The following is a 57,671-nucleotide window of genomic DNA, read 5'->3' on the forward strand; positions in this document are numbered from 1 at the left end:
GCGCCTGATCCTGAGCGCCGTCCGGCAGCATCTGGGTCTGGCGGTCGGCAATCGCCTGGATGGCGTGTTCGGTGTAGCGCAGGAATTCGTAGCCTTCGCGCAGTTCGCTGATCACCGCCGGCGGCAGGTAACCCTGGTCTTGCAGCGTGCTCAGTACGTTCAACAGAGGGCGTTGCTGCAGGCTCAGGTCGCGGCCACCGTGAATCAGCTGAAAGGCCTGGGCGATAAATTCGACTTCGCGGATCCCGCCGGAGCCGAGCTTGATATTGTCGGCCATGCCCTTGCGCCGGACTTCCTGCTGGATCAGCTGCTTCATGGTGCGCAGCGCTTCGATGGCCGAAAAGTCCAGATAACGCCGGTAGACGAACGGTCGCAACAGATCGAGCAACTGCGCGCCGGCCACTTGATCGCCGGCCACCACCCGCGCCTTGATCATGGCATAGCGCTCCCAGTCGCGGCCCTGGTCCTGGTAATACTGCTCCAGTGCGTTGAAGCTCAGCACCAAGGCGCCCGCCGAGCCGTAGGGCCGCAGGCGCATGTCGACACGGAACACGAAGCCATCGACCGTCATCGGGTCCAGCGCCTTGATCAGACGCTGGCCGAGCCGAATGAAAAACTCCTGGTTATCCAGCGATCGCTTCACGCCGACGGTTTCTCCCCCTTCGGGGTAGGCAAAGATCAGGTCGATGTCCGACGACAGGTTGAGCTCCACCGCGCCGAGCTTGCCCATGCCGAGAATGACCATCTGTTGTGGTTCGCCACTGCGCCGGCCGGTCGGCACGCCGAATTGCTGGCAATGCCGCGAGTACAACCACTGATAGGCCTGATCGATGCTGGCATCGGCCATGTCCGAGAGGTCGCGGCAGGTCTGGACCAGATCGGCCTGACGGGTCAGGTCGCGCCAGATGATCCGCACCTGGTGGCGATTGCGCTGGCGGCGCAGGACGCGACCGAGTTCATCGTCGGTTTCGACCGCGCTCACCGCTGCCGCAATCTGCCCGCACAATTCACCGGGCGCAAAATCGCGGTCCAGTTCGCCGGACTGCACCAGCTCCAGCAGCATGGATGGGTCGCGCGCACTCTGTTCAATCACGAAGTCGCTGGCAGCGGTGACTCGCGCGAATTGGGCCCAGCGATCAGGCGTCCAGCCGGACAGCCCCCGGTCGTCGTCCAGCTCCGCGGCGGCCGTACGGAGCGACTGCTCGGCGCGGGAGACAAACGGCAGGAGGATGGCAGGCAGTTCGGCAAGCGAAGGGAGGCTCATGGTCTATCCTTGATCGGCGTGTAGAGGGCTGCATGTAGTGATTTGCGAAAACACACTACCTGATCGACTGTCGAACAAAGGTTAGAAATAGCTGAAATTTCTGTGTTTTTGGCAGACAGCATCAAGCTTTCACCTTTTACGGTTGGCAAAAGACCAACCTTAACGATTATTCTCACAACGCAGCTGGAGGCCACAAGCCGCTCATCTGTAGTTTTACTACTCGTCTATACATTCGAAAGGCTGAAATGCCCGATGATTTGTAGTAAAACTACACGCCGCCGGAACAACCTCTCGGCAATCCAAGAATTTATACCGTCTGCCCACAAGGCCAGTCGCAAACTCAGGCAACCGATTCTGGAAGCCTTTCCGCCCTGGAGCAAGCCATGCAAGACCTCGATCCCGTCGAAACCCAGGAATGGCTGGACGCCCTGGAATCGGTTCTCGACAAAGAAGGCGAAGACCGTGCTCACTATCTGATGACCCGTATGGGTGAACTCGCGACCCGCAGCGGTTCGCAGTTGCCTTACGCCATCACGACGCCGTACCGCAACACCATCCCCGTTACCCACGAAGCACGCATGCCTGGCGACCTGTTCATGGAACGCCGCATTCGCTCGCTGGTACGTTGGAACGCGATGGCCATGGTAATGCGTACGAACCTGAAAGATTCTGACCTGGGTGGTCACATCTCCAGCTTCGCCTCCAGTGCGACCCTGTATGACATCGGCTTCAACTATTTCTTCCAGGCCCCGACCGACGAACACGGCGGCGACCTGATCTACTTCCAGGGCCACACCTCGCCAGGCGTCTACGCCCGTGCGTTCATGGAAGGCCGCATCACCGAAGACCAGATGAACAACTTCCGCCAGGAAGTCGACGGTCAGGGCTTGTCGTCCTACCCGCACCCTTGGCTGATGCCTGACTTCTGGCAGTTCCCGACTGTATCCATGGGCCTGGGCCCGATCCAGGCGATCTACCAGGCACGCTTCATGAAGTACCTGGAAGCCCGTGGCTTCATCCCTGAAGGCAAGCAGAAAGTCTGGTGCTTCCTGGGCGACGGCGAGTGCGACGAGCCGGAATCCCTGGGTGCGATCTCGCTGGCTGGCCGCGAGAAGCTCGACAACCTGATCTTCGTCATCAACTGCAACCTGCAGCGCCTCGACGGCCCGGTTCGCGGCAACGGCAAGATCATCCAGGAGCTCGAAGGCGTGTTCCGCGGTGCTCAGTGGAACGTGACCAAAGTCATCTGGGGCCGTTTCTGGGACCCACTGCTGGCCAAAGACGTCGACGGTATCCTGCAACGCCGCATGGACGAAGTCATCGACGGCGAGTACCAGAACTACAAAGCCAAAGACGGCGCGTTCGTGCGTGAACACTTCTTCAACACGCCAGAACTCAAGGCGATGGTTGCAGACCTGTCCGACGACGAGATCTGGAAACTCAACCGTGGCGGCCACGACCCGTACAAGGTCTACGCGGCATACCACGAAGCGGTCAACCACAAAGAACAACCGACCGTCATCCTGGCCAAGACCATCAAGGGTTATGGCACCGGTGCCGGCGAAGCGAAAAACACCGCGCACAACACCAAGAAAGTCGATGTCGACAGCCTGAAGTTGTTCCGTGATCGCTTCGACATTCCGGTCAAGGACGAAGAGCTGGAAAACCTGCCGTTCTTCAAGCCAGAGCCAAACAGCGCCGAAGCCCGCTACCTGAGCGAGCGCCGCACTGCACTGGGCGGTTTCGTGCCACAGCGCCGCGCCAAGAGCTTCGACATCCCGACGCCACCGCTGGATACCCTCAAGGCAATCCTGGACGGCTCGGGCGACCGTGAAATCTCCACCACCATGGCCTTCGTGCGGATCCTCGCGCAGCTGGTCAAGGACAAGGAAATCGGTTCGCGCATCGTTCCGATCATCCCGGACGAAGCCCGTACCTTCGGTATGGAAGGCATGTTCCGCCAGCTGGGCATCTACTCCTCCGTCGGCCAGCTCTACGAGCCAGTCGATAAAGACCAGGTGATGTTCTACAAGGAAGACAAGAAGGGCCAGATTCTCGAAGAAGGCATCAACGAAGCGGGCGCCATGAGCTCCTTCATCGCTGCCGGTACTTCGTACTCCAGCCACAACCAGCCGATGCTGCCGTTCTACATCTTCTACTCGATGTTCGGCTTCCAGCGTATCGGCGACCTGGCCTGGGCCGCTGGCGACAGCCGCACCCGTGGCTTCCTGATCGGCGGCACCGCCGGCCGGACTACGCTGAACGGCGAAGGCCTGCAACACGAAGACGGTCACAGCCACATCCTGGCTGCCACCATCCCGAACTGCCGCACCTTTGATCCAACCTACGGCTACGAGCTGGCGGTGATCATCCAGGACGGCATGAAGAAGATGACCGAACAGCAACAGGACGTCTTCTACTACATCACCGTGATGAACGAGTCTTACCAGCAGCCAGCCATGCCGGCCGGTGTCGAAGAAGGCATCATCAAGGGCATGTACCTGCTCGAAGAAGACACCCGCGAAGCGGCGCACCACGTTCAGCTGATGGGCTCCGGCACCATCCTGCGTGAAGTCCGTGAAGCGGCGAAGATTCTGCGTGAACAGTTCAACGTCGGCGCTGACGTCTGGAGCGTTACCAGCTTCAACGAACTGCGTCGCGATGGCCTGGCCGTCGAGCGCAGCAACCGTCTGCACCCGGGCCAGAAGCCTAAACTGAGCTATGTCGAAGAGTGCCTGAACGGCCGTAAAGGTCCGGTGATCGCGTCTACCGACTACATGAAGCTGTTCGCTGAGCAAATTCGTCAGTGGGTCCCGTCCAAGGAATTCAAAGTCCTGGGCACCGACGGTTTCGGCCGCAGTGACAGCCGCAAGAAGCTGCGTCACTTCTTCGAAGTCGACCGTCATTTCGTGGTGTTGGCAGCCCTGGAAGCCTTGGCTGACCGTGGTGATATCGAACCCAAGGTGGTGTCTGAAGCCATCGCCAAGTTCGGGATCAACCCGGAAAAACGCAACCCACTGGACTGCTGAGGAGACACTCTGTGAGCGAACTCATTCGCGTACCTGACATCGGCAGCGGTGAAGGTGAAGTAATTGAACTGTTTGTTAAGGTCGGCGACCGTGTCGAAGCCGACCAGAGCATTCTGACGCTTGAGTCGGACAAGGCGAGCATGGAAATTCCTGCTCCCAAGGCCGGCATCGTCAAAAGCCTGAAAGTGAAGCTGGGCGATCGCCTGAAAGAAGGCGACGAACTGCTGGAGCTGGAAGTCGAAGGTGCCGCTGATGCGGCCCCTGCGGCTGCTGCGGCCCCTGCGCCAGCCGCCAAGGCTGAACCGGCTGCCGCTCCTGCGCCGGCCGCTCCTGCTGCTGCGCCTGCTGCCGCTTCGGTTCAGCAAGTGCACGTGCCGGACATCGGTTCGTCGGGCAAGGCCCAGATCATCGAGATCCAGGTCAAGGTCGGCGACACCGTCGAGGCTGATCAGTCGCTGATCACCCTGGAATCCGACAAGGCCAGCATGGAAATCCCTTCGCCCGCCGCTGGCGTGGTCAAGGCCATCAGCGTCAAGCTCAACGACGAAGTCGGTACCGGCGACCTGATCCTGGATCTGGAAGTGGCAGGTGCCGCTGCTCCGGCTGCGGCCGCGCCAGCTCAAGCCGCTGCGCCTGCTGCCGCTGCTCCGGCGCCTGCCGTCGTCGGCCCCGGCGGCACAGGTTGCCGACAGTGTTCAGGACATTCACGTCCCGGACATCGGTTCGGCAGGCAAGGCCAAGATCATCGAAGTCCTGGTCAAGGCCGGCGACACCGTTGAAGCCGACCAGTCGCTGATCACCCTGGAATCCGACAAGGCGAGCATGGAAATTCCATCGCCTGCCGCTGGCGTGGTGGAAAGCATTTCCATCAAGCTGGACGACGAAGTCGGTACCGGCGACCTGATCCTGAAGCTGAAAGTCAAAGGCGCTGCTCCGGCTGCTGCTCCGGCTCCAGCCGCTGCCGCACCTGCTGCTGCCAAAACTGAAGCCGCTCCGGCGGCCGCTGCTGCGGCACCTGCCGCACCTGCAGCTGCACCGGCCAAGCCGGGCGCCAAGGTTCACGCAGGCCCGGCAGTACGCCAACTGGCCCGTGAATTCGGTGTCGAGCTGAACGCAGTCGGCGCAAGCGGTCCGCACGGTCGCATCTTGAAAGAAGACGTGCAGGTTTACGTCAAAGCCATGATGCAGAAGGCCAAGGAAGCACCGGCCGCCGCTGCCGGCGCAACCGGCGGCGCGGGCATCCCGCCGATTCCGGTCGTCGACTTCAGCCGCTTCGGCGAAATCGAAGAAGTGCCGATGACTCGCCTGATGCAAATCGGCGCGTCGAGCCTGCACCGCAGCTGGTTGAACATCCCGCACGTGACTCAGTTCGACTCGGCGGATATCACCGAGCTGGAAGCGTTCCGTGTCGCTCAGAAAGCCGTTGCAGAAAAGGCTGGCGTCAAGCTGACCATCCTGCCGCTGCTGCTCAAATCCTGCGCGCACCTGCTCAAGGAACTGCCGGACTTCAACAGTTCGCTGGCACCAAGCGGCAAGGCAATCATCCGCAAGAAGTACGTGAACATCGGCTTCGCGGTCGACACCCCGGATGGCCTGCTGGTACCGGTCATCAAGAACGTCGATCAGAAGAGCCTGTTGCAACTGGCAGCCGAAGCCGCCGTGCTGGCCGCCAAAGCCCGCGACAAGAAGCTCACCGCGGACGACATGCAAGGCGCCTGCTTCACCATTTCCAGCCTCGGCCACATTGGCGGCACCGGCTTCACGCCGATCGTCAACGCGCCGGAAGTGGCGATCCTCGGTGTTTCCAAGGCAACCATCCAGCCAGTCTGGGACGGCAAAGCCTTCCAGCCGAAACTGATGCTGCCACTGTCGCTGTCCTACGATCACCGTGTGATCAACGGCGCCGCTGCTGCACGCTTCACCAAGCGTCTGAGCGACCTGCTGGCGGACATCCGCACCATCCTGCTGTAGCACCGACCGGCCCTCCTTCACGGGAGGGCCCGTTGCGTTCCACGTTTCCGAGCGCCACGCTCGTACCTCAACCCCGCCCATTTGGCGGGGCTTTTTTTGCCTGGTGAAACCTCTTTCCTACATTTGTAGATGGCATCGCCTACCTGATCGTCGACACAGAACAGATCCGCGCCAGTTATCACGACCGGGACGGCAATCTGCTGCAATCGACACATATCAGATTGCGTTAAGCCAGAAAATATCGCAGCCTGCGACAAGCAACAGTAAAGAGGGCGAGAGCCCGGCGCGATCAGCATATTCGAAGCGAGTTCCCCCCTTATGAAAAGCCAACCCGATGCCACCAGCCGTATGGTGGCCGAGGTAGTGACGCAGTTGCCTGTGCCATCGCGGCTCGGCATGCTGCGTTTCGAACGGCTGAATGAACCGAGCTGGGGGCTGCTGTTTCTCGATCCCAATTGCGAACGACAGTTTGGTCAGCCGGCCAGGGAGCTTTGTGCCCTGGTCGACTCACCCTACGCCAGCCTGATGGAGCCCGAAGCGCGCTATCGACTGCACGACGCAATTCAGCAGCAACTCAGCGGCAGCTCGCATTACCTGATCCGCTACACCCTGCACACCGCCAAAGGCGCCCTGAGCCTGCTCGAGTTGGGCGAAGCCTACCGACAACACAATCGACACCTGCTGCGCGGCTACCTGATGGTCGTGGACGGATTATTCGAGGGCGAAAAAACGCTGCCGACGCTTGATCTGGAAACCCAGAACTCGCGCCTGCAATTCGCCCTGGAACTCAATCAACGCGCCCAGCAGGAACAGCTCCTGCACCTGGACCGGGTGCGCGCCCAGCAAGACCTGATCCTGCTGCTGACCCGCCAACGCTACAGCGCCAACAATTCCCTGCATGAAGCTGCCGAACTGATCACCCGCAGCGCCTGCGACATCTACGAAATCGACTGCGCCAGCCTGTGGAACCTCGAAGGTTCGCGGCTATCGCCCATCTCGGCCTATCACCGTGCCACCCGGCAATATCAACTGCCGGAGCCGATCGACGTCAGTGACTTCCCCGATTACATGGAAGCCCTGCATAGCAGCCGCGCCATCGACGCCCACAATGCGATGCATGACCCGCGCACTCGGGTAATGGCTCAAAGCCTGCGCCCGCGCGATGTGAATGCCATGCTCGACGCCAGTATCCGTGTCGATGGCCAGGTGGTCGGCGTGCTCTGCCTTGAACAGACCGGTACGACCCGTGCCTGGCAGTCGGATGAAATCGCCTTCGCCGGCGAGCTGGCGGATCAGTTCGCCCAAGTGATCAACAACCACAAGCGCCGCACGGCCACCAGCGCTTTGCACCTGTTCCAGCGCGCGGTGGAACAAAGCGCCAACGCCTTCCTGCTGGTCAATTGCGACGGCGTGGTGGAGTACGTCAACCCAAGCTTCACGGCGATCACCCAGTACACCACCGACGAAGTCCACGGCCAGCGGCTGTCGGAATTGCCGGCGCTGGAAAATCTCAGCGAACTGCTGTTTGACGCGCCCTCGGCGCTGACCATGAGCAACAGTTGGCAGGGCGAATTCAAAAGCCGGCGCAAAAACCTCGAACCCTACTGGGGTCAGTTGTCGATTTCCAAAGTCTACGGTGACAACCGCGAGCTGACCCATTACATCGGCATCTATGAAGACATTACCCAGACCAAGCTTGCCCAGCAGCGCATCGAGCGCCTGGCTTACACCGACAACCTGACCAACCTCGGCAACCGTCCGGCGTTCATCCGCAACCTCGATGAACGCTTCGCCCGAGACAGCGATACGCCGATCAGCCTGTTGCTGGTGGACATCGACAACTTCAAGCGGATCAACGACAGCCTTGGCCATCAAACCGGTGACAAGTTGCTGATCAGCCTGGCCCGGCGGCTGCGCAACAGCCTGAGCCCGAGCGGCAGCCTGGCACGCTTTGCCAGTAACGAATTCGCGGTGCTGCTGGACAACACCGACATCTCGGCTGGCCTGCAAGTTGCCAACCAGTTACTGGCGACCCTCGACAAGCCGATGTTCGTCGACAACCAATTGATCAGCGTCACCGGCTCCGTGGGCCTGGCCTGCGCGCCGCTGCACGGACGCGACCCGCAGACCCTGATGCGCAACGCCGGGCTGGCGCTGCACAAGGCCAAGGCCAACGGTAAACATCAGGTTCAGGTGTTCACCGAAGCGTTGAACGCCGAGGCCAGCTATAAGTTGTTCGTCGAGAACAACCTGCGCCGCGCCCTGGCCCAGAACGAACTGGAGGTGTTTTATCAACCCAAGCTCTGCCTGCGCAGCGGTCGCCTGCTGGGCATGGAAGCCTTGCTGCGCTGGAACCATCCGGAAAAAGGCATGATCCGCCCGGATCAGTTCATCAGCGTCGCCGAAGAAACCGGCCTGATCATTCCGATCGGCAAGTGGATCGCCCGCCAGGCCTGCCGCATGAGCAAGGACCTGACGGCCGCTGGCCTGGGCAATCTTCAGGTGGCGATCAACCTGTCGCCCAAACAGTTCTCCGACCCGGACCTGGTGGCATCCATCGCCAGCATCCTCAAGGAAGAAGCGCTGCCGGCAAACCTGCTGGAGCTTGAGTTGACGGAAGGCCTGCTGCTGGAAGCCACCGAAGACACCCATCTGCAGCTCGACCAGCTCAAGCGCCTGGGCCTGACCCTGGCCATGGACGACTTCGGCACCGGTTACTCGTCGCTCAGTTACTTGAAAAAATTCCCGATCGACATCATCAAGATCGATCGAAGCTTCATCCACGAAATTCCGGATAACCAGGACGACATGGAAATCACCTCCGCGGTGATCGCCATGGCCCACAACCTGAAACTCAAGGTCGTGGCTGAAGGCATCGAGACGGCCGAGCAGTTGGCCTTTCTGCGCCGCCACCGCTGCGACGTCGGCCAGGGCTACCTGTTCGACCGACCAATTCCGGGCAGCGAGCTGATCGAAAAGCTCAAACGCTACCCGCGTGGCCCGATCGCCTGAGCACACCGCAAGCAATCCCTGTGGGAGCGAGGTTGCCCCCACAGAGATAGTGCGTAACTGGACGGCATTGGGCACACTGGCGGTCTGCGTATCAACATTCCAACCTGATTGAGAGGACTGATAATGGTTCTGCGCTCGGAAATCCTGGTAAACAAAAACGTGCTCCCTACCAAAGAACAAGCCCTGCCCGGCCGTGAAACGCCAATGTCCCTGCCGGAAAAACATTTCGTCCACGACGCCCCGCTACTGGGTCCGTTCGCCACCAATGTCGACTTTGCAATCTTCGGCCTGGGTTGCTTTTGGGGTGCGGAGCGTCGCTTCTGGCAGCGTGAAGGCGTAGTCAGCACCGTGGTGGGGTATGCCGGTGGTTTCACGCCTAATCCGACCTATGAAGAAGTCTGCTCGGGCCTGACCGGGCACACCGAAGTCGTGCTCGTGGTCTACGAGCCGGAAAAAGTCAGCTACGACGAGCTGCTGAAGATGTTCTGGGAACTGCACAACCCGACCCAGGGCATGCGCCAAGGCAACGATATCGGCACGCAGTATCGCTCGGTGATCTACGCCACCAACCCGGACCAACTGGCAGCCGCCAAGCGCAGCGCGCAGGTGTTCCAGACCGAACTGACCAAGGCCGGCAAAGGCACCATCACCACCGAAATCGACGAAGCCCCGACGGTCTACTTCGCCGAGACGTATCACCAGCAGTATCTGGCCAAGAATCCAGAAGGGTATTGCGGGATTGGCGGTACAGGCGTGACCTGCCCGATCTGACTTTCGGGCCCTGAAAAGCATCGCTGGCAAGCCCGCTCTTGTAGGAGCTGGCTTGCCAGCGAAGGCGGCCTCAAGTCTTGCATTGCCCATGAAGACGCCTTCGCCAGCAAGCCGGCTCCTACAGAATTATGCGTCCGCCCACATTTTGTGATCGACACAACACCCCTGTAGGCGCTGCCGAAGGCTGCGATCTTTTGATCTTGCCGTTGATTCACCCTATTCGGCAATCAACCAATCCATCTGCCACCCACCCTGGGTCTGCCCAAGCTTCTTGGACAACCACGGCAGCAACTCACGCAACTCCTCTTCCAGCCCCCACGGCGGATTGGCAATCGCCAACCCCGAGCCATTGAGGCTGTTTGGCGTATCCAGCGGATGCACCAGCAACTCCACGCGCAACAATTTCGGCGCGCCGGTTCCCGCCAGATCCTGATAGAAACGCCGCAACAGGCGCTGGTCCTTCACCGGATACCAGATCGCCGCCACCGTCTGGCGCATCCGGCCGATCGCCTCTTTCAACGACGCCGCGCAACGCTGCATCTCATCGAGCTGCTCGAACGGCGGATCAATCAACATCACCGCGCGCTTCTCCGGCACCGGCAACATCGCCCGCGGCACATGCCAGCCTTCGCCCAGATGCACCTTCACCCGACGATCGCCCTTCATGTTGTCCTTGAGCAACACACCATCTTCGGGGTGTTTCTCGTTCAGCAACACCCGGTCCTGCGGCCGGGTCAGGCGCCGCGCCAACTCCGGCGACCCCGGGTAATAGCGCAACTGGCCATCCGGGTTCATCTCGTGCAGGACCTGCATGTAATCAGCCGTCAGGATCGGCAGATCCGGCTGATCCCACAAACGCGCAATGCCTTCCAGGTACTCGCCGGTACGGCTGGCCTGATCGCCTTGAAGGTCGTACAGACCAATGCCGGCGTGAGTGTCGAGATAGGCAAACGGCTGCTCCTTGCGCGACATCAAGGCGATGAGGCGGGTCAAGGTCAGGTGTTTGAACACGTCGGCGTGATTGCCGGCATGGAAGGCGTGGCGATAATTCATGGTTGCTCCTGCGAAGGGCGGCAAGTTTACCTTGTACGGGGCTGGACGTCAGGGGTTCGCGGCTGAGCGGGCACTCCGAGCGGCGGCCATGAGCTCATCGCCCCCTGTCGGACCTGCCGAAGAAAATCGCTCGCCCACTGAAAAAACAAAAAAAACGGCCCGCCTCCAGAGGGAGGCGGGCCGTTTTCATGTTCGGCGAAAGGTCAGGGCTTCAGCTCATCCCCATCACTTGTTCAGGCGGAAATCTGCCTCGGCCGCAGCGAAGCGCTGCAGCATGCCGGCAGTCGGCGCGCCCAGCTTGCTGACGATGTAGATCGCCAGGCTGGCGAAGATGAAGCCCGGGATGATCTCGTACAGGCCCAGCAACTCGAAGTGTTTCCACACGATCACGGTGATCGCGCCGACCAGGATACCGGCCAGTGCGCCGTTGCGGGTCATGTCTTTCCAGATCACGGAGATCAGGACGACCGGGCCGAACGCGGCACCGAAGCCGGCCCAGGCGTAGCTGACCAGACCCAATACGCGGTTTTCCGGGTTGGAGGCCAACGCGATAGCGATCAGGGCAACCAGCAGCACCATGGCGCGACCGACCCAGACCAGTTCAACCTGGGAAGCGGTTTTACGCAGGAAGGTTTTGTAGAAGTCTTCGGTCAGGGCGCTGGAGCACACCAGCAGCTGGCAGCTCAAGGTACTCATCACCGCCGCCAGAATGGCCGACAACAGCACACCGGCGACCCACGGATTGAACAGGATTTTCGCCAGTTCGATGAACACACGCTCGGGGTTTTCGGTCACGGGACCGGCCAAGTCAGGGTTCGCCGAGAAGTAAGCAATACCAAAGAAGCCCACCGCCACGGTGCCACACAGGCACAGGATCATCCAGGCCATGGAGATGCGACGTGCCTTGGCAATCGATTTCACCGAATCCGCCGCCATGAAGCGCGCCAGGATGTGCGGCTGGCCGAAGTAGCCCAGGCCCCAGCCCATCAGCGAGATGATGCCGATGAAGGTGGTGTTTTTCAGCATGTCGAAGTTGCTTGGGTCTTGCGCTTCGATGGCCAGGAACGTGGTGTCGACGCCGCCGGTGGCCAGCAGCACGATGATCGGCGTCAGCAACAGGGCGAAGATCATCAGCGTGGCTTGTACGGTGTCAGTCCAGCTGACAGCCAGGAAACCACCGACAAAGGTGTAGGCAATCGTCGCCGCAGCACCGGCCCACAGCGCCGTCTCGTAGGACATGCCAAAGGTGCTTTCGAACAGACGGGCGCCGGCCACAATGCCGGAGGCGCAGTAGATGGTGAAGAACACCAGGATCACGACCGCGGAGATGATCCGCAGCAGGCCGCTTTTGTCTTCGAAACGGCTGGAGAAGTAATCCGGCAGGGTCAGTGCATCGCCGTTGTGCTCGGTTTGCACGCGCAGACGACCGGCAACGAACAGCCAGTTCAGGTAAGCACCGATGATCAGGCCGATGGCGATCCAGCTTTCGGACAGACCGGACATGTAGATGGCGCCCGGCAGGCCCATCAACAACCAGCCGCTCATGTCGGAGGCGCCGGCGGACAATGCCGTCACGACACTGCCCAGGCTACGACCGCCCAGAATGTAGTCGGAAAGGTTATTGGTGGAGCGATAGGCCATGAAGCCGATCAGCACCATTGCTGCGATATAGATCACGAACGTGATCAGGGTTGGATTGCTAACGCTCATTAAGTTACGCCCTGGCTTTGTTTTTATGTAGCGGCGGCTGGTGAACCGCACGCAAACGACGACGTTCGACAGACGATTCCGGATCCCGCGCATTTATGACTGATGTTTCCCCAGGAAAGCCATCAGCCGGTACACCTGCCTTTTATGACCGGTTGCACCTTGGGCGCGAATGCTATTCAACAAAGCAAATAAGGTGCAACCAGTTTCTCGAGAATAAGTTGCACCTAGTCGGATTTATCGAAAAAAGCCTTGTTTTTGCGCCCTTTTAGGGCAGTCGAAGCTCATTACTAGAAGTAAATGCACCAAACAGGAAAGGCCACGGCAAAATCGGAATTAATTTCCTGACGAGCTGCGAAACATTCCGACAAAAAAAGGGTTGCACCCGGTTGCACCTCGCCAGTTGCGCAGCTAATCTTGCCGCCAGCTGATGCCACGCGGTCGTGGCAAACATGAGGATAAAAATATGGCTACCACCACCCTTGGGGTCAAACTTGACGACCCGACCCGCGAACGCCTCAAGGCTGCCGCGACCTCGATTGATCGCACGCCGCACTGGCTGATCAAGCAGGCAATTTTCAATTACCTGGAAAAACTCGAGGGTGGTGCAACCCTGTCCGAGCTGAACGGTTTGACCAAGGATTCCGACGAAGCCGTCGACGTACCGCTGGATCACGCCCATCAGTGCTTCCTTGAGTTTGCCGAAAGCATCCTGCCGCAATCGGTGCTGCGCGCTTCGATCACCGCCGCCTACCGTCGCCCGGAACCCGAAGTGGTGCCGATGCTGATCGAACAGGCTCGCCTGCCGGCGGCGATGGCCGAAGCCACCAACAAACTCGCCGCCTCGATTGCCGAGAAACTGCGCAATCAAAAGAGCGCCGGCGGCCGTGCCGGTATCGTTCAAGGCTTGCTGCAAGAGTTTTCCCTGTCGTCCCAGGAAGGCGTGGCGCTGATGTGCCTGGCCGAAGCGCTGCTGCGCATCCCGGACAAAGGCACCCGCGACGCGCTGATCCGCGACAAGATCAGCACCGGCAACTGGCACCCGCACCTGGGCAACAGCCCGTCGCTGTTCGTCAACGCCGCCACCTGGGGTTTGCTGCTGACCGGCAAGCTGGTCGCCACCCACAACGAAGCCGGCCTGACTTCGTCCCTGAGCCGCATCATCGGCAAGAGCGGCGAACCGATGATCCGCAAGGGCGTCGACATGGCCATGCGCCTGATGGGCGAGCAGTTCGTCACCGGCGAAACCATCGCCGAAGCCCTGGCCAACGCCAGCAAGTTCGAAGCCAAGGGCTTCCGTTACTCCTACGACATGCTGGGTGAAGCTGCACTCACCGAACATGACGCCCAGAAGTACCTGGCCTCGTACGAACAAGCCATCCATTCGATCGGCAAAGCGTCCCACGGTCGTGGGATTTATGAAGGCCCGGGTATTTCCATCAAGCTGTCGGCCCTGCACCCGCGTTACAGCCGTGCGCAGTACGAGCGCGTGATGGACGAGCTGTATCCGCGCCTGCTGTCGCTGACGCTGCTGGCCAAGCAATACGACATCGGCCTGAACATCGATGCCGAAGAAGCCGACCGCCTCGAACTGTCCCTGGATCTGCTGGAGCGCCTATGCTTCGAGCCGCAACTGACCGGCTGGAACGGTATCGGTTTCGTGATCCAGGCTTACCAGAAGCGTTGCCCTTACGTGATCGACTACGTGATCGACCTGGCTCGTCGCAGCCGTCATCGCTTGATGATCCGCCTGGTGAAAGGCGCGTACTGGGACAGCGAAATCAAGCGCGCCCAGGTCGAAGGCCTGGAAGGCTATCCGGTCTACACCCGCAAGGTGTACACCGACGTGTCCTACATTGCCTGCGCCCGCAAACTGCTCTCGGTACCGGAAGTCATCTACCCGCAGTTCGCCACGCACAACGCCCACACCCTGTCGGCCATTTACCACATCGCCGGTCAGAACTATTACCCCGGCCAGTACGAGTTCCAGTGCCTGCACGGCATGGGTGAACCGCTGTACGAACAGGTTGTAGGCAAGGTTTCCGAAGGCAAGCTGAACCGTCCGTGCCGCGTGTACGCACCGGTCGGCACCCACGAAACACTGTTGGCGTACCTGGTCCGTCGCCTGCTGGAAAACGGCGCGAACACCTCGTTCGTCAACCGCATCGCCGACCAGTCCATTTCGATTCAGGAGCTGGTGGCCGATCCAGTGGCCAGCATCGAGCAGATGGCGACGCTGGAAGGCGGCTTCGGCCTGCCGCACCCGCGTATCCCGCTGCCGCGTGATCTTTATGGTGCCGAGCGCGCCAACTCCAGCGGCATCGACATGGCCAACGAACATCGTCTGGCTTCGCTGTCCTGCGCCCTGCTGGCCACTGCTCATAACCACTGGAAAGCCGCGCCGATGCTCGGTTGCGTCTCCAGCACTGAAACCCCTGCACCGGTGCTGAACCCGTCCGATCTGCGTGACGTAGTAGGCCATGTGCAAGAAGCCACCGTCGACGACGTCGACAACGCGATCCAGTGCGCCCTGAATGCTGCGCCAATCTGGCAGGCCACCCCGCCCGCCGAACGTGCCGCGATCCTGGAACGTGCCGCCGATTTGATGGAAGGCGAGATTCAGCCGCTGATGGGCCTGCTGGCTCGTGAAGCCGGCAAGACCTTCGCCAACGCCATCGCCGAAGTGCGTGAAGCCGTGGACTTCCTGCGTTACTACGCGGTGCAGGCCCGCAACGATTTCAGCAACGACGCCCACCGCCCATTGGGCCCGGTGGTCTGCATCAGCCCGTGGAACTTCCCGCTGGCAATCTTCAGCGGCCAAGTCGCTGCGGCACTGGCCGCCGGTAACCCGGTTCTGGCCAAACCTGCGGAACAAACCCCGCTGGTGGCTGCTCAAGCCGTGCGCTTGCTGCTCGAAGCCGGGATTCCGCAAGGCGTGCTGCAACTGCTGCCGGGCCGTGGCGAAACCGTTGGCGCCCGTCTGGTCGGCGACGATCGGGTCAAAGGCGTGATGTTCACTGGTTCCACCGAAGTTGCTCGCTTGCTGCAACGCAACGTCGCGGGTCGTCTGGATGCTCAAGGTCGGCCGATCCCGCTGATCGCCGAAACCGGTGGCCAGAATGCGATGATCGTCGACTCTTCGGCGCTGACTGAACAAGTGGTGATCGACGTCGTATCGTCGGCCTTCGACAGCGCCGGCCAACGTTGCTCGGCACTGCGCGTACTGTGCCTGCAGGAAGATTCCGCTGACCGCGTCATCGAAATGCTCAAGGGTGCCATGGCCGAATGCCGTCTCGGCAACCCGGAGCGCTTGTCCGTGGACATCGGCCCGGTGATCGACGCCGAAGCCAAGGCGGGCATCGACAAGCACATCCAGGGCATGCGCGACAAAGGTCGCAGCGTGTACCAGGTGGCTATCGCCAATACCGACGAAGTCAAGCGCGGCACCTTCGTGATGCCAACCTTGATTGAACTGGAAAGCTTCGACGAGCTGCAACGGGAGATCTTCGGCCCGGTACTGCACGTGGTTCGCTACAAGCGCAAAGACATCGATCAGCTGATTGCTCAGATCAATGCTTCCGGCTATGGCCTGACGCTGGGCGTGCACACCCGTATCGACGAGACCATCGCCAAGGTGATCGACAACGTCAACGCCGGTAACGTCTATGTGAACCGCAACATTGTGGGTGCCGTGGTGGGCGTGCAACCGTTTGGCGGCGAAGGTTTGTCGGGGACTGGCCCGAAAGCCGGTGGTCCGCTGTACCTGTACCGTCTGCTGTCGACGCGTCCTACCGATGCAATCGAACAATCCTTCGCTCGTGGCGACGCCATCACTGCACCGGATGTTCGTCTGCGCGATGCCATGAGCAAACCGCTGTCGACCCTGAAGGCTTGGGCCGACAGCAACAAATTCGCCGACCTGAGCACCCTGTGCGCGCAGTTCGCGGCGCAATCGCAAAGCGGGATTACCCGTGTTCTGGCGGGCCCGACTGGCGAACGCAACAGCTACGCGATCCTGCCGCGCGAGCACGTGCTGTGCCTGGCGGAAGTCGAAGGCGATCTGCTGACCCAACTGGCAGCGGTGTTGGCGGTGGGCGGTTCGGCGGTATGGCCGGAAGCTGACCTGACCAAGGCCTTGTTCGCACGCCTGCCTAAGGAAATTCAGGCACGCATCAAGCTGGTGGCTGACTGGAACAAGGACGAAGTGGTGTTTGATGCGGTTCTGCATCATGGCCATTCCGATCAGTTGCGTGCGGTGTGCCAGCAAGTGGCCAAGCGTGCCGGTGCCATCGTTGGCGTTCATGGTTTGTCGCAAGGTGAAACCAGCATTGCGCTGGAGCGCCTGGTGATCGAGCGGGCGTTGAGTGTTAACACCGCTGCGGCGGGTGGTAACGCCAGCTTGATGACGATCGGCTAAACCGCTTCAAAGCCAGGCGCCCGCAATGGATGCCTGGAATGCAAAACCCCTTGTGGGAGCGGGCTTGCTCGCGAAGGCGGAGTGTCAGTCGACATCAACATTGACTGTTAAGCCGCATTCGCGAGCAAGTCGAATCGTCGCACCGCCGCTCCCACATTTGATCAGCGGCGCCTGCACCCCACCATCACCCACATCAATCATCCTGTTCACCCCGCCCTCCCCACGCCTAGACTCGGTCCAACCCAAAAAAAGGTAGGCCGCCATGTCCGAGACGCTGCTCAGTTCCCGCAATCTGGCTTTCGAGCTGTATGAAGTCCTCGATGCCGAGGGCCTGACCCGGCGCGAGCGGTTTGCCGAACACAACCGCGAAACCTTCGATGCCGCCATCGGTACCGCGCGCAGCATCGCCGAGAAATTCTTCGCCCCACACAACCGCAAGGGCGATGAAAACGAGCCACGCTACGAAGACGGCCAGGCCATTCTGATTCCGGAAGTGAAGCCCGCGGTGGATGCTTTCCTCGAAGCCGGCTTCCTCAATGCGGCGCGCAGTTTCGACGCAGGCGGCATGCAGCTCCCTACCCTGCTGTCCCAGGCCTGTTTCGCCCACTTCCAATCGGCCAACGCGGCATCGACCTCCTACCCGTTTTTGACCATGGGCGCGGCCAACCTGATTGAAAGTTTCGGCACCGATGAACAAAAGCAGCGTTTCCTGCAGCCGATGATCGACGGACGCTTCTTCGGCACCATGGCCCTGACCGAACCGCATGCCGGTTCGTCGTTGTCGGATATTCGTACCCGTGCCGAGCCGGCGTCCGACGGCACCTATCGACTCAAGGGCAACAAGATTTTCATCTCCGGGGGCGATCACCCGCTGTCGGAAAACATCGTGCACATGGTCCTGGCCAAGTTGCCGGATGCACCGGCCGGCGTGAAGGGAATCTCGCTATTTATCGTGCCCAAGTTTCTGGTCAACGATGACGGCAGCCTGGGCAAGCGCAACGACGTACTGCTGGCAGGGCTGTTTCACAAGATGGGCTGGCGCGGCACCACCTCCACCGCGCTGAACTTCGGTGACAACGGCGAGTGTGTCGGCTACCTGGTGGGCAAGCCGCACCACGGGTTGAGCTACATGTTCCAGATGATGAACGAGGCGCGGATCGGCGTCGGCATGGGCGCGGTAATGCTCGGTTACGCCGGTTATCTGTACTCGCTGGAATACGCCCGCGAACGTCCACAAGGTCGCGTGCCGGACAGTAAGGACCCGAGCACTGCGCCGGTGGCGATCATTCAGCATGCCGACGTTAAACGCATGTTGCTGACGCAGAAGGCTTACGTCGAGGGTTCGTTCGACCTCGGGCTATACGCCGCACGGCTGTTCGATGACACCACCACGCTTGAGACCGAAGCCGAGCGCAAACAAGCCCATGAGCTGCTGGATTTGCTGACGCCGATTGTCAAATCCTGGCCATCGGAGTTTTGCTTGAAGGCCAACGAACTGGCGATCCAGATTCTTGGCGGTCATGGTTATACCCGTGAATATCCGGTGGAGCAGTATTACCGCGACAACCGCCTGAATCCGATCCATGAGGGCACACACGGCATTCAGTCGCTGGATTTGCTGGGGCGAAAACTGGCGCAGAACGGTGGCGCGGGGCTCAAGCAATTGATCCGCCTGATCGCCGACACGGCCGAACGGGCGCAGGCACATAAGTCGCTGACCAGGTTGCGCGAGCCCTTGGAGAAACTGGTGGCGCGCCTGCAAACGGTGACCATCGGCCTGCTGACGGATCTGGGGCACGGCAAGGTCAACAGCAGCCTGGCGAACTCGGCGCTGTACTTGAAAGTGTTCGGGCATACGGTGATTGGCTGGCGCTGGCTGGAACAGGCGATTCGGGCCGAGGAAGGGTTGGTCAAGGGTAATGCGGCGGATGTGAACTTCTATAAAGGCAAGCTGCAGGCGGCGCGGTATTTCCTGACATGGGAAGTGCCGGGTTGCCATCATGAACTGGCGATTCTTGAGGCTCGGGATGATGTGTGCCTGGGGATGCAGGATAAGTGGTTCTAACTGAAGACTTGTTATGCTGCTGAAATCCATTCGCGAGCAAGCCCGCTCCCACAGTGGCCCGCGTTCGACCAGAGTGCGCGGTCAAATGTGGGAGCGAGCTTGCTCGCGAAGAGGCCGGCAAAGACAACTCATCAGCTCAACTTGAACCCACCCATCTGCCGCGCCAGATCATCCGCCAACCGCTGCAACGTCTGACAGTCCTCACGGCACGCCCTCACTTCGCCAGCCGTCGCCCGGGCCAGATCGGAAATCCCCTGCACATTGCGGTTGATCTCCTCCGTCACCGCCGACTGCTCTTCAGTCGCCGTCGCCACCTGATGGTTCATGTCGCTGATTCGCTCGACCTGGCCCGTAATCGCGGTCAACGACGCCCCGGTGCGCTGGCTTGACTCCACACCCGTGCCCGTTGCCGCTTGCCCGGTACGCATCGACGACACGGCATTCTCGGCACCTTGCTTGAGGCTACCGATCATCTGTTGAATCTCGTCAGTGGACGACTGAGTCCGCCGTGCCAGAGTCCGCACTTCATCGGCCACCACCGCAATCCGCGCCCCATGTCCCCAGCCCGCGCTGCTTCGATAGCGGCGTTGAGCGCCAGCAAATTGGTCTGTTCGGAAATACCGCGAATGACCGCCAATACCTGATCGATCGACGCGACCTGATTGGCCAACTCGCCCACCGCAGAGGCGGCGATTCCGATTTCATCAGACATGCTTTCTATATGCCGGATCGACCCACCCACCACCTCCCTGGCTTGCGTCGCCTCATCCCGCGCGCTTTGCGAAGCGACGGCAGCGTTACCGGCGTTCTGGGCGATCTCCTGCACGGTCAAGCCCATTTCATGAACAGCGGTGGCGACCATATCGGTCATTTCCTGCTGCCGGCCGGAACGTTCGGCGGTGTTGTCCACCACTCGCGCCACTTGCCCCACCGCCGTGCGCAATCGGTCGCTGGTGGTCAGCACTTCGCCAATCATGTCGCGCTGGCTGTCCAGGAACCGATTAAAGCCCCGGGCCAGATCGCCCAGCTCATCGGCGCGAGTGGAATCTAACCTGTGGGTCAAATCTCCACCACCGCTACCGATGGCTACCAGCGCCGCTGTTACCTGACGAATCGGTCTCACCAGACCACGGGCCAGCAGCACGACCAATAAAAGACAAACAAGTGCCACCGCGAGGCCGATGGCACTGCTCATCCACATGGCCCGGCGAGCTTCGGCATAGATCTGCGACTGTGGCACTTCGGCCACCAGCGTCCAGCCCAGATCACGCAATGGCAGGCTCAATGCCAGGAAGTCTTCGCCCTCGCGCGCAAAGGTGCTGTTAGTGGCGCCCGCCTTTGAAGTAGAGAATTGACCCATGATCACCTGCGCGGCTGACGCGCCAATCTGCTCCGCCAAGGTACGTTTGCCGCTGAATTGCGCCTCGGGATGGACCTGGATCAAACCGTCGGAACGCACGAGATAGACCTTGCCGCGCTCACCGAAACTGAAGTCGTGGATCAACTGCGACAACTCTTTCATGCTCAGGCCAAGCCCGGCGACGCCCACGACTCTACCGGCCTGCTCGACCTTGAGGTCGATGAACAGCGCCAGTTCTCCGGTTGCAATGTCGGTGTCGATGTTGAGGGTGCGCGGCTGATTGCTGTCGAGGAACGAATAGAACCAGTTGTCCTTGAAATTGGCACGACTGAGCGTCCGATCCAGGCCTTTTTCATTGAAATAGTGGTTTGAAGCCGTGCCCACAATCAGCGCGGTAAAGGCTTTGTGCTCGGCACGGATGCCTTCCAGATAGGCCACAAATGCGTCTGTCCGGGCACTGTCTTCACCCCCGGCCAGCCAGTCGCGCACCATGCTGTTGCTGGCGATGTCCTTGGCGGCGGTGAGGGGTTGGACGAGGATCCGCTCGATGTCGTTGCGCATCGCTTCGATGCTCGAGGGCAGCGCTTGCTCGACCAGATAGCGCTCGGCGAGGCGGTTGACCACCAGGGTATAAATGCCAACCACGATCAGGATACTGACCAGCAGGGCAGTGCCCATACTCAGGATCAGCTGCCATTGAATACTGCGTCGCCAGAACTGCATGGAGCACCCCCAAAGAATAAGAGGCTGAAACACTGCAACAGCCGTGCCGATTGTATACAACTCAAGCGACAATTTATTCTTTGGTTGTGCGCAAAGCCGATCAGGCCTGATTGATCGTCTTGGAGATCACTTCAACCGTGGCGCTGACTTGCTCTTGGTAACGGTCGAGTTCCTGCTGATGCTGTTTCTTCATTTCAATCTGCTGGGAGCACAGATTCATGGCGGCCAGTACCAACAAGCGGTCACCGATCAGTGTCGGGTATTTCTTTTTAGTGTCGGCCAGAGCGGCCTTCAACATCAGCGCGGCGTCAAGCAGGGTTTGCTCTTCCCCGGCCGGCGCCCTGATCGAATAGTCCTCCCCCAGGATAGAGACGACTTTTACCCCTGCGGCGCCGTGATTCATGCGCTGACAGGGCCGGCGCTGACGCGCTCAACCAAAGCCTGGATGCGGGCCGTGGTGGCGCCTTGCTTCTCTTCCTGTTCCATCAGGCTCAACTGCAGGCTTTCGTTGTCGTCCTTGGACTGGGCCAGTTCCGCGCTCAGGGACTGGTTGGTGGCAAGCAGGCTCTGGTTCTGTTGTACCAAGTCGCTGACCAGCTGTTCCAATTGGCTTAGGGATGCTTCCAACATTTTGATTTTTCCAGGCATTTTCAAAGGGCGCGTACGATAAAGAAAAGTCACCCCGGATGCCAGGGTTATCCAGGCTCAAAGCCTTGATTTTGCTGGCGGACGACCTTTCCTGCGAACTGTAGAGACTCTGATTGGCCAATCTGGTTCCTGCACTTCGTCGCCGAGACAGTCGTACGATAAAAACGCCGGAACGCCTGGAGCCTCTCCTGTCGCAAAAGCTTTTTGACAGCATCACATTTCAACAGGTTAGAATCGCTGGCACGCAGACTGCATGGTCAGTTTGTGCCCGCCTTTTCAGCTTTCTGGAGTAGTGCCTTTGAATGCGACCACCATCAACAGCCTGTTCTTGATCGGCGCGTTGCTGGTAGGTGCGAGTATTCTGGTGAGCTCACTTTCATCGCGCCTCGGCATCCCGATTCTGGTGATTATCCTGGCGGTGGGCATGGCGGCCGGCGTCGATGGCGGCGGCATCATCTTCGATAACTATCCCACGGCGTATCTGGTGGGCAACCTCGCGCTGGCCGTGATCCTGCTCGATGGCGGGTTGCGCACACGGGTATCCAGTTTCCGCGTGGCGTTATGGCCCGCGCTGTCCCTGGCCACGGTCGGGGTATTGATCACCACGGGGCTGACCGGCATGGCCGCCGCCTGGCTGTTCGATCTGAACCTGATTCAGGGCCTGCTGATCGGCGCCATCGTCGGCTCCACCGATGCTGCCGCGGTGTTCTCACTGCTGGGTGGCAAAGGCCTGAACGAACGGGTGACCGCCAGCCTCGAGATCGAGTCCGGCAGCAACGACCCGATGGCCGTGTTCCTGACCGTGACCCTGATCGACATGCTTGCCAGCGGCGAGACCGGGCTGCACTGGAGCCTGCTCGGGCATCTGGTGCGCGAGTTCGGTATCGGGGGCGTGATCGGGTTGGGCGGCGGCTGGGTCATGTTGCAACTGGTCAATCGCATCAACCTGGCCGCCGGCCTCTATCCGATCCTGGTGATTGCCGGTGGCCTGGTGGTTTTCGCCCTGACCAACGCCCTGCATGGCAGCGGCTTCCTTGCGGTGTACCTGTGCGGCCTGGTGATCGGTAACCGCCCGGTGCGCAGCCGCCACGGCATCTTGCACATGCTGGATGGCATGGCCTGGCTGGCACAGATCGGAATGTTCCTGGTGCTGGGGCTGCTGGTAACGCCCCACGACTTGTTGCCGATCGCCTTGCCCGCCTTGGGCCTGGCGCTGTGGATGATTCTGTTTGCCCGGCCGTTGTCGGTCGTGGTCGGTCTGTTGCCGTTCAAGGCGTTCCATGGCCGCGAAAAAGCGTTTATCTCCTGGGTCGGTTTGCGCGGCGCGGTCCCGATCATTCTGGCGGTGTTCCCGCTGATGGCGGGCCTGCCGAACGCCCAGCTTTACTTCAACCTCGCCTTCTTTATCGTGCTGGTGTCGCTGCTGGTGCAGGGCACGAGCCTGCCTTGGGTGGCGAAACTGCTGAAAGTGACCGTCCCGCCGGAACCCGCGCCGATCTCCCGGGCCGCCCTGGAAGTCCACGTCACCAGCGAGTGGGAACTGTTCGTTTATCGCCTCGGTGCCGAAAAATGGTGCATCGGCTCCCCCCTTCGCGAACTGAAAATGCCCGAAGGGACCCGGATCGCGGCACTGTTTCGCGGTCAGCAACTGCTCCATCCGTCGGGTAGTACAGTGCTTGAAGTCGATGATTTGCTCTGTGTAATCGGCCATGAGCACAACCTTGCGGCCCTCGGAAAACTCTTCAGTCAGGCGCCGCAACGGGGCCTCGATCTGCGCTTTTTCGGCGACTTCGTACTTGAAGGAGACGCCCAGCTGGCCGCGGTTGCGGCCCTGTATGGGTTGAAAGTCGAAGGCATCGATCCGGACATGACCCTGGCCCATTTCATTGCCCATAAGGTGGGGGGTGCGCCAGTCGTCGGTGACCAGGTGGAGTGGAACAACACCATCTGGACCGTCGCGGTCATGGAAGGGAACAAGATCGGCAAAGTGGGCGTCAGATTCCCCGAAGGAAGTCGCCCGGGCCCCGGGCTCTTCCTCTAAACTCCATTCTTCGCCTCGTTTTCGATCGGTCTCTATGCCAACCCTGCGCTCCTTTTTCGTCATGGCCCTGCTGGGCTTGAGTCTTTCTATCGGTACGTTGCAAGCGGCCGAGCCGCCGTCCAGCGAAGCCGTGCAGGCAAACCTGGACAAGATCGCCGAGCGCAAACTGCCGGAGGCCGACCAAAAGGCCCTGCAGAGCATTCTGCAAGGCACGCTGACACAGCTCACCAACAAGCGTGATTACGAACAGAAGCTGGTCGAGCTCAAGCAACAACTGGCCACTGCGCCCAAGCAGAACATCGAGAATCAGCGGGAACTGACTCGCCTCAAGGCGACCAGCGTGGTGCCGGTGGCGCAGCGCTACGCCAAGGAGTCGATTCAGCAGCTTGAGCAATTGCTGACCGAGCGCTCGACCCAGCAAAGCGATCTGCAAAAGGCCCTGGGCGACGCCAACAGCCTGGTCAATACCGCCCAAACCCGCCCCGAGCGCGCCCAGGTGGAAATTTCTACCAGCCAGACGCGCATCCAGCAGATCAACAACATCCTCAAGGCCGGCAAAGAGAACGGCAAGACCTTGAGCGGCGAACAACGCGACCAGCTCAATGCCGAACTCGCGGCGCTCAATGCCCTGATCCCCCTGCGGCGCCAGGAACTGGCCGGCAACAGTCAGCTGCAGGACCTGGGCAACAGCCAGCATGACTTGCTCTCGGAGAAATCCGACCGTCTGGATAGGGAAATCCAGGAGCTGCAAAACCTGATCAACCAGAAACGGCTGGCCCAGTCCCAGGAGACGGTGACCCAGCAGTCCATCGAAGCGCAGAAATCCGGCGGCAGCGTGCTGCTGGCCACCGAAAGTGCGGCCAACCTGAAACTCTCGGACTACCTGCTCAAAAGCACCGACCGCCTCAACGAAGTCACCCAGCAGAACCTGCAGACCAAACAGCAGCTGGACAACGTGACCCAGAGCGATTCGGCCCTGGAGGAGCAAATCAACGTGCTCAAGGGCAGCCTGCTGCTCTCCAAGATTCTCTACAAGCAGAAACAGAGCCTGCCGCACCTCAAGGTCGACCGCGACCTGGCCGATCAGATCGCCGACATTCGCCTGTATCAGTTCGAGGTCAGCCAGCAACGGGAACTGCTGAGCAATCCGGCGACCTACGTTGATAACCTGCTGGCGGCCCAGCCGCCCGAGCAAGTCACCCCGCAACTGCGCAAGAGCCTGATGGAACTGGCCCTCACCCGCGCCGACCTGCTGGAGCGACTGAACCGCGAACTGAGCGCGGTACTCAACGAATCCATCACCCTGCAACTCAATCAGAAGCAACTGCTGAGCACCGCCCAGAGCCTGCGGGCGACCCTCGACGAGCAGATGTTCTGGATTCCCAGCAACAAGCCGTTGGACTTTGAGTGGATGCGCGCCGTACCGGAGCGCCTGCAACGCCAGGTCACCACCCTGCCGTGGGCCTCGAGCCTGAGCGAACTGACCGACGGCCTGACCCAGCGGCCGCTGCTGTTCCTGCCGCTGGCGCTGCTGATCGGCGCCCTGCTGTGGCGGCGCACGAGCTTGTACGCCAAGTTGAACAAGGTTCACCAGGACATCGGCCACTTCAAGCGCGACAGCCAGTGGCACACCCCTCAAGCGATCCTGATCAATATTCTGCTGGCCATGCCGGTCGCCCTGGGCCTGGCCTTGTGCGGCCTGGCCCTGCAGATCGACGCGCGCGGGCAGAACGCCAACATGGGCGCGGCGCTGCTGCAGATGGCCCAGGCCTGGCTGGTGTTCTACACCGCCTACCGGATCCTCGCACCTGGCGGCGTGGCCGAGTTGCATTTCCGTTGGGAAAAACCCCAGGTCGAATTCCTCCAGGGCTGGATTCGCCGACTCGGGCTGGTGGTCATGGCCTTGGTCGCGGTGGTGGCCGTCGCCGAGCTGCAACCGGCCGCGCTGGCTGACGACGTGCTCGGCATGCCGGTGGTACTGACTTGCTACGCCCTGATGGCCTGGTTGCTCAGCCGCCTGCTGATCAGCAGCCCGACCCACGAAAACGCCTCGCTGTTCCGCAAGGCCGTGGCTGTCTTGTTCACCGCCCTGCCGATCGCCTTGTTCGTGGCGGTGTGCTTCGGCTACTACTACACCGCACTGAAACTCAGCGACCGATTGATCAATACCCTTTACCTGCTGATGTTCTGGCTGGTGATCGAAGCCACCTTCGTCCGCGGTCTCAGCGTTGCAGCCCGACGCCTGGCTTATCAGCGCGCCCTGGCCAAACGCCAGGCCGCCAAAGAGGCAGGTGACGGCGAAGCAGTGATCGAAGAGCCGGCCCTGGACATCGAGAAGGTCAACGAACAGTCCCTGCGCCTGATCCGTCTGGCGCTGCTCGGCGGGTTCATGGCGGCCCTGTACTGGGTCTGGTCCGACCTGATCTCGGTGTTCTCGTACCTGGACAACATCACCCTCTACGAATACACCAGCGGCACCGGCGCCAACATGAGCATGGTACCAATCAGCATCGGCGACATGCTCGGCGCACTGATCATCATCGGCATCACCTTTGCCCTCGCACGCAACCTGCCGGGTCTGCTGGAAGTGTTTGTGTTGTCGAAGCTCAACCTGGCCCAAGGCAGCGCCTATGCCACCACCACATTGCTTTCCTACGTGATCGCCGGTATCGGTTTCGTCTCGACTCTGTCCACGCTCGGCGTGAGTTGGGACAAATTGCAATGGCTGGTGGCAGCACTCTCGGTGGGCCTCGGTTTCGGCATGCAGGAGATCTTCGCCAACTTCATCTCCGGGATCATGATCCTGTTCGAACGGCCGGTGCGAATCGGCGACACGATCACCATCGGCAACCTGTCGGGCACGGTGAGCAAGATTCGGATCCGCGCCACGACCATCACCGACTTCGACCGCAAGGACATCATCGTCCCGAACAAGACGTTCATCACCGGGCAATTGATCAACTGGTCCCTGACCGACACCATCACCCGGGTGACCCTCAAGCTGGGGGTGGACTACGGCTCGGATCTGGATCTGGTGAAAGAGCTGCTACTGAAGGCTGCACGGGAAAATCCGCGGGTGCTCAAAGAGCCTGAACCCCATGTGTACTTCCTGAACTTCGGCGAAAGCACCCTCGACCACGAGTTGCGCATGCACGTGCGCGACCTCGGTGACCGCAACCCGGTGCTCGACGAGGTCAACCGCTTCATCAACCGCGAATTCAAGAAGCAGCACATCAACATTTCGTTCCGGCAGATGGAGGTTTACCTCAAGAACATCCAGGGTCAGGAATACAGGATGGTGCCGGTCGATCCGGAAGCCAAAACCATTGTGCCCAAGGTCGAAGATCAAGTGCCTCAAGCGCCGCCGGCCGCCAAGCTCGACTAACCGGCCTATCCCTAGCAGAATGCTCGGACATTCTGCTGGAGAAGGCCCTTGAAAGCCCTCGACGAACTGACCTTCGATAACCGTTTCGCCCGCCTGGGCGATACGTTTTCCGCCCATGTGCTGCCCGAGCCCATCGACAATCCGCGCCTGGTGGTGGCCAGCCCCGCCGCCATGGCCCTGCTCGACCTCGACCCGGCCGAGGCCGAAACCCCGGAGTTCGCCGAGCTGTTCAGCGGCCACAAGCTCTGGGCCGACGCGGTTCCGAGGGCAATGGTCTATTCCGGTCATCAGTTCGGTTCCTACAATCCCCAGTTGGGCGACGGGCGCGGCTTATTGCTGGGCGAGGTGTACAACGAGGCCGGCGAGCATTGGGACCTGCACCTCAAGGGTGCTGGCCAGACACCCTTTTCGCGCATGGGCGACGGACGCGCGGTGCTGCGTTCATCGATCCGCGAATTTCTCGCCTCCGAAGCGCTGCATGCCCTGAACATTGCGACCACCCGCGCGCTGTGCGTGATCGGCTCCGACACCCCGGTCTGGCGCGAGAAGCAGGAACGTGCGGCCATGGTCCTGCGCCTGGCACCGAGCCATGTGCGTTTCGGGCATTTCGAGTATTTCTATTACACCAAGCGCCCGGAGAAGCAGAAAGAGCTCGGCGACTACGTGCTGGCCATGCACTTCCCCGAGTGCCTGGAACAACCCGAACCGTACCTGGCGATGTTCCGCGAGATCGTCGAGCGCAACGCGGAACTGATCGCCAAGTGGCAAGCCTATGGCTTCTGCCACGGGGTGATGAACACCGACAACATGTCGATCCTGGGCATCACCTTCGACTATGGCCCGTTCGCTTTCCTCGACGACTTCGACGCACACTTCATCTGCAACCACTCCGATGACCAGGGACGTTATTCCTTCAGCAACCAGGTGCCGATCGGCCAGTGGAACCTCAGCGCCCTGGCCCAGGCCCTGACGCCATTCATCAGCGTCGAGGCCCTGCGCGAAACCCTCGGCCTGTACCTGCCGCTGTACCAGGCCCACTACCTGGACCTGATGCGCCGTCGCCTGGGCTTCACCACTGCCGAGGAAGATGACCAGAAATTGCTGGAGCAGCTGCTGCAACTGATGCAGAACAGCGGCGTCGATTACAGCCTGTTCTTCCGCCGCCTGGGGGATGAATCACCGGAGCAGGCGCTCGCCCGTTTGCGCGACGACTTCGTCGACATCAAGGGTTTTGATGCCTGGGGTGAGCTGTACATCGCCCGGGTGACGCGTGAAGGCGAGGCTGACCAGGAACAACGCCGCAAACGGATGCACGCCGTCAATCCGCTCTACATCCTGCGTAACTACCTGGCACAGAAAGCCATTGATGCGGCGGATAGCGGTGACTATTCAGAGGTTCGTCGCCTGCATGCGGTGCTGAGCAATCCGTTCGAGGAACAACCTGGAATGGAGCGCTACGCCGAGCGACCACCGGAGTGGGGCAAGCATCTGGAGATCAGTTGCTCGTCCTGAGGATGACAAGGTACCGACAGACACCATCTGTCTTGATAAACGATATCTTTGCCTCCAGATCCAGCGCATTGCCTGCCAATTTTGAAGAGCCGACCATGTCTGAACCAGTCCTCATCCCCTGCCCCCACTGCAACGGCCTCAACCGTATCCCCGCAGAACGCCTCAACGACCGTCCAAAATGCGGCCGTTGCAAGGCCGAGGTCCTGTTGGCCAAACCGTTCGAGTTGAAACAAGGCGATTACGCCAGTCAGATCAAGGGTGACCTGCCGCTGCTGGTGGATGTGTGGGCGGACTGGTGCGGGCCGTGCAAGTCGTTTGCGCCGGTGTTCGAGCAGGCCGCCAGTCAGTTGGCAGGCAAGTGTCGGTTGGCGAAACTGGATAGCGAGGCGAATCAGCAGTTGTCGGCGCAGTTGGGGATTCGCTCGATTCCAAGTCTGATTCTATTCAAGAACGGCCGGGAAGTGGCGCGCCAGAGCGGGGCCTTCCCGTTGCCGCAATTGATGAGCTGGTTGCGCAGCCAGGGGATCTGACCACACTGTCATAGCCACCAAGAATCAATTGTGGGAGCGGGCTTGCTCGCGAATACGGTTTATCAGTCGACATCTATGGTGACTGACACACCGTATTCGTCGGAACGCCGCCCGGAGCAAGCCCGCTCCCACATGGGTCATCAGGTGTTTTCGAGAAGGTTGTGCAAATCGACGAACTGCTGGGTCAGCTTGTGCCGCGGATCGAGATGGATCAGCGGCGTATTGGCCTGATGCGACTCACGCATCCGCACCGAGCTACCCAGATACACCGGCAGCACCGGCAACCCCTCGGCGATCAGTTCGTCGAGTATTTGCTGGGGCAGGCTGGCACGGGCCTGGAACTGGTTGACGACGATGCCTTCGACCTCCAGGCCTTCGTTGTGGTCATCCTTCAACTCTTCGATCTCCGCCAGCAGACCATACAGCGCCTGACGCGAGAAACTGTCGCAATCGAAGGGGATCAGCACGCGGTCAGCGGCGATCAATGCCGAAACCGCATAAAAATTCAACGCTGGCGGCGTATCCAGATAGATGCGGTCATATTCGCCGTCCAGCTCATCGAGCAATTTACGCAACTTGTTGATCTTGTGTTTGGCCTCAAGCTTGGGCTGCAAGTCAGCCAGCTCGGCCGTGGCGGTGATGACGTGGAGGTTGTCGAACGGGGTCTCGTAGATATCGACCTGGCTTTTTTTCGAGAACGGCCCCGAAGACAGCGTCTGCTTGAAGAAATCGGCAATGCCCATCGGGATGTCATTGCCGGTGAGCCCTGTCAGGTACTGGGTGGAGTTGGCCTGGGCATCGAGATCCACCAATAAGGTGCGATAACCCTCGCTGGCGCTGACCGCTGCCAGATTGCAGGCAATGCTCGATTTGCCTACGCCACCTTTCTGATTGAACACCACGCGCCGCATGTAAAGACCTCCGTGTATCAAAGAATGACCGAGTGTAGTAGTCCGCGGCGCTGCTTAGCTACCTCGCCAGCAAAGGGACTACACAGTCAGGGGCGATCTCTTGATGAAAAAGCCGAAAAGTCATCCGTTGATCGAAAAATGAGCCGACAGACATCGCAGGTGCAATATGGATAATGGGCATTCGAAGGCTCGAAGCGTAGTCACCGCTGCTGTTGAGCAAAATGTAACCAGCATTTGCTACGGGCTCGCCGCGCCGCGATAATGCGCGCCACTCGGCGCAAAGCGCCACGTAGCGTCTGTCGCTGTATTTGCGACTCACCGCGTCAAGGAAAGCCCGCAGGGGCGGGATGAATGTCTGTGATCAACTTCAACATCGCCCAATGGCGCGCGTGGGCCCCTGGGCTCGATAGCGTGGACGATTGGCAAGCCTGGTGCCGACAACCGGTCGTGCTCCAGGGCAGCGATGCCGCTCCCGACGTCTCTTTTTTACCGGCCATGCAGCGCCGGCGACTCAGCCGCCTGGCGCGAATGGCATTCAGTGTGGGCTGGCCATTGGCCGAGGGGCGTCAGGACTTACCGCTGGTCTTTATTTCCCGCCATGGCGAAACCCCGCGCACCTTTGAAATCCTCAGCGAACTGGCCGCCGGGCAACCGCTGTCCCCTACCCAATTCAGCCTGTCGGTGCACAACGCGGTCATCGGCCTGTGGTCGATCATGCGTGGCGAAACCAGTGAGATGACGGCCCTCGCGGCAGCCGGCGACGGCCTTGAACACGGCATGCTAGAGGCCGCGGCATTGCTCGCCGAAGGCGCGACGGCAGTTCTGCTGGTGGTCACCGAAGAGCAGCCACCCGAAGCCTATTCCACCTGGATCGACGATGTGCCGTTCCCTTATGCGGTCGGCCTGCTGATCACCCCGGGCAATGACTGGCAGCTGTCCCTGAACAGCAACCCGGATGAGTTGTCCAAAGCTCGCTGGCCCCATGCCCTGGATCTCTTGCGTACCCTGCTTGGCCAGCAGACTACCTGCCAACATGCCTGGAAAAATCGTGTATGGACCTGGCAACGCAACCTGTAACAGATAAAAACCGCGACGCCTATTACTGGCGTCTGCTGGCTACCGCCGCAAGCTTCACCCTGTTCGGGTTGGGCGGGGTGTGCCTGCGCCTGGTGATTTTCCCGCTGCTGAGCTGCCTGCCGGGCGATGCCCAGACGCATCGGTTGCGGGCGCGGCAAACCGTCAGTCGCTGTTTCTGGTTTTTCGTCCGGTTCATGGCCCGCACCGGCGTGCTGACCTACGACATCCAGGGGGCTGAAAAGCTCGGTCGACCGGGGCAGATGATCATCGCCAATCACCCGTCGCTGATCGATGTCGTGTTCCTGATCGGTCTGGTGCGCCATGCCAACTGCGTGGTCAAGCAAAGCCTCTGGGAGAACCCCTTTACCCGCGATCCGCTGCGTCGCACTGAATACATCAGCAACGATGGCAGTATGGACATGCTCGATGCCGCTGCCGATGCGCTGAAAGGTGGCCAGACCCTGATCATCTTTCCCGAAGGCACGCGCACCCGGCCAGGCCACGCGCCTGCCTTTCATCGGGGTGCCGCGGCGATCGCACTGCGCGGTGCGAAAATCCTCACCCCGGTGATCATCAAGGTCAGCCCCACCACATTGACCAAGGCCGAGCCCTGGTATCGGATCCCCAAACGTCGCGTGCACTTCAGTTTCCGTGTCGGGGCCGATATAGACCCACAAGCCTTCGCTGCGCTGGGCCCTGCTCCTCAGGCGTCGCGCAAGCTCAACGATTATCTGCATCATTACTATATCAAGGAGCTCGCCGAAGATGAGCGAACTACACCGTGAAATCAAAGAACTGATCATCGATGCCCTCGGCCTTGAAGACATCAGCGCCGACGACATCGGCGATGACCAGACGCTATTCGGCGAAGGCCTGGGCCTGGATTCGGTCGACGCCCTGGAGCTCGGCCTGGCCATTCAGAAAAAGTACGGCATCAAGATCGACGCCGACGCCAAGGACACGCGCAATCATTTCAGCAACGTGGCGAGCCTTGCGGCGTTCGTCACTGCAAAACAGGCAGCTTGAGACCGGACCATGCAAACTCGTGACGACATTTTCAACACCCTGCGCGATGCCATGGTCGAACTCTTCGAGTTGGACCCCGAGCGTGTGAGCCTCGAATCCAACCTGTATCAGGACCTGGAAATCGACAGCATCGACGCAGTCGACCTGATCGATCACATCAAACGCCAGACCGGCAAGAAAATCGCCGCAGAAGAATTCAAATCGGTGCGTACCGTCAGCGACGTGGTCGAGGCGGTCTACCGTCTGGTTCATCCAGCCGCATGAGTCGATTGATCGGCCTTGGCCTGCTGCTGGCGGGCCTGCTGTACCCCTTTGCGGTGTATTTCGGCATGGAGCATTTTGCCCCGTGGCAGTTCGGTCTGCTGCTGGGCGGCCTGTGGCTGGCCCGGGCCCTGCTCGGTGCGCGCAAGCCAGGCAGCCTGTGGATGGCGATTGGCGCGATCGCTTTTTGCCTGCTGCTGGCGCTGTCGGACAGCCCGCTGTTGCTGCGCTGGTACCCGGTACTGATCAGCGCGTTCATGCTCGGGCTATTTGGCTTGAGCCTGAAATACGGCCCGCCGATGGTCGAACGGCTGGCGCGCATGCGCGAACCGCAACTGCCGGCCAGGGCGATTGTCTATACCCGCCAGGTGACGATCGCCTGGAGTGTGTTCTTCCTCTGTAACGGTTTGCTGGCCGCCGCCCTGACCCTCTGGGCGCCGCTGAGTTGGTGGATGTTGTACACCGGTCTGATTTCCTACGGATTGATGGGCCTGCTGTTTGCCATTGAATGGCTCATTCGACAACGGGTACGAGGCCACTCATGAATTGGACAAAACTTGAGCACCTGTTGCTCAAGGCTCAGCCGGAACGTGCCGTGACGGCAGGGCCGGCGCTGAATCACGCGCAACTGTGCGCGCAGGCATTGAGCCTGGCCGCCGGCCTGCAGGCCCTGGGTGTGCAGCGCATTGCCGTGCACCTGGAAGACGCCGCCGACCTGGCGATCACCCTGCTCGGCGCCTGGCGTGCCGGGGTCAGCGTGCTGCTGCCTGCCGACTTGCAGGCCCAGACTCGCCAGCGTTGGTCAGCGGAAGTCGATCTGTGGCTGACCGATCAGGCCGACGATGCGCACCTGAGTGATTATCGGCATTTGCCACTGAGCGCCGCCACGCTGGATCTGGATCGCTGCCAGCTGAGTTTGTGCACATCCGGTTCCAGCGGTGAACCCAAGCGCATCGACAAAAGCCTGCGCCAGCTGGCCAATGAAGTCGAAGCGCTGGAGCGCCTGTGGGGCGCCGACCTGGGTGAGGCCTGCCTCATCGGCAGCGTTGCCACCCAGCACATCTACGGCCTGCTGTTCCGGGTGTTGTGGCCGTTGTGCGCCGGGCGCTCGTTCGTGCGCAAGCAACTGGCGTTTCCGGAAGATGTGCAGCGCGCCAGCCGTGAACACTCGGCGTTCGCCTGGGTCGCCAGCCCGGCTCTGCTCAAGCGCATGGGTGACAATCTCGACTGGCCGGCCATGAGTGCGGTTCGACGGGTGTTTTCCTCCGGCGGTGCGTTACCGGCCGAGGCGGCTCAACGCCTGCACGACCGCCTGAGCCAATGGCCGACGGAAATCTTCGGCAGCTCGGAAACCGGCGGCATTGCCTGGCGCCAGGGACAGGATTTCTGGCAGCCCTTCGCCGGCATCGAGTTGAGCCAGGACAGCGACGGTGCGCTGCTCGTTGCCTCGCCCTACTTGCCGCCCGACCATATCGAACACACCGCGGACGCCGCACGAATCGCAGCCGATGGCCGTTTCGAATTGCTCGGGCGACTGGACCGGATCGTCAAACTGGAAGAAAAACGTATCTCGCTGCCGATGCTGGAACAGGCGTTGACGGAGCACGAGTGGGTGGCCGAAGCGCGCCTTGGCGTGGTTCAGGAAAATCGTGCGTCATTGGGCGTGCTGGCGGTGCTGAGCGAACTGGGCTTGCATGCCTTGCGCAATCAGGGCCGCCGCACCCTCACGCAAGTATTGCGTGAGCATCTGAGCCTGCATTGCGAAGCCCTCGCCCTGCCACGCCGTTGGCGCCTGCTGCGGCAACTGCCGCTGAACGCCCAAGGCAAACTGCCTCAGGCCGACGTTGAAGCCCTGCTGCTGGCGCCGCGTCCAAAGGCGCCAGAGGTGCTGGAGCAGCTCGAAGTCGATGGCGAATGGAGCCTGCAACTGGCGGTGCCACCGGACCTCGCCTACTTCAGTGGTCATTTCCCCCAGGCCCCGGTATTGCCCGGCGTGGTGCAGGTGGAATGGGCGCTGATGCTGGGTCAGCGATTGATGGACCTGCCGGCAAAATTCGCCGGCATGGAAGTGCTGAAATTCCAGCAACTGGTGCGCCCGGGGGATGAAATCCAACTGCACCTGCGCTTTGACCCGGCACGTGGCAAGCTGTATTTCGCCTATCGCAATGAAACCGCGACCTGTTCCAGCGGGCGGATATTGCTGGAGGCCTCAGCGGATGCATAACCCCTGCGCCGTCATCCCGGTCTACAACCACGAAACCGCCATCACCACGGTGGTCGATGCCGTGCTCGCCAGCGGCTTGCCGTGCCTGCTGGTGGACGACGCCAGCGATAAGGCCTGCGCCGCGGTATTGGATCGACTGGCCCGGCGCGACAACGTGTTCCTGATCCGCCTGGCCTCCAACCAGGGCAAGGGCGCCGCCGTCATGACCGGCTTGCGCGAAGCGGCGCGCCTGGGTTTCAGCCATGCCTTGCAGGTCGATGCCGACGGCCAGCACGACCTGCAGGACGTCGCAACCTTCATCGAACAATCGCGCCAGCACCCCGAGGCGGTGATCTGCGGTTATCCAAAGTACGATGCCAGCGTGCCCAAAGGTCGTTTGTACGCCCGCTACCTGACTCACGTCATGGTCTGGATCAACACCTTGTCGTTGCAGATCCGCGATTCCATGTGCGGTTTTCGCCTCTATCCGTTGGCGCCGACCCTGGCACTGATCGACTCCGCCAAAATTGGCAAGCGCATGGACTTCGACTCGGACATCCTGGTGCGCCTGGCCTGGCGCAACCAGCCGATGCAGTGGCTGCAAACCCGGGTTCACTACCCGCTGGACGGCGTCTCGCATTTCCGCATGTTCCGCGACAACGTGCTGATCACGAGCATGCACACCCGCCTGTTCTTCGGCATGTTATGGCGGGCCCCGGTGATCCTCTGGCGGCGGTGGCGAGCATGAGCGCAGACCGACAACACTGGGCCGACCGCCAGGAGCGCGGCAGTTTCTGGTTGATGAAGCTCACGGCGTTCGGCGCCAGGGTGCTTGGCCGCCGACTGCTGAGCCCGCTGCTGTACGGCATTGTCCTGTACTTTTTTGTGTTCGGTCGCAGCGCCCGCCACAGTGCCTGGCAATACCAGCAACGGCTCGCCGACTGGAGCGGTCGCAGCGAATTGCGCCCGACCCATTGGCGAGTGTTCGGCCAGTTCATGGCGTTCGCCGATTCCATGCTCGACAAACTCGATGTGTGGAATGGCAAGCTGAGCATCGAGCAGATCGAAATCATCGACCCGGCGCTGCTGCGCAATCAATTGCGCGGCACACGCGGGCAGATGCTGGTGGGTGCGCACCTGGGCAACCTCGAGGTCTGCCGCGCACTGGCGGAGATCGGCGAGAAGGTCACCATGAACGTACTGGTGCACACCAAGCACGCCGAGCAATTCAATCGCCTGCTGGGTGAAGCGGGTGCGACCAACCTGCGGCTGATTCAGGTCAGTGAACTCGACCCGGTCATCATGTTGCAACTGCATGAACGCCTGGAGCGCGGCGAGTGGCTGGCGATCGCCGGCGACCGCGTGCCGCTGCACGGCGGGCGCAGCGTGACCGTGGATTTTCTCGGTCAACAAGCCGCGTTCCCTCAGGGCCCGTGGTTGCTGGCCGGTTTGCTCAAATGCCCGATCAATCTGCTGATGTGCCTGAAAAAGCCGACGGGCCAATATCGGGTGACCCTCGAACCGTTCACCGAAGCCGTGGTGTGGAAGCGCAGCGACCGCGAGCAGGTCATTCATCAGTGGGCGACCCGCTACGCCGAACGCCTGGGTCACTATTGCCTGCAAGCGCCCCAACAATGGTTCAATTTCTACCCTTTCTGGAAGACCGATGACGACGTCAACGCTTGAGCCGGTAACCTTCGGCGAACTCCCTCTGCGCATCGAAGACGTGCTGGCCCTGGCCAACCGTCAGGTGCCGACGCAGTTGCAAGGCGACCCCGCGTTCCGCGAGCGTATCGCCAAGGGTGCGCGATTCCTCGACTCCCTGCTGGACAAGGAAGGCGTGATCTACGGCGTGACCACCGGTTACGGCGATTCCTGCGTGGTCGCGGTGCCGCTGCATCACGTCGAGGCCCTGCCCCGTCATCTGTACACCTTCCACGGCTGCGGCCTGGGCAAGCTGCTCGACGCCCAGGCTACGCGCGCGGTGCTCGCAGCGCGGCTGCAGTCGCTATGCCAAGGTGTTTCCGGGGTTCGCGTAGAACTGCTGGAACGCCTGCACGCCTTCCTCGAACACGACATCCTGCCGCTGATCCCGGAAGAGGGCTCGGTGGGCGCCAGCGGTGATCTGACGCCGCTGTCCTATGTGGCCGCGACCCTGTCCGGCGAGCGCGAAGTGCTGTTCCAAGGTGAACGCCGACAAGCCGCCGACGTGCACCGCGAACTCGGTTGGCAACCGCTGGTACTGCGCCCGAAAGAAGCCCTGGCGCTGATGAACGGCACCGCGGTCATGACCGGCCTGGCGTGCCTGGCCTTTGCCCGCGCCGATTACCTGCTGCAACTGGCGACCCGCATCACCGCGCTGAACGTGGTCGCGCTGCAAGGCAACCCGGAGCATTTCGACGAGCGCCTGTTCGCCGCCAAGCCGCACCCGGGGCAGATGCAAGTCGCCGCCTGGCTGCGCAAAGACCTGGCGATCGACGCACCGACCGCGCCGTTGCATCGCCTGCAGGACCGTTATTCCCTGCGTTGCGCGCCCCACGTCCTCGGCGTCTTGGCGGACAGCCTGAACTGGCTGCGCTCGTTTATCGAGATCGAGCTCAATAGCGCCAACGACAACCCGATCATCGACGCCGAAGCCGAACGTGTGCTGCACGGCGGGCACTTCTATGGCGGCCACATCGCGTTCGCCATGGACAGCCTGAAAAACCTGGTGGCCAACGTCGCCGACCTGCTTGACCGTCAACTCGCCCTGCTGGTGGACGAGCGTTACAACCACGGCTTGCCGAGCAACCTGTCCGGCGCCACCGCCGACCGGGCGATGCTCAACCACGGGTTCAAGGCGGTGCAGATCGGCACCAGCGCCTGGACGGCCGAAGCGCTGAAAAACACCATGCCGGCCAGCGTCTTCTCGCGCTCCACCGAATGCCACAACCAGGACAAGGTCAGCATGGGTACCATTGCCGCCCGGGACGCGATCCGCGTGCTGGAACTGACCGAACAGGTCGCCGCCGCCACGCTGCTGGCGGCCAATCAGGGCGTCTGGCTGCGCGGCATGGCTGAAGATGCGCGGCCCTTGCCACCCGCCCTGGCCGCCATGCACGAGGCACTGGCCAAGGACTTTGCGCCGGTCATCGAAGACCGTGCCCTGGAGGGCGAATTGCGCCTGTGCCTGAAACGTATTGCCGAACAACACTGGAGGCTGCATGCGTAGCAAGGGCGTGCTTCATGCCGATACGGAAATCCTGGTGCCGTTCTTTGACGTCGACACCATGAACGTCGTCTGGCACGGCCATTACGTCAAATACCTGGAAGTCGCCCGCTGTGCGCTGCTGGACAGGATCGGCCACAACTACGACGCCATGGTTGCCTCGGGTTACGCCTGGCCGGTGATCGACTTGCAGTTGCGCTATGTGCGCGGCGCCGTGTTCGGTCAGAAGCTGAATGTGCGGGCCAACCTGGTGGAATGGGAGAACCGTCTGAAGATCAGCTACCTGATCAGCGATCTGCACACCGGCGAACGCCTGACCCGTGCCAGTTCCGTGCAGGTTGCCGTCGACATGGGCAGCCGTGAAATGCAATTGGCTTCGCCCAAGGTCTTCACCGACGCCGTAGAGAGGGCCCTGCCATGATTGACTGCCACCCCGCCCCCCTGTGGGAGCGGGCTTGCTCGCGATGGTCGTTAACGATGACGCTCGACACCTGACACTCCGCGGCGCTCTCAGGTTTTTCGCGAGCAAGCTCGCTCCTACAGTGTTCTGCGTGTTACTGAGCATTCCTGGGTTGGCCAACGCATTTGATTTGCAGCAGTTGAGCGATCAGTTGAGCAGGCCCGAGGTGATCCACGGCAACTTCATCCAGGAAAAACACCTGCGCGCCCTGCCCCGGCCGCTGACCAGCAAGGGCACCTTTGTCCTGGCGAAAAATCACGGCCTGCTGTGGCTGCTGAAAACCCCGCTGCAACAGGATTACCGCATTAACACCAAGGGCATTGCCCGGCGCGACGCCAACGGTTGGCAAATGCTCCCGGGCAAGAGCGCCGGCGCCGAGCAGAACCGCTTGTTCCTCGCCGTGCTGCAAGGCGACAGCAGCGGACTGCAACGGGACTTCGAGCTGTCCCTGAGCGGCGATGCACAGAACTGGACACTGACCCTGCTGCCGCGCTCGATGCTGCTCAAGCAGGTGTTCAATCAGATCAATATCACCGGCGGTGAACTGGTGCACAGCATCCAGCTGCTCGAAACCCAGGGCGACAGCACGCTGTTGCGCATGCAGGACAGCACCAGCGCTCAACCCTTGAGCGAAGCGGAGCAACATGACTTTGCCGAGTGAACGGAAGCTGCCGTGGCTGTTTCTGCTCCTGCTGCTGGCGGTGCTCGCGCTCGCCGGTTGGCAATGGCGTGACGGCGCACCGCTGTCGGCCAACCTGATGGAACTGGTGCCGGGCACGGCACCGGATGCGCTGGAATTGCGTGCCGAACAACGCATGCAAGAACCGCTGAACCGCGAAATGCTGGTGCTGGTCGGCCACAAGGATCGCCCGCAAGCCATCGCCATGGCGCAGACACTGGGTGAGCAGTGGCAGGCCAGCGGTTTGTTCGAAAAGGTCCAGTGGAACCTGCAGGCGGACTTGCCGGCGTTGCGCACGCAATTGCTGCAAGGTCGCCTGGCGATGCTCTCGGCGACCGATCGACAACAACTGATCGAGCACCCCGACGCGTTTATCCAGCAACGGGTCCAGGCACTGTTCGACCCCTTCACCGGCTTCAGCCTGGTGCCGAGCGAGGATGACTGGCTGGGCCTGACCGGGCGCATCCAGAACAGCCAGCCGCAACACGGCTCCGTGCAACTGGACATCGGCAGCGGTGCGTTGGTCGCCGATGCCGACGGCAAGAGCTGGGTGCTGCTGCGGGCGCGGACCACCGGCAACGCCTTCGACATGAACCTGCCGCTGCAAGTGGCCGATCTGCTCCAGCAGGGCCGGGAACAAGCCGCCCATGCCGACGTGCAATTGCTGGCCGCCAGTGGCTTGCTCTACGCCGCCAGCGGTCAACGGCAAGCCACCCGGGAAATGACCTGGGTCGGCGGCGGCGCCACGGCGGGCATTCTGTTGCTGCTGTTGCTGGCCTTCCGGCGCTGGCGGGTGTTGCTGGCGTTTGTGCCGGTGCTGGTGGGCATGCTGTTCGGTGCCGTGGCCTGCGTGGCGATGTTCGGGCACATGCACGTGATGACCCTGGTGCTCGGCTCCAGCCTGATCGGCGTCGCTGTCGATTACCCGCTGCATTACCTGTCCAAGAGCTGGAGCCTGAAACCCTGGCACAGCTGGCCGGCGTTGCGCCTGACCCTGCCGGGGCTGACGCTGAGCCTGATCACCAGTTGCATCGGCTACCTGGCCCTGGCCTGGACGCCATTCCCGGCGCTGACCCAGATTGCAGTGTTCTCCGCCGCCGGTCTGGTGGGTGCCTACCTGTGTGCGGTGTGCCTGTTGCCGGCACTGCTCAAGGGCGTCGAGCTGCGCCCGGCGCAGTGGCCGCTGCGAGTCGCCGAATTTTTACTGGAACGCCGTGAAGCGCTGCTGAACATTGCGCGCACCCCGGTGTTGCTGGCGCTGCTGATTGCTTTTTGTGTGGGCGGACTGTTGCAGCTCGAAGCCCGCAACGATATTCGCCAGTGGGTCGGCGCACCGCAGCAATTGACCGACGAAGCCCAGGCCATTGCGCGCATCACCGGTTATCAACCCACCAGCCAGTTCTTCCTGGTGCGCGCGGCCAATCAACAGCAACTGCTGGAGCGCCAGGCAGCGCTGGGCGAGCGGCTGGATCAACTGGTCAACCTGGACAAACTCAAGGGTTATCTGTCACTCAATCAACTGGTCAGCCCGCCGAGCGAACAGGTGCGGGTGCGTGAGGCCTTGAACAAACTTGCGCAATTCTGGCACCCCTTGCTCGACCTCGGCGTGCCGGCTGCAGCGCTGCAAGCGGAACTGGCAAGGCTGCAGGCGCTGCCGATCGAAGACATCGACGCGGCGCTGGTCGGTCCTTTGGCCGAACCTTATCGCGTCCTGTGGCTAGGCCCCATCGAAGACGGCGTAGCGGCGCTGGTCAGCCTGCAAGGCCTGAACAACCCTTCCCTGTTGCGGGTCCAGGCCATGGATTTGCCAGGCGTGGAACTGGTGGATCGCCTCGGCGAATTGAACGAGGTTTTCGCCGATACCCAAGTCAGTGCCGCTGAACTGAAACTCGCCTCCTGTGCGTTGATCGTGCTGGTACTGATCCTGCCGTTCGGCCTGGGTGGCGCACTGCGCATCGTCGCCCTGCCACTGCTGGCGGCGCTTTGCAGCCTGGCCAGTCTCGGCTGGCTCGGGCAACCGTTGACGCTGTTCAGTCTGTTCGGCCTGCTGCTGGTCACGGCCATCAGCGTCGACTACGCGATCCTGATGCGCGAACAGGTCGGCGGTGTCGCCGTGAGCCTGCTGGGCACCTTGCTGGCGGCGCTGACCACCTGGCTGTCGTTCGGGCTGCTGGCCGTGTCCAGTACGCCGGCGGTGAGCAACTTCGGTCTGTCGGTGAGCCTCGGCCTGGCCTTCAGCTTCATCCTCGCACCCTGGGCTGGACGACATGTCCATGCGGGCGCGGTCACGGAGCCGGCAGCATGATGGTCGTCCTGTTCTGGCTCATGGCCCTGGCACTGTTCGCCGTGGCCACCCGTGTCGGGCGTCACTTCGGCGTGATCCCGATCGTCAGCCAGTTGCTGCTGGCCACCTTCGGCCTGCCGTTGCTGATGTTCTTTTGGATCGAGCCTCAATGGCAACTGAGCGGTGCCGCCCTGGTGGCGCCGGCCTGGCTGAAAAATCTCTACAGCCTGAGCTTTGCCTTGCTGTTGGGGCATATTCTCAGCGACGTGATCGACCTGCGACTCGACCGCCAGAGCCTGAAAATCGCCCTGCCGAGTTTCTGCATTCCGTTCACCTGCGGGCTCGCGACAGCGGTCTGGCTGTTACCGCCGCAACCCTGGATCAGTTCCCTGGCGGTCGGCCTGCTGTTCGCCATCACCGCCATTCCGGTGTTGTATCTGTACCTGCGGCACATCCAATACCCGCCTGCCGCCACCCGGCGCCTGGTGCAGACCGCCATCCTCATCGACCTCACCTGCTGGACCCTGTTCGCCATCGCCCAGGGCAGCCTGCACCTGAGCAGCCTGCTGGTGCCGTTGGCCGCGGCCTGCCTGCCATTACTGTTGCGCCTGCTGCGTCTGCGCCAACCGTTGTTGCACAGCGTCTGCTTCTTCGCGCTATTGGTCGCGGCGGAGCACTTCAAGCTCAATGCACTGATCGTCGGCATTGGCTATCTGTTGTGCATGGCCGTGCTCAAGGTGCCGCTGGTGCTGCCGTTGCCGGTGATCTGGCTGAGTCACGTGCAGACGTATGTCGCGATCCCGCTGATCCTCACGTTCGGCATCGTGCAGATCAACGTCCACGCGGCCCTGTCCAGCCTTGGCTGGGTGCAACTGACGGCGCTGTTGCTGTTGCCGATCATCAGCAAACTGCTGGGCAACTGGCTGGGCCTTGGCTGGGCCGGCGCCTCGTTCGAAGGCGCCAGCCGCTGGCGGGAAAGTATCCTGCTCAATATCCGTGGCTTGAGCGAGATCGTGTTTCTCAACCTGTTGCTGCAACAACAGCTCATCAGCCCGGCGCTGTATTTTGCGCTGATGGTGATGGGCCTGATCGCCACACTGCTGCCGGCGCTCGCCGGCATGCACCGAACCCGCTTGAACATCGCCGTCCCGGCAAGGAGCTCCAGTGCCAACAGTTGAAATGGAACGTCGCCAGGTTGTGGTGATCGGTGCGGGGCCCTCGGGCGCCATCGCCGCCGCGCTGCTCAAGCGCAAAGGCCACGACGTGCTGATGATCGAACGCCAGCACTTCCCGCGGTTTTCCATCGGTGAAAGCCTGCTGTCCCACTGCCTGGATTTCGTCGAGGAAGCCGGCATGCTCGAGGCGGTGAACGCCGCCGGGTTCCAGCTGAAAAACGGTGCGGCATTCGCCTGGGGCGAGCACTACAGCGCCTTCGATTTCGGTGACACCTTCGGCGACGGCAAGCCCACCACCTTTCAGGTCCAGCGCGCCGACTTCGACAAGCTGCTGGCAGATCAGGCGGCACTCCAGGGCGTGGAAGTGCGCTACGGCAAAGCGATCGTCAGTGCCGATTTCACCTTGCCCAGACCGCAACTGGATGTGCAGCGCGAAGACGGCAGCCAGTACCGCGTCGAAGCCGATTTCGTGCTCGACGCCAGCGGCTACGGTCGCGTGCTGCCGCGCTTGCTCGACCTGGAGGCGCCGTCGAATTTCCCTGTGCGCCAGGCGGTGTTTACCCACGTCGAAGACCATATCGACCACCCGGCTTTCGAGCGGGAAAAAATCCTCATCACCACCCATCCGATCCATCGCGACATCTGGTTCTGGACCATTCCTTTCAGCAATGGTCGTTGTTCGGTAGGCGTGGTGGCGGCAGCCGAACATTTCGCAGGCCGTACCGAGAATCTCGACGACTGCCTGCGCGGGTTCATCGCTGAAACCCCAAGCCTGTCCGGCGTACTGAACAACGCCGTGTGGGATACCCCGGCGCGGACCATCGGCGGTTATTCGGCCAACGTCAAAACCCTCCACGGGCCGGGCTTTGCCTTGCTGGGCAACGCCGCCGAGTTCCTCGACCCGGTGTTCTCCTCCGGCGTGACCATCGCCATGCGTTCGGCAAGCATGGCCGCCGCGGTGCTGCACCGTCAGTTGCAAGGCGAAAGCGTCGACTGGCAAACCGAGTTCGCCGCACCGCTCAAGCGTGGCGTCGACACCTTTCGTTGCTATGTCGAAGGCTGGTACGCCGGCACCTTCCAGGATGTGATTTATCATGAGGGCGGCTCGCCCGACATCCGCCGCATGATCAGCTCGATCCTTGCCGGTTATGCCTGGGACGAGCGCAATCCGTTCGTCGCCGAACCCCGGCGTCGCCTGCGAATGCTGTCGGAACTCTGTGCAAGGGATGCCACGTGAGTCTTGGAAGGTGCTGTTTGATGTTTACTCTCACAGGGTGTGCAATGGTGATGCGATCGCTGCTACTCGGCGCAGTCCTGCTGCTGAGCGCCTGTGCCAGCCGGGCGCCCCTGCCCGAGCAAATCCCGAACCTGGCGCTGCCGCTGCAATTGCACATCCAGCGGCTCGAGGCCGGGCAACGTCAGGACTGGGTCCTGGTGATCCAGCGCGAAGGCCCCGGCATTCGCTGGTCGATGATGGACCTGTTGGGCATTCCCCAGGCACGGCAGAAACTGGTCGACGGCGAGTGGCAGTCCGACGGTCTGCTGCCACCCAATCCGCAAGCGCGGGAACTGTTCGCCGCGTTGCTGTTTGCGCTGACGCCCAAGGAAGAACTCCCAGGCAACTACCCTGCGGCCTGGCAACACGGTTCGCAACGCTCCCTGCCCTCGCACTGGGACGTCCGTTATTCACAACCGATGAGCTTTGAATTGAACCTGCCCAAAGGCCCGAGTTATCAAGTCACACCCCTCAACGGGGAGGCGCCATGACGGCTTATCTGAACGCTCTCGGGGTGGTTTGCGCCCTGGGCCGCGACAAGCACGAAGTCGCCCGCAACCTGTTTGCCGGCGACTGCTCCGGCATGCGCCACGAGGCCGGCTGGGTGGCGGAGCGCTCGCTGCCAGTGGCGGCGGTACACGCTGAGTTGCCGCCGATCCCACCTGGGCTCGCCGAGCAAAGCAGTCGCAACAATCAATTGCTGATGCAAGCCGCGCTGCAGATTCGCGAAGCCATCGACCAGGCGATCCAGACCTGTGGCCGCGATCGTATCGGTATCGTTCTGGGCACCAGCACCTCGGGCATCGATGAAGCCAGTCGCGGGTTGGCTCATTACATTCGTGAGCATGAGTTTCCGGCCGATTACGACTATCAACAGCAGGAACTCGGCGCGCCGGCGAACTTCCTCGCCGACTGGCTGCAATTGAGCGGCCCGGCCTATGTGATTTCCACCGCCTGCACCTCCAGCGCCCGGGCGTTGATGAGTGCCCAGCGCCTGTTGGACCTGGGTCTTTGCGATGCCGTGTTGTGCGGCGGTGTCGACACATTGTGCAAACTGACCCTCAACGGGTTCTCGGCGCTGGAAGCGGTCTCCGAACAACGCTGCAATCCGTTCTCGGTCAACCGAAACGGCATCAACATCGGCGAAGCGGCGGCGCTGTTTCTGATGACTAAAAGTGTCGGTGACGGCCAGCCGATTGCTCTGCTGGGCAGCGGCGCCAGCTCCGACGCGCACCACATTTCCGCGCCGGAACCGACCGGCCGTGGTGCCTTGCAAGCCATGCGCAAGGCCCTGAGCCGCGCCAACCTGCAACCCGGGCAGATCGATTACCTGAACCTGCACGGCACCGCCACCCAACACAACGACGCCATGGAAAGCCTGGCGGTGACGGCGCTGTTCCCCCATGGCGTACCCTGCTCCTCGACCAAACCGATGACCGGCCACACCCTGGGCGCTGCCGGCGCCCTGGAAGCGGCGTTCTGCTGGCTGAGCCTGAGCACGCAGAACCGCGAGCACGCCCTGCCGCCGCATATCTGGGATGGCCAGCCCGACCCCGAACTGCCAGCCCTGAAGTGGGTGACCCCGGCCGATCGCCTGACGTCCATTGCACCTCGCTACCTGATGAGCAACTCCTTCGCCTTCGGTGGCAATAACGTCAGCCTGATTATCGGAGACGCCCCATGATTGACTGGCCGCTCGCCGAACTGCTGCCGCATGCTGGCGACATGATCCTGATCGAACAGATCCTGTCGTTCGATGACGAGCAGATTCACACTCGCCTCACCGTCAGGCCAAACGGTCTGTTCAGCTGTCCCGACGGCAGCATGCCGGCCTGGGTCGGTATCGAACTAATGGCCCAGAGCGTTGCCGCCTATGCCGGCTGCCATGCGCGCCAGCGCGGCGATGCGGTCGCGCTGGGGTTCCTGCTTGGCACGCGAAAATTCGAGTGCAACGTCGAACACTTTCCCGCTGGCACCGAGCTGACCATCCATGGGTTGCGCTCGCTGGAGGATGACAACGGCATGGGCGTGTTCGAATGCCACATCAACGCTCCCGGCATCCACGCTACCGCCCGTCTGAACGTGTTCCGCCCGCCTCAGGCCGCCCACTATCTTCATGAACCCCAAGGAGTCCAGTCATGACTGAATCCGTACTGGTCACCGGTTCCAGCCGTGGCATCGGCCGCGCCATCGCGTTGCGCCTGGCTCAGGCCGGGCATGACATCGTGCTGCATTGCCGCAGCGGCCTGGCGGACGCCGTCGCGGTGCAAGCCGAGGTCGAGGCCCTGGGGCGCACTGCGCGCATCCTGCAATTCGACGTGTCCGACCGCGCCGCTTGCAAAGCCATTCTTGAAGCCGACGTGGAAACCCACGGCGCCTATTACGGCGTGGTGTTGAACGCCGGCCTGACCCGCGACGGTGCTTTTCCGGCCCTGAGCGAGGATGATTGGGATGTGGTGATGCGCACCAATCTCGACGGCTTCTACAACGTGCTGCACCCGGTGATGATGCCGATGATTCGTCGGCGCGCCGCCGGGCGCATTGTCTGCATTACCTCGGTGTCCGGGTTGATCGGCAACCGTGGCCAGGTCAACTACAGCGCCTCCAAGGCCGGTCTGATCGGCGCGGCGAAGGCATTGGCGATCGAACTCGGCAAGCGCAAAATCACCGTCAACTGTGTCGCACCCGGCCTGATCGACACCGCGATGCTCGACGAACACGTGCCGGTGGAAGAACTGATGAAAATGATCCCCGCACAACGCATGGGCACGCCTGAAGAAGTGGCTGGCGCGGTGAATTTCCTGATGTCGGCGGAAGCCTCGTACATCACCCGGCAAGTGCTGGCCGTCAATGGAGGCCTGTGCTGATGAAGCGCGTCGTCGTCACCGGCATGGCCGGCATCACGTCACTGGGCAGCGATTGGGCGACCATCGCCGGCAACTTCGCGGCCAACCGCAGCGGTATTCGCCGGATGGACGAATGGGATCGTTTCACCGAACTCAACACGCGCCTGGCGGGGCCTATCGATGACTTCAAAGTGCCGAGCCACTGGACCCGCAAGCAACTGCGCAGCATGGGCCGCGTCTCGCGGCTTGCGGTGGGTGCTGCCGAGCAAGCGTTGGCCGACGCCGGATTGCTCGGCAACGAATTGATCAAGGACGGGCGCATGGGTGTGGCCTGTGGCTCGTCCACCGGTAGCACCGACGAAATCAAGGCCTTCGGCAACATGTTGCTCAACTCGGTGGCCGAGGGCCTGAACGCCAACTCCTACGTGCGCATGATGCCGCACACCACCGCGGCGAACATCAGCATCTTCTTCGGCCTGACCGGGCGCCTGATTCCGACCTCCAGCGCCTGCACCAGCGGCAGCCAGGGCATCGGCTATGCGTACGAGTCGGTCAAATTCGGGCGCCTGCCGCTGATGCTCGCCGGCGGCGCCGAAGAGCTGTGCCCCACCGAAGCCATGGTGTTCGATGCGCTCTACGCCACCAGCCTGAAAAACGATGCCCCGCAAACCAGCCCTCGCCCCTATGACACCGGGCGCGATGGCCTGGTGATCGGCGAAGGCGCTGGCATGCTGGTCCTCGAGGAACTGGAACACGCCCTGGCCCGCGGCGCGCATATCCATGCCGAACTCGTCGGCTTCGGCAGCAATGCCGACGGCCAGCACGCCACCCGCCCAGAGCAGTCCACCATGCGCCGGGCCATGGAACTGGCCCTGGAAGACGCCGGGCTACAGCCTTCGGACATCGGCTACGTGAATGGTCATGGCACGGCAACCGAACAGGGCGACATCGCTGAAACACTGGCGACCAACAGCCTGTTCGGCGAACACATGCCAATCAGCTCGCAAAAAAGCTTCCTCGGCCACACCCTGGGCGCCTGCGGTGCGCTGGAGTCCTGGTTCAGCATCGAAATGATGAACCGCGACCTGTACGTGCACACCTTCAACCTCGACGAGGTCGACCCGAAGTGCGGCAAGCTCGATTATCTGCGCGGCGAGTTTCGGCAGATGAGCAATCAGTATGTTATGAATAATAATTTTGCGTTTGGCGGGGTGAATACCTCGCTGATTTTTCGGCGGTGGGTGTAGCCAGGTGGTTCAACGTTTTCAGTACCACCAGAACGACAAAGGGCGCCTTTCGGCGCCCCTTCACAAACAGGTCGGCTTGTCATCGCCCTTGACCTGCCTGGCTCTGCGATGGCTGGTTACCCAGGATCCTCAGAGTCTCACAAGCCCCTTTCGGGAACATGGATAGTATTGCCCGGAATGGCGTGATGGACAACAGGTGGCAACTCGCCTGTCTGTGTTGCAATCGGCCCCATTACAGACCCAGCGCCTTACGCACCGCGACTTTGATTGCGTAAAACTCATCTGTATCAAGTTGTGAAATGACGTAAACACGCTTTCCCTGGTGATCTCGGCGTTTGATCCGGTCGAGTCGGGAAAGGCTCACGGTCGCAATCATGTCGCATTTTGCCCAACAGACCGGACTGGCGCCTTGTAGATGACTATGAAGTTCCAGATGGTGCTCAAGCATATGATCCGGGGCGGTGGTACTCAGCGGCACAACGGTTACCAGTAAGCTATTGGATCTGTGTTTTCTTATAACGACAACAGGCCTGATCTTGACCATTTCAGGGACTTCATAGCCCCTGAAGTCACAGATCAGCACGCTGCCTTCCTTGGGTTGATATAAAAGTGGCATCCATGGCACCCGTCAAAAGAAATTGATTCTGCGCAGGAATCGGGCAAAGCACTAAGTCGAATGCGTTACTTGGAGTGTCTCCTCTTGAAGTGTTTCACAGGCGTATCCCAGCAGGGTTTGATTGTCGATGCCGGGGGCGATGAGGAAGATTTTGCTCGGCGTGCGTGTCTCGGAATCGGTTGATCCCGAAAGAGAGACTGGCTCGGTATCCGGCGGGTTCGGAGTTGGCTTTATCATTGGGAAGGTAATCCTGTTAGTAGTGCCGCAACTTGTTTCGCTACTAAACGGAAGGGTGGCAGCTGTGCGCAAGTTAGTAGACCGGACACCGACCCAAATCCGGCGCACCCAAGGGCGCCATGGGCACAGCTACCATCAAGTGCAGGCGTATGCCTGACTGAACGACGCTTGTGCATTCGTTTGGGAAGGAAAACCGGGCTACTAAACCCGATCACTGGGAATCAGTGACACGAATCAAGTTACCGGCGGCCCCCAAGGTGCACAAGCCGGCGGATTCTGGATTAGTGGTAGGCAACACCGCAAGGCGCTGTAGCCTCTCCAAATTACTTCGGAAACGTCCTACAGCAAGCGGTATATCTTCCGATAGGGTGAATACTTCATCGTCATAGACAACTGCCATTTTTAGTGTTCTTGCGGGCGCCTTCGCGGGCAAGCCCGCTCCCACAGGGTTTGGCAGTGTGGCGAAAATCGTATTCACATTGCTGAACCCTGTGGGGTGGGCTTGGCCGCGATTGACGCGGGCCGCGTTCGGACGAAGCCGTCACGGTTTGAGCGGCTCCACCTTGCGCGTCAGCAATTCTACAAACGCCTTGGCCATCGGCGACTTCTGATCCTTGCGCTGGGCCAGCCACACCGCCGACACCGCCGCTGGATCCAGCAGCGGCCGATACACTACGCCATCAATGCGCATCTGCTGATAAGACGCCGGCAGTACCGATACCCCCAATCCCGCCGCGACCAGACCGATAATCGTCATCGCCTCGCCCGCCTCTTGCGCGAAGTGCGGGTTGAAGCCGGCATCCCGGGCCAGGCTGAGCAATTGTGCGTACAGGCCGCTGCCGTAGCTGCGCGGGAAGAATACGAAGGGTTCAAGGGCCAGGGCCGAGAGGAATAATCCCTCTTCGCTATCGGCCACCAATGGATGCTTGGAGCTGAGGACCGCCACCAGTGGCTCGCGCATCAGCTCCACCATGCTCAGTGAGTCTGGCAGACTCAGCGGCCGCATGATGCCAACTTCGATCGATCCGTCCACCAGGGCGACGGCCACCTGGGTGCTGCTCATTTCCCGCAGATTCAAGTGCACTGCCGGAAACCGTTGGCGAAACGAAAAGATGGCCTGAGGGATGGTCGAGTTGAAGGGCGCAGACGAGGTAAAGCCAATCTTCAACTCACCCAACTCACCCAGCTGCGCCCGCCGTGCAACATCCGCCGCTTTATCCACCTGAGCCAACACCAGCCGCGCCTCTTCCAGAAACAATCGACCGGCCTCACTCAGCTCGACCCGACGATTGGTCCGTTCGAACAGCCGCGCCCCCACTTCCTCCTCCAGCGCCTGGATTTGCTGGCTTAGCGGTGGTTGGGAAATACCCAGCACCTGGGCGGCGCGGCCGAAATGCAGTTCTTCGGCAACGGCGATGAAGTAGCGCAGGTGACGTAATTCCATGAAAACCTCATTAGGTCGCAAAACCTCTCAAACAGGTCGAACAATATATTGGATTGAATCATTAGGCAGCTATATGCTTTTTCCAGTGCCTGACCGGCTGCGCTCTCCGAGGTCTGAAGTGAAAACTGCTGTCGCTCCACTCGCCCATGAAATTCCGCCCGCCGTGCAGGACGATGTCGTCGCGCAGGTGCAGGACATTTACATCGAAAAAGGCACGCCGCTGTTCATGCGCACGGTGCTGGCACTGTTCTCTGGCGGCTTCGCGACCTTCGCCCTGCTTTATTGCGTGCAACCGATGATGCCGCTGCTGTCCCACGAGTACGCCATCAACGCGGCCCAGAGCAGCCTGATTCTGTCGGTGGCCACTGGCATGCTCGCCATTGGCTTGTTGATAACGGGCCCCCTCTCCGACCGCATAGGGCGTAAACCGGTCATGGTGGCGGCGTTGTTCGCGGCGGCGCTGTGCACCATCGCCAGCTCCATGATGCCGAGCTGGCACGGCGTGTTGCTCATGCGCGCGTTGATCGGGCTGTCATTGAGCGGTCTGGCCGCGGTGGCCATGACTTACCTGAGTGAAGAGATCCACCCGCAGCACATCGGCCTGGCCATGGGCCTGTACATCGCCGGCAACGCGATCGGCGGGATGAGCGGACGCTTGATTACCGGGGTGTTGATCGACTTCATCAGCTGGCACGCGGCGATGCTGGTGATCGGCGGCCTCGCGCTGATCGCGGCGGCGGTGTTCTGGAAAATTCTCCCCGAGTCGCGCAACTTCCGCCCTCGCTCATTGCACCCGCGCAGCCTGCTCGACGGCTTCACCATGCACTTTCGCGATGCCGGCCTGCCGCTGTTGTTCCTCGAAGCCTTTGTGCTGATGGGCGCGTTCGTCACCCTGTTCAACTATATCGGCTATCGCTTGCTGGCCGAGCCGTATCACCTGGATCAGGCCTTTGTCGGGCTGCTCTCGGTGGTGTACCTGTCGGGCATTTACAGCTCGGCGAAAGTCGGCGCCCTGGCCGACAAACTCGGCCGGCGCAAAATGCTCTGGGCCACCATCGTGCTGATGATCGCCGGCCTGGCCCTGACCCTGTTCACGTCATTGCCGCTGGTGATCGTCGGCATGCTGATTTTTACCTTCGGCTTCTTCGGCGCCCATTCGGTGGCCAGCAGCTGGATCGGCCGCCGCGCGCTCAAGGCCAAGGGGCAGGCGTCGTCGCTGTACCTGTTCAGCTATTACGCCGGGTCGAGCATTGCCGGCACGGCGGGTGGGGTGTTCTGGCATTTGGGCGGGTGGAACGGGATTGGCCTGTTCATTGGCGGATTGCTGGTCATTGCGCTGTTGGTGGCGTTGAAACTGGCGAAGTTGCCGCCGCTGACCGGCGTAAAAGCCTGACGCGGAACCCTGTGGGAGCGAGACCGGCTTGCCGGCGAAAGCGGTCTGCCAGCCAACATCTTTGTTGAATGTGCCGGCCTCTTCGCGAGCAAGCTCGCTCCTACATTGACCGAGTGCGGCCCGATATCGCCAAACAAAAACGCCCGGCATAAGCCGGGCGTTTTCTATTGCGTCACGATCACTCGTGATATTGCGCCGACAACTCATGCACCGCGCGCAAGAACGCACCGGCGTGTTCCGGATCGACTTCCGGGGTGATGCCATGGCCGAGGTTGAACACGTGGCCACTGCCCTTGCCGTAGCTGGCGAGGATGCGGCCGACTTCGGTGCGAATGGCTTCTGGCTTGGCATAGAGCACGGTCGGGTCCATGTTGCCTTGCAGCGCGACTTTGTCGCCAACGCGAGAACGGGCGCTGCCGATGTCGCAGGTCCAGTCCAGGCCCAATGCATCCGCGCCAGCTTCGGCGATACTTTCCAGCCACAGCCCCCCACCCTTGGTGAACAGGATCACCGGCACTTTTCGGCCTTCGTGTTCGCGAATCAGGCCGCTGACGATCTTGCGCATGTAAGCCAGGGAGAATTCCTGGTACGCCGCCGCCGAGAGGCTGCCACCCCAGCTGTCGAAGATCTGCACCGCTTGCGCGCCAGCCATGATCTGGCCGTTGAGGTAGCTGGTGACCGTCTGCGCGAGCTTGTCCAGCAACAGGTGCAAGGCTTGCGGGTTGTCGTAGAGCATGGTTTTGGTCTTGCGATAGTCTTTCGACGAGCCGCCTTCGACCATGTAGGTGGCCAGGGTCCATGGGCTGCCGGCAAAGCCGATCAGTGGCACGCGGCCGTTCAGCTCACGGCGAATGGTGCTGACCGCGTCCATGACGTAGCCGAGGTCTTTGTGCGGATCCGGGATCGGCAGGGCTTCGATGTCCGCCAGGGTGCTGACGACTTTCTTGAAGCGTGGACCTTCACCGGTTTCGAAGTACAGGCCCTGGCCCATGGCGTCCGGGATGGTGAGAATGTCGGAGAACAGGATCGCCGCGTCCAGTTGCGGATAGCGGTCGAGCGGTTGCATCGTGACTTCGCAGGCGAACTCCGGATTCATGCACAGGCTCATGAAGTCGCCGGCCTTGGCACGGCTGGCGCGGTATTCAGGCAGGTAGCGGCCGGCCTGACGCATCATCCACACAGGGGTGACGTCTACAGGTTGCTTGAGCAGGGCGCGAAGGAAACGGTCGTTCTTCAGGGCAGTCATGTCGGCATCCGGAAAAAAAGTGCGGGCATTTTCTCAGAGCGCGACGCAAAAGGCACGGTTGCAGGTCAGCCTTTTGTCTATCGGGTCAATTTGTCGCGGTGGATCACGATTTTCGCAACACCGAGAAACAACTGTGGGAGCGGCGGTGCGACGATTCGACTTGCTCGCGAAAGCGGTGTATCAGGCAACATCAATGCTGACTGACACTCCGACTTCGCGAGCAAGCCCGCTCCCACATTTTGATCGTATTCCAATCTCAGGAAGTGATCAGACGCCCAGGTAATCCAGGATCCCTTCGGCGGCATTGCGGCCTTCGAAGATCGCCGTTACCACCAGGTCAGAACCACGAACCATGTCGCCACCGGCGAAGATTTTCGGGTTGCTGGTCTGGTGCTTGTACTGACCTTGCTCCGGAGCCACGACGCGGCCCTGGCTGTCGGTTTGGATGCTGTGCTGTTCGAACCACGACGCCGGGCTTGGACGGAAACCGAATGCGATGACCACGGCGTCCGCCGGGATGATCTCTTCGGAGCCCGGGATCGGCTCGGGGCTGCGACGCCCGCGGGCGTCCGGTTCGCCGAGACGGGTCTCGACCACCTTCACGCCTTCGACGCGGTCTTCACCGACGATCGCGATTGGCTGGCGGTTGTAGAGGAATTTCACCCCTTCTTCCTTGGCGTTCTTCACCTCTTTGCGCGAGCCCGGCATGTTCGCTTCGTCGCGACGATAGGCACAGGTCACCGACTTGGCGCCCTGGCGAATCGAGGTCCGGTTGCAGTCCATCGCCGTGTCGCCGCCACCCAGCACCACGACCTTCTTGCCCTTCATGTCGACGAAATCTTCCGGCGACTTTTCAAAGCCCAGGTTGCGATTGACGTTGGCGATCAGGAAGTCCAACGCGTCATGCACGCCCGGCAGGTCCTCGCCGGCAAAGCCGCCCTTCATGTAGGTGTAGGTGCCCATGCCCATGAACACGGCATCGTATTCTTCGAGCAGCTGCTCGACGGTCACGTCCTTGCCCACTTCGGTGTTCAGGCGGAACTCGATGCCCATGCCGGTGAAGACTTCGCGGCGATTGCTCAGCACGGTCTTTTCCAGCTTGAACTCAGGGATGCCGAAGGTCAGCAGACCACCGATTTCCGGGTTCTTGTCGAACACCACCGGGGTCACGCCGCCGCGGACCAGCACGTCGGCACAGCCCAACCCTGCCGGGCCTGCGCCGATCACGGCAACACGCTTGCCGGTCGGTATGACCTTGGACATGTCCGGGCGCCAGCCCATGGCAAACGCGGTGTCGGTGATGTACTTCTCGACCGAACCGATGGTCACCGCGCCAAAACCGTCGTTGAGGGTGCAGGCACCCTCGCACAGACGATCCTGCGGGCACACCCGGCCGCAGACTTCCGGCAGGGTGTTGGTCTGGTGCGACAGCTCGGCGGCCTGGAGGATGTTGCCCTCGGCCACCAGTTTCAGCCAGTTCGGAATGAAGTTGTGCACCGGGCACTTCCATTCGCAATACGGGTTACCGCAACCCAGGCAGCGGTGGGCCTGATCGGCCGAATGCTGGGGTTTGAAGGGTTCGTAGATTTCCACGAACTCTTTCTTGCGTTGACGCAACAGTTTCTTCTTCGGATCCTTGCGCCCGACATCGATGAACTGGAAGTCGTTATTCAGACGTTCAGCCATTGTTAAAACCTCATCAAACTCTTCAGGCGCATATCACTGCGGGTTGGCACGGGTGCTGGAAAGCAACGATTTCAGGTTGGCAGCCTTGGGCTTGACCAGCCAGAAACGACGCAGATAGTCATCGAGGTTTTCAGCGAGGTTACGACCCCACTCGCTGTCGGTTTCCTCGACGTATTCGTTCAGCACGCGTTGCAAGTGGCTGCGATAGGCTTCCATCGCCTCACCGCTGATCCGCTGGATTTCCACCAGTTCGTGGTTGACCCGGTCAACGAACGAGTTGTCCTGGTCGAGTACGTAGGCGAAACCGCCGGTCATGCCTGAGCCGAAGTTGTAACCGGTCTTGCCCAGGACGCAGACGAAACCACCGGTCATGTATTCGCAGCAGTGATCGCCAGTGCCTTCAACCACGGTGTGAGCACCGGAGTTGCGCACCGCGAAGCGCTCGCCCGCAGTCCCGGCGGCGAACAGTTTGCCACCGGTGGCGCCGTACAGGCAGGTGTTGCCGATGATGGCACTGTCCTGAGTCTTGTACACGCTACCCTTCGGCGGAACGATGACCAGTTTGCCGCCGGTCATGCCTTTGCCGACATAGTCGTTGGCATCGCCTTCCAGGTACATGTTCAAGCCGCCGGCGTTCCACACACCGAAGCTCTGACCGGCCGTCCCGTTGAAGCGGAAGGTGATCGGTGCGCTGGCCATGCCCTGATTGCCATACTTGCGTGCGATTTCACCGGAGATCCGCGCACCGATAGAACGGTCGCAGTTGCAGATATCCAGGGCGAAATTGGCGCCGCTCATGTCGTTGATGGCCGAGGTGGCCAGGTCGACCATTTTCTCGGCCAGCAGGCCTTTGTCGAACGGCGGGTTGCGCTCGACCTGGCAGAACTGAGGTTTGTCTGCCGGGATGTGATCGCTGCCGAGCAACGGAGTCAGGTCCAGGTGGTTCTGCTTGGCGGTCTGGCCTTCGAGGATGTCCAGCAGATCGGTACGACCGATCAGCTCTTCGAGGGAGCGCACGCCCAGCTTGGCCAGCCACTCACGGGTTTCTTCGGCGACGTAGGTGAAGAAATTCACCACCATGTCGACGGTACCGATGTAGTGATCCTTGCGCAGCTTCTCGTTCTGGGTCGCGACGCCGGTGGCGCAGTTGTTCAGGTGGCAGATACGCAGGTATTTGCAACCCAGCGCGATCATTGGCGCGGTGCCGAAGCCGAAGCTTTCAGCGCCGAGGATCGCCGCCTTGATCACGTCGAGGCCGGTTTTCAGGCCGCCGTCGGTCTGCACCCGGACTTTGCCGCGCAGGTCGTTGCCGCGCAGGGTCTGGTGGGTTTCGGCCAGGCCGAGCTCCCACGGTGCGCCGGCGTATTTGATCGAGGTCAGCGGCGATGCGCCGGTGCCGCCGTCGTAGCCGGAGATGGTGATCAAGTCCGCGTAGGCCTTGGCCACACCGGCGGCGATGGTGCCGACGCCCGCTTCTGCTACCAGCTTCACCGAGACCAGGGCCTTCGGGTTGACTTGTTTCAGGTCGAAAATCAGCTGCGACAAGTCTTCGATCGAGTAGATGTCGTGGTGCGGCGGTGGCGAAATCAGGGTCACGCCCGGCACTGCGTAACGCAGCTTGGCGATCAGGCCGTTGACCTTGCCGCCCGGCAGCTGACCGCCTTCGCCGGGCTTGGCGCCCTGGGCAACCTTGATCTGCAGCACTTCGGCGTTGACCAGGTATTCCGGGGTCACCCCGAAACGGCCGGTCGCGACTTGCTTGATTTTCGAGCTCTTGATGGTGCCGTAGCGCGCCGGGTCTTCGCCGCCTTCGCCGGAGTTGGAACGCGCACCGAGGCGGTTCATGGCTTCGGCCAGGGCTTCGTGGGCTTCCGGCGACAGCGCGCCCAACGAGATACCCGCGGAGTCGAAGCGCTTGAGCACCGATTCCAGCGGTTCGATCTCGCTGATGTCCAACGGCGTATCGAGGGTCTTGACCTTGAACAGGTCGCGGATCATCGACACCGGGCGGTTATCCACCAGCGCCGTGTATTCCTTGAACTTGCCGTAGTCGCCCTGCTGCACAGCGGCTTGCAGGGTGTTGACCACGTCCGGGTTGTAGGCGTGGTATTCGCCACCGTGGACGAACTTCAGCAATCCGCCCTGCTGGATCGGTTTGCGCGGGCTCCAGGCTTCGGCGGCCAGGGCTTTCTGCTCGGCTTCGATGTCGACGAAACGCGCGCCCTTGATGCGGCTTGGCACACCACGGAAGCTCAGGTCGCAGACTTCCTCGGACAGGCCGATCGCTTCGAACAATTGTGCTCCGCGGTAGGAAGCGATGGTGGAAATGCCCATCTTCGACAGGATCTTCAGCAGGCCTTTGGTGATGCCTTTGCGGTAGTTCTTGAACACCTCATAGAGGTCGCCCAGCACTTCACCGGTACGGATCAGGTCGCCCAGCACTTCGTAGGCCAGGAACGGATAGACCGCCGAGGCGCCGAAACCGATCAACACCGCGAAGTGATGCGGATCGCGAGCGGTCGCGGTTTCCACCAGGATGTTGGAGTCGCAACGCAGGCCTTTTTCGGTCAGGCGGTGGTGCACCGCGCCGGTGGCCAGGGATGCGTGGATCGGCAACTTGCCCGGGGCGATGTGACGGTCGCTCAACACGATCTGGGTGCGACCGGCGCGAACCGCTTCTTCAGCCTGATCGGCGACGTTGCGCACCGCGGCTTCGAGGCCGACGCTCTCGTCATAGTTGAGGTCGATGATCGCGCGCTCGAAGCCCGGACGATCGAGGTTCATCAGCGAGCGCCACTTGGCCGGGGAAATGACCGGCGAGCTGAGGATCACGCGCGAAGCGTGTTCCGGCGACTCCTGGAAGATGTTGCGCTCGGCACCGAGGCAGATCTCCAGCGACATGACGATG

The 57,671-nt window shown here is 61.3% G+C and carries 40 protein-coding genes and 3 pseudogenes (2 of these 43 cut by a window edge); 30 read left to right on the forward strand and 13 right to left on the reverse strand.

The window, feature by feature from the left end:
- Positions 1–1,264, reverse strand: the 5' portion of a protein-coding gene (glnE, locus tag BZ163_RS24065) for a bifunctional [glutamate--ammonia ligase]-adenylyl-L-tyrosine phosphorylase/[glutamate--ammonia-ligase] adenylyltransferase (protein ID WP_128872887.1). It extends 1,673 nt beyond the left edge of the window; only the first 1,264 of its 2,937 coding nucleotides appear in the window; its start codon is at positions 1,262–1,264; the stop codon falls past the left edge of the window.
- 383 nt (positions 1,265–1,647) lie between these two features.
- Here glnE and aceE point away from each other — a divergent pair, with 383 nt between their 5' ends.
- The 4 genes and pseudogenes from aceE to msrA all read left to right on the forward strand — a co-directional run bounded on the left by aceE (position 1,648) and on the right by msrA (position 10,047).
- Positions 1,648–4,293: a pyruvate dehydrogenase (acetyl-transferring), homodimeric type gene (gene aceE, locus BZ163_RS24070; RefSeq protein WP_128872888.1), complete on the forward strand. Its 2,646-nt coding sequence runs from the start codon at positions 1,648–1,650 to the stop codon at positions 4,291–4,293.
- Positions 4,294–4,304: 11 nt separating this feature from the next.
- Positions 4,305–6,264 (forward strand): annotated as a pseudogene (gene aceF / locus BZ163_RS24075) (dihydrolipoyllysine-residue acetyltransferase).
- Positions 6,265–6,582: 318 nt separating this feature from the next.
- The gene (locus BZ163_RS24080) at positions 6,583–9,276 is read left to right on the forward strand and encodes a GGDEF and EAL domain-containing protein (RefSeq protein ID WP_128872889.1); all 2,694 of its coding nucleotides are present in this window, start codon (positions 6,583–6,585) and stop codon (positions 9,274–9,276) included.
- Between the two features lie 123 nt (positions 9,277–9,399).
- Positions 9,400–10,047 carry a peptide-methionine (S)-S-oxide reductase MsrA gene (gene msrA, locus BZ163_RS24085; RefSeq protein ID WP_128872890.1) on the forward strand — a complete coding sequence of 216 codons (648 nt, stop codon included), beginning with the start codon at positions 9,400–9,402 and terminating at the stop codon, positions 10,045–10,047.
- Between the two features lie 216 nt (positions 10,048–10,263).
- On the opposite strand, the gene BZ163_RS24090 is transcribed toward msrA, so the two are convergent.
- Entirely contained in the window at positions 10,264–11,100 is an 837-nt protein-coding gene (locus BZ163_RS24090) for a 23S rRNA (adenine(2030)-N(6))-methyltransferase RlmJ (RefSeq protein WP_128872891.1), read from the reverse strand.
- 225 nt (positions 11,101–11,325) lie between these two features.
- Positions 11,326–12,810 carry a sodium/proline symporter PutP gene (gene putP, locus BZ163_RS24100; protein ID WP_128872893.1) on the reverse strand — a complete coding sequence of 495 codons (1,485 nt, stop codon included), beginning with the start codon at positions 12,808–12,810 and terminating at the stop codon, positions 11,326–11,328.
- A gap of 463 nt (positions 12,811–13,273) precedes the next feature.
- Between putP and putA the strand changes: the two genes are divergently transcribed.
- Together putA and BZ163_RS24115 are read left to right on the forward strand one after the other, a co-directional pair.
- A complete protein-coding gene (putA, locus tag BZ163_RS24105) occupies positions 13,274–17,224 on the forward strand; it encodes a trifunctional transcriptional regulator/proline dehydrogenase/L-glutamate gamma-semialdehyde dehydrogenase (protein WP_128872894.1) in 3,951 nt (1,316 codons plus the stop codon).
- Between the two features lie 262 nt (positions 17,225–17,486).
- Positions 17,487–19,289 carry an acyl-CoA dehydrogenase gene (locus BZ163_RS24115; protein WP_128872896.1) on the forward strand — a complete coding sequence of 601 codons (1,803 nt, stop codon included), beginning with the start codon at positions 17,487–17,489 and terminating at the stop codon, positions 19,287–19,289.
- A 131-nt stretch (positions 19,290–19,420) separates the two neighbouring features.
- Here the strand turns inward: BZ163_RS24115 and BZ163_RS36555 are convergent.
- The 4 genes and pseudogenes from BZ163_RS36555 to BZ163_RS24130 all read right to left on the reverse strand — a co-directional run bounded on the left by BZ163_RS36555 (position 19,421) and on the right by BZ163_RS24130 (position 22,002).
- Positions 19,421–20,265: pseudogene (locus BZ163_RS36555) on the reverse strand (methyl-accepting chemotaxis protein).
- A 66-nt stretch (positions 20,266–20,331) separates the two neighbouring features.
- Positions 20,332–21,372: pseudogene (locus tag BZ163_RS36560) on the reverse strand (cache domain-containing protein); the annotation flags it as partial.
- Positions 21,373–21,472: 100 nt separating this feature from the next.
- Entirely contained in the window at positions 21,473–21,775 is a 303-nt protein-coding gene (locus BZ163_RS24125; protein WP_128872897.1) for a cell division protein ZapA, read from the reverse strand.
- Positions 21,772–22,002, reverse strand: coding sequence for a hypothetical protein (locus BZ163_RS24130; RefSeq protein WP_128872898.1), 231 nt, complete (start codon positions 22,000–22,002; stop codon positions 21,772–21,774). Before BZ163_RS24130 ends, BZ163_RS24125 begins: the two co-directional genes overlap by 4 nt.
- 316 nt (positions 22,003–22,318) lie before the next feature.
- On the opposite strand from BZ163_RS24130, the gene BZ163_RS24135 reads away from it, so the two are divergent.
- The 4 genes from BZ163_RS24135 (at position 22,319) to trxC (ending at position 29,488) form a co-directional block, all read left to right on the forward strand.
- A complete protein-coding gene (locus BZ163_RS24135; RefSeq protein ID WP_128872899.1) occupies positions 22,319–24,061 on the forward strand; it encodes a potassium/proton antiporter in 1,743 nt (580 codons plus the stop codon).
- Between the two features lie 34 nt (positions 24,062–24,095).
- Complete coding sequence (mscK, locus tag BZ163_RS24140) at positions 24,096–27,446, forward strand: mechanosensitive channel MscK (RefSeq protein ID WP_128872900.1); 3,351 nt, start codon at positions 24,096–24,098, stop codon at positions 27,444–27,446.
- A gap of 48 nt (positions 27,447–27,494) precedes the next feature.
- Positions 27,495–28,958: a protein adenylyltransferase SelO gene (gene selO, locus BZ163_RS24145; protein ID WP_128872901.1), complete on the forward strand. Its 1,464-nt coding sequence runs from the start codon at positions 27,495–27,497 to the stop codon at positions 28,956–28,958.
- A 95-nt stretch (positions 28,959–29,053) separates the two neighbouring features.
- Positions 29,054–29,488, forward strand: coding sequence for a thioredoxin TrxC (trxC, locus tag BZ163_RS24150; RefSeq protein WP_128872902.1), 435 nt, complete (start codon positions 29,054–29,056; stop codon positions 29,486–29,488).
- Between the two features lie 140 nt (positions 29,489–29,628).
- Here trxC and BZ163_RS24155 read toward each other — a convergent pair whose 3' ends face one another.
- Positions 29,629–30,399, reverse strand: a complete 771-nt coding sequence (locus tag BZ163_RS24155; RefSeq protein WP_128872903.1) for a ParA family protein — start codon at positions 30,397–30,399, stop codon at positions 29,629–29,631.
- 351 nt (positions 30,400–30,750) lie between these two features.
- Here BZ163_RS24155 and BZ163_RS24160 point away from each other — a divergent pair, with 351 nt between their 5' ends.
- The 19 genes from BZ163_RS24160 to BZ163_RS24250 are packed head-to-tail and all read left to right on the forward strand — an operon-like array spanning position 30,751 to position 48,141.
- Entirely contained in the window at positions 30,751–31,476 is a 726-nt protein-coding gene (locus tag BZ163_RS24160) for a beta-ketoacyl synthase chain length factor (protein ID WP_128872904.1), read from the forward strand.
- Positions 31,452–32,261: a 1-acyl-sn-glycerol-3-phosphate acyltransferase gene (locus BZ163_RS24165; RefSeq protein WP_128872905.1), complete on the forward strand. Its 810-nt coding sequence runs from the start codon at positions 31,452–31,454 to the stop codon at positions 32,259–32,261. Before BZ163_RS24160 ends, BZ163_RS24165 begins: the two co-directional genes overlap by 25 nt.
- Complete coding sequence (locus BZ163_RS24170; protein ID WP_128872906.1) at positions 32,242–32,502, forward strand: phosphopantetheine-binding protein; 261 nt, start codon at positions 32,242–32,244, stop codon at positions 32,500–32,502. Before BZ163_RS24165 ends, BZ163_RS24170 begins: the two co-directional genes overlap by 20 nt.
- A gap of 9 nt (positions 32,503–32,511) precedes the next feature.
- Entirely contained in the window at positions 32,512–32,766 is a 255-nt protein-coding gene (locus BZ163_RS24175; protein ID WP_128872907.1) for an acyl carrier protein, read from the forward strand.
- Positions 32,763–33,308, forward strand: coding sequence for a hypothetical protein (locus BZ163_RS24180; protein ID WP_128872908.1), 546 nt, complete (start codon positions 32,763–32,765; stop codon positions 33,306–33,308). The genes BZ163_RS24175 and BZ163_RS24180 overlap by 4 nt, the downstream gene beginning before the upstream one ends.
- Positions 33,305–34,987: an acyl-CoA synthetase family protein gene (locus tag BZ163_RS24185; RefSeq protein ID WP_128872909.1), complete on the forward strand. Its 1,683-nt coding sequence runs from the start codon at positions 33,305–33,307 to the stop codon at positions 34,985–34,987. Before BZ163_RS24180 ends, BZ163_RS24185 begins: the two co-directional genes overlap by 4 nt.
- Positions 34,980–35,714, forward strand: a complete 735-nt coding sequence (locus BZ163_RS24190; protein WP_128872910.1) for a glycosyltransferase family 2 protein — start codon at positions 34,980–34,982, stop codon at positions 35,712–35,714. Before BZ163_RS24185 ends, BZ163_RS24190 begins: the two co-directional genes overlap by 8 nt.
- A complete protein-coding gene (locus BZ163_RS24195; protein ID WP_128872911.1) occupies positions 35,711–36,652 on the forward strand; it encodes a glycosyl transferase in 942 nt (313 codons plus the stop codon). The genes BZ163_RS24190 and BZ163_RS24195 overlap by 4 nt, the downstream gene beginning before the upstream one ends.
- Entirely contained in the window at positions 36,633–38,177 is a 1,545-nt protein-coding gene (hutH, locus tag BZ163_RS24200; protein ID WP_128872912.1) for a histidine ammonia-lyase, read from the forward strand. Before BZ163_RS24195 ends, hutH begins: the two co-directional genes overlap by 20 nt.
- Positions 38,170–38,595: a thioesterase family protein gene (locus BZ163_RS24205; RefSeq protein WP_128872913.1), complete on the forward strand. Its 426-nt coding sequence runs from the start codon at positions 38,170–38,172 to the stop codon at positions 38,593–38,595. Before hutH ends, BZ163_RS24205 begins: the two co-directional genes overlap by 8 nt.
- Before the next feature lie 43 nt (positions 38,596–38,638).
- Positions 38,639–39,295 (forward strand): outer membrane lipoprotein carrier protein LolA, encoded by a 657-nt coding sequence (locus BZ163_RS24210; protein ID WP_128872938.1) that lies wholly within the window; start codon positions 38,639–38,641, stop codon positions 39,293–39,295.
- On the forward strand, positions 39,279–41,618 hold the full coding sequence (locus tag BZ163_RS24215) for an MMPL family transporter (protein ID WP_128872914.1): 2,340 nt from the start codon (positions 39,279–39,281) through the stop codon (positions 41,616–41,618). Before BZ163_RS24210 ends, BZ163_RS24215 begins: the two co-directional genes overlap by 17 nt.
- Entirely contained in the window at positions 41,615–42,775 is a 1,161-nt protein-coding gene (locus BZ163_RS24220) for a sodium:proton antiporter (RefSeq protein WP_128872915.1), read from the forward strand. Before BZ163_RS24215 ends, BZ163_RS24220 begins: the two co-directional genes overlap by 4 nt.
- Positions 42,762–44,009 carry an NAD(P)/FAD-dependent oxidoreductase gene (locus BZ163_RS24225; protein ID WP_128872916.1) on the forward strand — a complete coding sequence of 416 codons (1,248 nt, stop codon included), beginning with the start codon at positions 42,762–42,764 and terminating at the stop codon, positions 44,007–44,009. Before BZ163_RS24220 ends, BZ163_RS24225 begins: the two co-directional genes overlap by 14 nt.
- Positions 44,010–44,056: 47 nt before the next feature.
- A complete protein-coding gene (locus tag BZ163_RS24230; protein WP_128872939.1) occupies positions 44,057–44,539 on the forward strand; it encodes a hypothetical protein in 483 nt (160 codons plus the stop codon).
- The gene (locus tag BZ163_RS24235; RefSeq protein WP_128872917.1) at positions 44,536–45,732 is read left to right on the forward strand and encodes a beta-ketoacyl-[acyl-carrier-protein] synthase family protein; all 1,197 of its coding nucleotides are present in this window, start codon (positions 44,536–44,538) and stop codon (positions 45,730–45,732) included. Before BZ163_RS24230 ends, BZ163_RS24235 begins: the two co-directional genes overlap by 4 nt.
- Positions 45,729–46,190 carry a hotdog family protein gene (locus BZ163_RS24240; RefSeq protein WP_128872918.1) on the forward strand — a complete coding sequence of 154 codons (462 nt, stop codon included), beginning with the start codon at positions 45,729–45,731 and terminating at the stop codon, positions 46,188–46,190. Before BZ163_RS24235 ends, BZ163_RS24240 begins: the two co-directional genes overlap by 4 nt.
- Entirely contained in the window at positions 46,187–46,915 is a 729-nt protein-coding gene (fabG, locus tag BZ163_RS24245; protein WP_128872919.1) for a 3-oxoacyl-ACP reductase FabG, read from the forward strand. The genes BZ163_RS24240 and fabG overlap by 4 nt, the downstream gene beginning before the upstream one ends.
- Entirely contained in the window at positions 46,915–48,141 is a 1,227-nt protein-coding gene (locus BZ163_RS24250) for a beta-ketoacyl-ACP synthase (protein WP_128872920.1), read from the forward strand. Before fabG ends, BZ163_RS24250 begins: the two co-directional genes overlap by 1 nt.
- A 232-nt stretch (positions 48,142–48,373) precedes the next feature.
- Here BZ163_RS24250 and BZ163_RS24255 read toward each other — a convergent pair whose 3' ends face one another.
- Entirely contained in the window at positions 48,374–48,757 is a 384-nt protein-coding gene (locus BZ163_RS24255) for a type II toxin-antitoxin system PemK/MazF family toxin (protein ID WP_128872921.1), read from the reverse strand.
- 778 nt (positions 48,758–49,535) lie between these two features.
- Entirely contained in the window at positions 49,536–50,438 is a 903-nt protein-coding gene (locus tag BZ163_RS24265; RefSeq protein WP_128872923.1) for a LysR family transcriptional regulator, read from the reverse strand.
- 118 nt (positions 50,439–50,556) lie between these two features.
- Here BZ163_RS24265 and BZ163_RS24270 point away from each other — a divergent pair, with 118 nt between their 5' ends.
- Complete coding sequence (locus BZ163_RS24270; protein ID WP_128872924.1) at positions 50,557–51,831, forward strand: MFS transporter; 1,275 nt, start codon at positions 50,557–50,559, stop codon at positions 51,829–51,831.
- 178 nt (positions 51,832–52,009) lie between these two features.
- On the opposite strand, the gene hemE is transcribed toward BZ163_RS24270, so the two are convergent.
- The 3 genes from hemE to gltB form a co-directional block, all read right to left on the reverse strand.
- A complete protein-coding gene (gene hemE, locus BZ163_RS24275; RefSeq protein ID WP_128872925.1) occupies positions 52,010–53,077 on the reverse strand; it encodes a uroporphyrinogen decarboxylase in 1,068 nt (355 codons plus the stop codon).
- Between the two features lie 267 nt (positions 53,078–53,344).
- Positions 53,345–54,763 carry an FAD-dependent oxidoreductase gene (locus BZ163_RS24285; RefSeq protein ID WP_008149580.1) on the reverse strand — a complete coding sequence of 473 codons (1,419 nt, stop codon included), beginning with the start codon at positions 54,761–54,763 and terminating at the stop codon, positions 53,345–53,347.
- 33 nt (positions 54,764–54,796) lie between these two features.
- Positions 54,797–57,671, reverse strand: partial view of a glutamate synthase large subunit gene (gene gltB, locus BZ163_RS24290; RefSeq protein WP_128872927.1) — the 3' portion only. It continues 1,571 nt past the right edge of the window; the window shows 2,875 of its 4,446 coding nt (coding positions 1,572–4,446); the start codon falls outside the window, past its right edge; it ends in the stop codon at positions 54,797–54,799.

The sequence above is a fragment of the Pseudomonas sp. VI4.1 genome (genome assembly GCF_002029345.1).
Taxonomy (GTDB): Bacteria; Pseudomonadota; Gammaproteobacteria; order Pseudomonadales; family Pseudomonadaceae; genus Aquipseudomonas.

Coding starts and splice junctions, on each gene's coding strand:
- fabG (WP_128872919.1), top strand. CDS start 46,187: ATGACTGAATCCGTACTGGTCACCGGTTCCAGCCGTGGCATCGGCCGC.
- BZ163_RS24220 (WP_128872915.1), top strand. CDS start 41,615: ATGATGGTCGTCCTGTTCTGGCTCATGGCCCTGGCACTGTTCGCCGTG.
- BZ163_RS24215 (WP_128872914.1), top strand. CDS start 39,279: ATGACTTTGCCGAGTGAACGGAAGCTGCCGTGGCTGTTTCTGCTCCTG.
- BZ163_RS24165 (WP_128872905.1), top strand. CDS start 31,452: ATGGACCTGGCAACGCAACCTGTAACAGATAAAAACCGCGACGCCTAT.
- BZ163_RS24210 (WP_128872938.1), top strand. CDS start 38,639: ATGGTCGTTAACGATGACGCTCGACACCTGACACTCCGCGGCGCTCTC.
- mscK (WP_128872900.1), top strand. CDS start 24,096: ATGCCAACCCTGCGCTCCTTTTTCGTCATGGCCCTGCTGGGCTTGAGT.
- hutH (WP_128872912.1), top strand. CDS start 36,633: ATGACGACGTCAACGCTTGAGCCGGTAACCTTCGGCGAACTCCCTCTG.
- BZ163_RS24195 (WP_128872911.1), top strand. CDS start 35,711: ATGAGCGCAGACCGACAACACTGGGCCGACCGCCAGGAGCGCGGCAGT.
- BZ163_RS24160 (WP_128872904.1), top strand. CDS start 30,751: ATGTCTGTGATCAACTTCAACATCGCCCAATGGCGCGCGTGGGCCCCT.
- BZ163_RS24115 (WP_128872896.1), top strand. CDS start 17,487: ATGTCCGAGACGCTGCTCAGTTCCCGCAATCTGGCTTTCGAGCTGTAT.
- aceE (WP_128872888.1), top strand. CDS start 1,648: ATGCAAGACCTCGATCCCGTCGAAACCCAGGAATGGCTGGACGCCCTG.
- hemE (WP_128872925.1), bottom strand. CDS start 53,077: ATGACTGCCCTGAAGAACGACCGTTTCCTTCGCGCCCTGCTCAAGCAA.
- BZ163_RS24250 (WP_128872920.1), top strand. CDS start 46,915: ATGAAGCGCGTCGTCGTCACCGGCATGGCCGGCATCACGTCACTGGGC.
- BZ163_RS24125 (WP_128872897.1), bottom strand. CDS start 21,775: ATGAATCACGGCGCCGCAGGGGTAAAAGTCGTCTCTATCCTGGGGGAG.
- BZ163_RS24080 (WP_128872889.1), top strand. CDS start 6,583: ATGAAAAGCCAACCCGATGCCACCAGCCGTATGGTGGCCGAGGTAGTG.
- BZ163_RS24235 (WP_128872917.1), top strand. CDS start 44,536: ATGACGGCTTATCTGAACGCTCTCGGGGTGGTTTGCGCCCTGGGCCGC.
- BZ163_RS24155 (WP_128872903.1), bottom strand. CDS start 30,399: ATGCGGCGCGTGGTGTTCAATCAGAAAGGTGGCGTAGGCAAATCGAGC.
- BZ163_RS24190 (WP_128872910.1), top strand. CDS start 34,980: ATGCATAACCCCTGCGCCGTCATCCCGGTCTACAACCACGAAACCGCC.
- BZ163_RS24285 (WP_008149580.1), bottom strand. CDS start 54,763: ATGGCTGAACGTCTGAATAACGACTTCCAGTTCATCGATGTCGGGCGC.
- msrA (WP_128872890.1), top strand. CDS start 9,400: ATGGTTCTGCGCTCGGAAATCCTGGTAAACAAAAACGTGCTCCCTACC.
- BZ163_RS24130 (WP_128872898.1), bottom strand. CDS start 22,002: ATGTTGGAAGCATCCCTAAGCCAATTGGAACAGCTGGTCAGCGACTTG.
- BZ163_RS24180 (WP_128872908.1), top strand. CDS start 32,763: ATGAGTCGATTGATCGGCCTTGGCCTGCTGCTGGCGGGCCTGCTGTAC.
- BZ163_RS24185 (WP_128872909.1), top strand. CDS start 33,305: ATGAATTGGACAAAACTTGAGCACCTGTTGCTCAAGGCTCAGCCGGAA.
- BZ163_RS24175 (WP_128872907.1), top strand. CDS start 32,512: ATGCAAACTCGTGACGACATTTTCAACACCCTGCGCGATGCCATGGTC.
- BZ163_RS24205 (WP_128872913.1), top strand. CDS start 38,170: ATGCGTAGCAAGGGCGTGCTTCATGCCGATACGGAAATCCTGGTGCCG.
- trxC (WP_128872902.1), top strand. CDS start 29,054: ATGTCTGAACCAGTCCTCATCCCCTGCCCCCACTGCAACGGCCTCAAC.
- BZ163_RS24240 (WP_128872918.1), top strand. CDS start 45,729: ATGATTGACTGGCCGCTCGCCGAACTGCTGCCGCATGCTGGCGACATG.
- BZ163_RS24255 (WP_128872921.1), bottom strand. CDS start 48,757: ATGCCACTTTTATATCAACCCAAGGAAGGCAGCGTGCTGATCTGTGAC.
- putA (WP_128872894.1), top strand. CDS start 13,274: ATGGCTACCACCACCCTTGGGGTCAAACTTGACGACCCGACCCGCGAA.
- BZ163_RS24090 (WP_128872891.1), bottom strand. CDS start 11,100: ATGAATTATCGCCACGCCTTCCATGCCGGCAATCACGCCGACGTGTTC.
- BZ163_RS24265 (WP_128872923.1), bottom strand. CDS start 50,438: ATGGAATTACGTCACCTGCGCTACTTCATCGCCGTTGCCGAAGAACTG.
- BZ163_RS24170 (WP_128872906.1), top strand. CDS start 32,242: ATGAGCGAACTACACCGTGAAATCAAAGAACTGATCATCGATGCCCTC.
- putP (WP_128872893.1), bottom strand. CDS start 12,810: ATGAGCGTTAGCAATCCAACCCTGATCACGTTCGTGATCTATATCGCA.